Annotated in this window: 48 protein-coding genes (1 of these 48 running past the window's edge); 25 read left to right on the top strand and 23 right to left on the bottom strand. The window is 34.7% G+C overall.

Annotated features, from left to right (window positions below):
- The 3 genes from Q0L65_RS13625 to Q0L65_RS13615 form a co-directional block, all read right to left on the bottom strand.
- Window positions 1-9803, bottom strand: part of the annotated coding region (locus Q0L65_RS13625; RefSeq protein WP_296687354.1) for an MBG domain-containing protein (this coding region is incomplete at its 3' end). 183 nt of the annotated region lie to the left of the window's left edge; 9803 of its 9986 annotated nt are in view.
- A gap of 59 nt (window positions 9804-9862) precedes the next feature.
- Window positions 9863-11446, bottom strand: coding sequence for an SUMF1/EgtB/PvdO family nonheme iron enzyme (locus Q0L65_RS13620; RefSeq protein ID WP_296687353.1), 1584 nt, complete (start codon window positions 11444-11446; stop codon window positions 9863-9865).
- A 29-nt stretch (window positions 11447-11475) separates the two neighbouring features.
- On the bottom strand, window positions 11476-11757 hold the full coding sequence (locus Q0L65_RS13615) for a hypothetical protein (RefSeq protein WP_296687352.1): 282 nt from the start codon (window positions 11755-11757) through the stop codon (window positions 11476-11478).
- Window positions 11758-11958: 201 nt separating this feature from the next.
- Here Q0L65_RS13615 and Q0L65_RS13610 point away from each other — a divergent pair, with 201 nt between their 5' ends.
- Entirely contained in the window at window positions 11959-13158 is a 1200-nt protein-coding gene (locus Q0L65_RS13610) for a helix-turn-helix domain-containing protein (RefSeq protein WP_296687351.1), read from the top strand.
- 41 nt (window positions 13159-13199) lie between these two features.
- Here the strand turns inward: Q0L65_RS13610 and Q0L65_RS13605 are convergent, their stop codons facing one another.
- The gene (locus Q0L65_RS13605) at window positions 13200-13544 is read right to left on the bottom strand and encodes a hypothetical protein (protein ID WP_296687349.1); all 345 of its coding nucleotides are present in this window, start codon (window positions 13542-13544) and stop codon (window positions 13200-13202) included.
- Window positions 13545-14085: 541 nt separating this feature from the next.
- Between Q0L65_RS13605 and Q0L65_RS13600 the strand changes: the two genes are divergently transcribed.
- On the top strand, window positions 14086-14649 hold the full coding sequence (locus Q0L65_RS13600; RefSeq protein WP_296687348.1) for a tyrosine-type recombinase/integrase: 564 nt from the start codon (window positions 14086-14088) through the stop codon (window positions 14647-14649).
- A 17-nt stretch (window positions 14650-14666) separates the two neighbouring features.
- On the opposite strand, the gene Q0L65_RS13595 is transcribed toward Q0L65_RS13600, so the two are convergent.
- The 3 genes from Q0L65_RS13595 to Q0L65_RS13585 are packed head-to-tail and all read right to left on the bottom strand — an operon-like array spanning window position 14667 to window position 16237.
- Entirely contained in the window at window positions 14667-15089 is a 423-nt protein-coding gene (locus Q0L65_RS13595) for a hypothetical protein (protein ID WP_296687346.1), read from the bottom strand.
- A gap of 1 nt (window position 15090) precedes the next feature.
- Window positions 15091-15612 carry a hypothetical protein gene (locus Q0L65_RS13590; protein ID WP_296687345.1) on the bottom strand — a complete coding sequence of 174 codons (522 nt, stop codon included), beginning with the start codon at window positions 15610-15612 and terminating at the stop codon, window positions 15091-15093.
- Window positions 15602-16237, bottom strand: coding sequence for a hypothetical protein (locus Q0L65_RS13585; RefSeq protein WP_296687343.1), 636 nt, complete (start codon window positions 16235-16237; stop codon window positions 15602-15604). Before Q0L65_RS13585 ends, Q0L65_RS13590 begins: the two co-directional genes overlap by 11 nt.
- A 546-nt stretch (window positions 16238-16783) precedes the next feature.
- Here Q0L65_RS13585 and Q0L65_RS13580 point away from each other — a divergent pair.
- On the top strand, window positions 16784-18049 hold the full coding sequence (locus tag Q0L65_RS13580; protein WP_296687341.1) for a site-specific integrase: 1266 nt from the start codon (window positions 16784-16786) through the stop codon (window positions 18047-18049).
- Here Q0L65_RS13580 and Q0L65_RS13575 read toward each other — a convergent pair.
- The 6 genes from Q0L65_RS13575 to Q0L65_RS13550 all read right to left on the bottom strand — a co-directional run bounded on the left by Q0L65_RS13575 (window position 18026) and on the right by Q0L65_RS13550 (window position 27569).
- The gene (locus Q0L65_RS13575; RefSeq protein ID WP_296687339.1) at window positions 18026-18724 is read right to left on the bottom strand and encodes an IS1 family transposase; all 699 of its coding nucleotides are present in this window, start codon (window positions 18722-18724) and stop codon (window positions 18026-18028) included. The genes Q0L65_RS13580 and Q0L65_RS13575 overlap by 24 nt on opposite strands.
- A 143-nt stretch (window positions 18725-18867) precedes the next feature.
- A complete protein-coding gene (locus tag Q0L65_RS13570) occupies window positions 18868-19086 on the bottom strand; it encodes a hypothetical protein (RefSeq protein WP_296687337.1) in 219 nt (72 codons plus the stop codon).
- A gap of 3 nt (window positions 19087-19089) precedes the next feature.
- Window positions 19090-22482 carry a DUF6443 domain-containing protein gene (locus Q0L65_RS13565; protein ID WP_296687335.1) on the bottom strand — a complete coding sequence of 1131 codons (3393 nt, stop codon included), beginning with the start codon at window positions 22480-22482 and terminating at the stop codon, window positions 19090-19092.
- 11 nt (window positions 22483-22493) lie between these two features.
- A complete protein-coding gene (locus Q0L65_RS13560; protein ID WP_296687332.1) occupies window positions 22494-25718 on the bottom strand; it encodes an RHS repeat domain-containing protein in 3225 nt (1074 codons plus the stop codon).
- A 200-nt stretch (window positions 25719-25918) separates the two neighbouring features.
- Entirely contained in the window at window positions 25919-27343 is a 1425-nt protein-coding gene (locus Q0L65_RS13555) for a T9SS type A sorting domain-containing protein (protein WP_296687330.1), read from the bottom strand.
- On the bottom strand, window positions 27291-27569 hold the full coding sequence (locus Q0L65_RS13550; RefSeq protein WP_296687328.1) for a hypothetical protein: 279 nt from the start codon (window positions 27567-27569) through the stop codon (window positions 27291-27293). The genes Q0L65_RS13555 and Q0L65_RS13550 overlap by 53 nt, the downstream gene beginning before the upstream one ends.
- Window positions 27570-28489: 920 nt before the next feature.
- Here Q0L65_RS13550 and Q0L65_RS13545 point away from each other — a divergent pair.
- The 3 genes from Q0L65_RS13545 (at window position 28490) to Q0L65_RS13535 (ending at window position 30739) form a co-directional block, all read left to right on the top strand.
- A complete protein-coding gene (locus Q0L65_RS13545; RefSeq protein ID WP_296687325.1) occupies window positions 28490-29161 on the top strand; it encodes a response regulator in 672 nt (223 codons plus the stop codon).
- 167 nt (window positions 29162-29328) lie between these two features.
- Window positions 29329-30177: an RteC domain-containing protein gene (locus tag Q0L65_RS13540; protein WP_296687323.1), complete on the top strand. Its 849-nt coding sequence runs from the start codon at window positions 29329-29331 to the stop codon at window positions 30175-30177.
- A gap of 286 nt (window positions 30178-30463) precedes the next feature.
- Entirely contained in the window at window positions 30464-30739 is a 276-nt protein-coding gene (locus tag Q0L65_RS13535; protein WP_296687322.1) for a helix-turn-helix domain-containing protein, read from the top strand.
- Here Q0L65_RS13535 and Q0L65_RS13530 read toward each other — a convergent pair.
- Window positions 30710-31054, bottom strand: coding sequence for a hypothetical protein (locus Q0L65_RS13530; protein WP_296687321.1), 345 nt, complete (start codon window positions 31052-31054; stop codon window positions 30710-30712). The two genes, Q0L65_RS13535 and Q0L65_RS13530, sit on opposite strands and share 30 nt — an antisense overlap.
- A 6-nt stretch (window positions 31055-31060) precedes the next feature.
- Between Q0L65_RS13530 and Q0L65_RS13525 the strand changes: the two genes are divergently transcribed.
- The 13 genes from Q0L65_RS13525 (at window position 31061) to Q0L65_RS13465 (ending at window position 42201) form a co-directional block, all read left to right on the top strand.
- Window positions 31061-31729, top strand: a complete 669-nt coding sequence (locus tag Q0L65_RS13525) for a transcriptional regulator (protein ID WP_296687319.1) — start codon at window positions 31061-31063, stop codon at window positions 31727-31729.
- 91 nt (window positions 31730-31820) lie between these two features.
- Window positions 31821-32426: an ATPase gene (locus Q0L65_RS13520; protein WP_296687318.1), complete on the top strand. Its 606-nt coding sequence runs from the start codon at window positions 31821-31823 to the stop codon at window positions 32424-32426.
- Window positions 32427-33013: 587 nt separating this feature from the next.
- Complete coding sequence (locus tag Q0L65_RS13515; RefSeq protein WP_296687316.1) at window positions 33014-33877, top strand: hypothetical protein; 864 nt, start codon at window positions 33014-33016, stop codon at window positions 33875-33877.
- A gap of 80 nt (window positions 33878-33957) precedes the next feature.
- The gene (locus Q0L65_RS13510) at window positions 33958-34098 is read left to right on the top strand and encodes a hypothetical protein (protein ID WP_296687314.1); all 141 of its coding nucleotides are present in this window, start codon (window positions 33958-33960) and stop codon (window positions 34096-34098) included.
- Between the two features lie 111 nt (window positions 34099-34209).
- Window positions 34210-35124 carry a nucleotidyltransferase gene (locus tag Q0L65_RS13505; protein WP_296687312.1) on the top strand — a complete coding sequence of 305 codons (915 nt, stop codon included), beginning with the start codon at window positions 34210-34212 and terminating at the stop codon, window positions 35122-35124.
- On the top strand, window positions 35114-36052 hold the full coding sequence (locus Q0L65_RS13500) for a patatin-like phospholipase family protein (RefSeq protein ID WP_296687310.1): 939 nt from the start codon (window positions 35114-35116) through the stop codon (window positions 36050-36052). The genes Q0L65_RS13505 and Q0L65_RS13500 overlap by 11 nt, the downstream gene beginning before the upstream one ends.
- Window positions 36053-36355: 303 nt before the next feature.
- A complete protein-coding gene (locus Q0L65_RS13495) occupies window positions 36356-37396 on the top strand; it encodes a hypothetical protein (RefSeq protein WP_296687307.1) in 1041 nt (346 codons plus the stop codon).
- Between the two features lie 207 nt (window positions 37397-37603).
- Window positions 37604-38593 carry a hypothetical protein gene (locus tag Q0L65_RS13490; protein WP_296687306.1) on the top strand — a complete coding sequence of 330 codons (990 nt, stop codon included), beginning with the start codon at window positions 37604-37606 and terminating at the stop codon, window positions 38591-38593.
- A 142-nt stretch (window positions 38594-38735) separates the two neighbouring features.
- Window positions 38736-39260 (top strand): hypothetical protein, encoded by a 525-nt coding sequence (locus tag Q0L65_RS13485; protein ID WP_296687304.1) that lies wholly within the window; start codon window positions 38736-38738, stop codon window positions 39258-39260.
- 3 nt (window positions 39261-39263) lie between these two features.
- Complete coding sequence (locus Q0L65_RS13480; RefSeq protein WP_296687302.1) at window positions 39264-39656, top strand: helix-turn-helix domain-containing protein; 393 nt, start codon at window positions 39264-39266, stop codon at window positions 39654-39656.
- A gap of 2 nt (window positions 39657-39658) precedes the next feature.
- Window positions 39659-40102 (top strand): hypothetical protein, encoded by a 444-nt coding sequence (locus Q0L65_RS13475; RefSeq protein WP_296687301.1) that lies wholly within the window; start codon window positions 39659-39661, stop codon window positions 40100-40102.
- 363 nt (window positions 40103-40465) lie between these two features.
- Window positions 40466-41272 (top strand): type IV toxin-antitoxin system AbiEi family antitoxin, encoded by an 807-nt coding sequence (locus Q0L65_RS13470; protein WP_296687299.1) that lies wholly within the window; start codon window positions 40466-40468, stop codon window positions 41270-41272.
- A complete protein-coding gene (locus Q0L65_RS13465; RefSeq protein ID WP_296687298.1) occupies window positions 41263-42201 on the top strand; it encodes a nucleotidyl transferase AbiEii/AbiGii toxin family protein in 939 nt (312 codons plus the stop codon). Before Q0L65_RS13470 ends, Q0L65_RS13465 begins: the two co-directional genes overlap by 10 nt.
- Window positions 42202-43032: 831 nt before the next feature.
- On the opposite strand, the gene Q0L65_RS13460 is transcribed toward Q0L65_RS13465, so the two are convergent.
- From Q0L65_RS13460 to Q0L65_RS13445, 3 genes are all read right to left on the bottom strand, one after another.
- Entirely contained in the window at window positions 43033-43209 is a 177-nt protein-coding gene (locus Q0L65_RS13460) for a hypothetical protein (RefSeq protein WP_296687296.1), read from the bottom strand.
- 223 nt (window positions 43210-43432) lie between these two features.
- Entirely contained in the window at window positions 43433-43828 is a 396-nt protein-coding gene (locus tag Q0L65_RS13450; protein ID WP_296687293.1) for a DUF5675 family protein, read from the bottom strand.
- Window positions 43829-44584: a hypothetical protein gene (locus tag Q0L65_RS13445; protein ID WP_296687290.1), complete on the bottom strand. Its 756-nt coding sequence runs from the start codon at window positions 44582-44584 to the stop codon at window positions 43829-43831.
- 838 nt (window positions 44585-45422) lie between these two features.
- On the opposite strand from Q0L65_RS13445, the gene umuD reads away from it, so the two are divergent.
- The gene (gene umuD / locus Q0L65_RS13440) at window positions 45423-45875 is read left to right on the top strand and encodes a translesion error-prone DNA polymerase V autoproteolytic subunit (RefSeq protein WP_296687287.1); all 453 of its coding nucleotides are present in this window, start codon (window positions 45423-45425) and stop codon (window positions 45873-45875) included.
- A 45-nt stretch (window positions 45876-45920) separates the two neighbouring features.
- Here the strand turns inward: umuD and Q0L65_RS13435 are convergent, their stop codons facing one another.
- The 3 genes from Q0L65_RS13435 to Q0L65_RS13425 all read right to left on the bottom strand — a co-directional run bounded on the left by Q0L65_RS13435 (window position 45921) and on the right by Q0L65_RS13425 (window position 49148).
- On the bottom strand, window positions 45921-47903 hold the full coding sequence (locus Q0L65_RS13435) for a sensor histidine kinase (protein WP_296687286.1): 1983 nt from the start codon (window positions 47901-47903) through the stop codon (window positions 45921-45923).
- Between the two features lie 60 nt (window positions 47904-47963).
- Window positions 47964-48152, bottom strand: coding sequence for a hypothetical protein (locus Q0L65_RS13430; protein ID WP_296687284.1), 189 nt, complete (start codon window positions 48150-48152; stop codon window positions 47964-47966).
- Window positions 48153-48431: 279 nt separating this feature from the next.
- Window positions 48432-49148: a LytTR family DNA-binding domain-containing protein gene (locus tag Q0L65_RS13425; protein WP_296687283.1), complete on the bottom strand. Its 717-nt coding sequence runs from the start codon at window positions 49146-49148 to the stop codon at window positions 48432-48434.
- A gap of 132 nt (window positions 49149-49280) precedes the next feature.
- On the opposite strand from Q0L65_RS13425, the gene Q0L65_RS13420 reads away from it, so the two are divergent.
- From Q0L65_RS13420 to Q0L65_RS13405, 4 genes are all read left to right on the top strand, one after another.
- Window positions 49281-49952: a response regulator gene (locus Q0L65_RS13420; RefSeq protein WP_296687281.1), complete on the top strand. Its 672-nt coding sequence runs from the start codon at window positions 49281-49283 to the stop codon at window positions 49950-49952.
- Between the two features lie 201 nt (window positions 49953-50153).
- A complete protein-coding gene (locus Q0L65_RS13415; RefSeq protein WP_296687279.1) occupies window positions 50154-50588 on the top strand; it encodes a hypothetical protein in 435 nt (144 codons plus the stop codon).
- 200 nt (window positions 50589-50788) lie between these two features.
- Window positions 50789-51871, top strand: a complete 1083-nt coding sequence (gene gcvT, locus Q0L65_RS13410) for a glycine cleavage system aminomethyltransferase GcvT (protein WP_296687278.1) — start codon at window positions 50789-50791, stop codon at window positions 51869-51871.
- A gap of 59 nt (window positions 51872-51930) precedes the next feature.
- Window positions 51931-52641, top strand: a complete 711-nt coding sequence (locus tag Q0L65_RS13405) for a YebC/PmpR family DNA-binding transcriptional regulator (RefSeq protein ID WP_296687276.1) — start codon at window positions 51931-51933, stop codon at window positions 52639-52641.
- 138 nt (window positions 52642-52779) lie between these two features.
- Here the strand turns inward: Q0L65_RS13405 and Q0L65_RS13400 are convergent, their stop codons facing one another.
- Both Q0L65_RS13400 and Q0L65_RS13395 read right to left on the bottom strand, forming a co-directional pair.
- Window positions 52780-53820 (bottom strand): cysteine synthase family protein, encoded by a 1041-nt coding sequence (locus Q0L65_RS13400; RefSeq protein WP_296687275.1) that lies wholly within the window; start codon window positions 53818-53820, stop codon window positions 52780-52782.
- Between the two features lie 71 nt (window positions 53821-53891).
- Window positions 53892-55952 carry a S9 family peptidase gene (locus tag Q0L65_RS13395; RefSeq protein ID WP_296687273.1) on the bottom strand — a complete coding sequence of 687 codons (2061 nt, stop codon included), beginning with the start codon at window positions 55950-55952 and terminating at the stop codon, window positions 53892-53894.
- Between the two features lie 142 nt (window positions 55953-56094).
- Here Q0L65_RS13395 and Q0L65_RS13390 point away from each other — a divergent pair, with 142 nt between their 5' ends.
- Window positions 56095-56415, top strand: a complete 321-nt coding sequence (locus Q0L65_RS13390; protein ID WP_296687269.1) for a YbaB/EbfC family nucleoid-associated protein — start codon at window positions 56095-56097, stop codon at window positions 56413-56415.
- A gap of 35 nt (window positions 56416-56450) precedes the next feature.
- Here Q0L65_RS13390 and Q0L65_RS13385 read toward each other — a convergent pair whose 3' ends face one another.
- Complete coding sequence (locus Q0L65_RS13385) at window positions 56451-57479, bottom strand: GntG family PLP-dependent aldolase (protein WP_296687267.1); 1029 nt, start codon at window positions 57477-57479, stop codon at window positions 56451-56453.
- Between the last annotated feature and the right edge of the window lie 192 nt (window positions 57480-57671).

Below are 57671 nucleotides of genomic sequence, written 5' to 3'. Positions count from 1 at the left end.
TCATTAACAGTAATTGTAATAACCTTATCAAAAAATAATCCCCCTTGATCAGTCGAACGTACACGAATACTATAAGACGATTTTGTCTCATAATCAGGGCTAGACGTAATTTTTAAATCAGAACCAACTATAGTAAACACATTGTTATCTGAATCTCCAATACCACTAACAAGTGTGTATGCATGGGTATTGTTTGAATCTACATCGGTAGTACTCAATACTCCAACAATTGTATTTACAGTAACATTCTCATTTATAGAACTACTAGTTAACCCAATATCTGTTGGTGATTCGTTACTATCATTAACGGTAATTGTAATAACCTTATCGAAAAATAATCCCTCAGAATCAGTAGTTCTTATTCGCACACTGTAATTGTTTTTCGTCTCAAAATCAAAAACTTCATTTGATCTTAATTGATTACCTACTATAGTAAAAAAAGTGTTATCCGTAGCTCCTACACCACTAACTAAAGTATACGCATGTGTATCATCTAAGTTAGCGTCTGTTGTACTTAATGCGCCAAGTATAGATCCAATTGAATTATTTTCTATAATTATATTGGAACTAATTGTAATATCTGTTGGGCTAACATTTGATGTCTCTATTGTCAATATTCCTGGAACATATGTAAATGAATAATTATCTGATATTAAACCTGCAGAGGATATAGCATATGTGCCCAAAGCTTCTCCAGGAGCTCTAGATGTGGTTAAACTACCCGAAAGATTTGACAATGTTTCACCACTAATTAAGCCTGTAACAACCACTGTAAATAAAGGATCTGATGTGTCTCTAAATTTATTTTTATTATCAACTGTGACTGTAAGTGCGCGTTTAGAAATCAATCCATCGGTTCCAGAAATTATAGCACTAGTCCCCCCAGTTACAAAATAGTTATTAGAATCTGTTCCTGATAAGATAATATCGGTAATTTTATAAGACTGCGTTCCACCATTAGGACTATCAAATAAAGCAGTTCCTGTTGCAGTAACAATATCCTGAGCTTGGATTGGTGCCAATGCTAATGTTAAACTAGGCATTTGGCGGTTTCCATCATATACTTTTGTTTTAGCACTAGTAATACTTGGTGTTAGAGCTTTAGGTATAACAGTTTGAATCCCTTGAACAATAATAGTGTTGTTAAAATTAGCACTGGTTTCAACAATATTATTAGCTTGTAAAATATAGGTACCTACTTTTAATTTTCCTGATGTACTATAAATTGTATTTACAACAGAAATATCAAAAACTGCACCACCAGATGATCCGTCTTGAACTGTTACTGTTCCATTAACTACTGTTGTGCTAGAAGTTAAATCTACTATTGTGTTTCCAGTACTAACATATTGTGCAGAGGCAATTTCATAGTTGCTAGTTGTACCGTATGTAGTTTGAAGATTGGTTACTTTAACTAATAATTGATCAGCGCCAACAATTGTATAGTCTCCAGACTGATAAATAAAATTATAATTACCTGAAGCAAGACCTGAAGCAGATAGAACCCCCGGATAGAATTGTGCCAATTCAACTCCTGATGCTCCTGCATTGGTTCGGGTAATGATTAATCCTGTTTGATCAATCACATTGGAATTTTCTCCAAACTTAAAACCAAGAAAACTAATTCCTGCATAACCACTTGTGTCAGGTCTAGTAACAAATTTACTATCGTTATTTACCTTTACTATTAAGTTTGCTTTCGTAATAGATAAACTAACATTTTCAACCAAAGTAACTAAATAATTACTAGCCTTAAAACTTCCATTGTCAGCCAACCCTAAAGTACCTCGTACTAGTGTATAAGACCCTACATTTTCTCCAATATTCCTAGAAAGAGTACCAGTAAATAATGGCATTTCTCCTGAAATAGCACCTGAAAATCCGTAGGTCAAAATAGGATCTAAGTCACCATATACTTTAGTCAATCCAGTAGTTGGACTTATTATTAATTGTTTCTCCTTAATTCTAAATGTAACTGTTTTGGTTCCAGTATAGGAACCGATACCTACAATAGTTATAGTTGCTGTTCCTACATTAATATGGTTAGAATAAGTAAGTGTGTAATCTACACCACTTACTAAATCAATTATACTGTCTTTAATTACAGGCAAGGGCAGTTGAGCCTGACCACTATAGGTTAAATCTTGAATTGGATTAATTATAATACTTCCAGATGAAATATGTTTTCTTCCAATTGTAAAACTAACATTATTAAAAAAAGATAAATTATAATTAGATGGTTCTAAAGATCCTTGTGATGATAATTGTAAGTTACCCACATTAATTAAATAAGTACCTGGAGCTTCACCCGTTACTCTAGCCAAACCACCTGAAAACATTGGTGTTTCTCCATTTACATTTCCTGAGTAATTATATTCAAATTGAGGGTCTAATTGTCCAAAAACCTTAGATTGACCAGTTTTAGGTACAATCTCAAGCGAGCGTTTAGTAATTTTACCATCTGTAGCTACTAGTATTGTCGATGCTCCACCGTTGATATAATAATTTCTTGCATCAGCGCCTGAAACAATTATATTAGATATGGTATAGGTTTTATCTCCAACAGAAGCACCATCAAATTGACCAGATCCTGTTGCACTTACCAAATCTAAAGGGTATTTGTTGACAACCGATAAAACCACTGGTGGCATGAGATCATTCCCGTCATATACTTTTATTTTTGAACTAGTAACAGTAACCAATAACTCTTTTGGAACTACCGTATGAATTCCTTGTATTTCAATTGTGTTATTGAAATTTGTTGTAGTTTCAATACTGTTGGAAGCACCTAAGGCATAAGAACCAACTGCTAATTTTGATGAAGTACTTAAAATTGGATTCACAACTGCAATAGTAAATATTGCTGATCCAGATGATCCATCTTGAACCGTAACTACTCCATTACTAATAGTGGTACTCGATGTTAAATCTACTATAGTATTGCCTGCAATCATGTATTTAGCAGATACTAAGGTATAATTGGCAATACCACCATAAACAGTCTGAACATCAGCTACTTTAACAACTAATTGATCTGCGGCTAGTATCGTAAAATCCGCTGGCACATAAGTAAATGAATAATTGTCAGATGTTAAGCCGCTGGCTACTAATACATTGCTATATACTCCAGCACTTTGCACACCGGAGTTGGTTCTTGTAATAACCAAATTGGTATCATTTAAAACGGCTCTAGTTTCTCCAAATTGCAGTCCAGTTATTGAAATCCCAGCATAGCCTACAGCATCATTTTGCGTTACAAACTTACTATTGTCATTAACAGTAATGGTTAAAGGCGCCTTAGTTATTGTTAAGGTTTCATTATTAGAAAGGGCTAAATAATAGTTTAATGCATTAAATGTCGAGGTATTTCCTATAGTTAAATCTCCAAGATTATAATCATAAACTCCAACATTCTCGCCAAACTCTCTACTTAAGGCACCGGTAAATAGCGGTACTTCACCAGCTATTGTTCCTGAAAATGAATAAGAAAAAACAGGATCTTGATCACCGTATACTTTTGAACTACTTGATGTAGCTGTAATACTAAGTAATTTAGGTTGAATCTCAAAGGTAATGGTTGCCATACCTGAATAATTCCCCGTTCCAGTTATAGAAACAGTTGCAATACCCGCAGCTTTGTTATTAGAATACGAATAGGTAAAATCAGTTCCTTTCACTAAAACAATTGAATTATAACTTACCTGTGGTTCTGGTGTATGGAGCTGACCACTATAAATTACCGATTGAGGGGAACTAATAGTTAAATCTGATATAGAAAATTGTTTTTTAGTAATTGTAAATGCAATTCCTGATGTAAATTCCAAAGTATAATTAGTCGCTAAAAAACTGGATTGATCAGCAGTTGCTAAAGTTCCTATTGTAATCGGATAAACCCCTACATTTTCACCGCTAATTCTACTTAAAGCTCCAGAAAAATTAGGCGTTTCATTACCTAAATGACCACTATAATTATAAGATAAAATAGGATTTAAATCCCCAAATATCTTACTTTGGTTATTGTTTGGAATAATAAATAAAGTTCGAGTAGTAATGAGACCATTATTTCCATTAATAGTTGCTGAAGCTCCTCCATTAACATAGTAATTTTCGCTATCAACTCCTGAAAGCACAATATTACTAACAACATAAGATGGAGAACCCGCATTCTTACTTGAATAAACACCTGAACCTGTAGGTGCTACTTTATCACCAAAAAAAGCATCAGTTGTAGAAAGTGTTACATTATTCATTAACGTATTCCCATCATAAATTTTAGTTAGACCGTTTGTGATAGCTATTGTCAGATTTCGGGCTGTAACTCTTAAGTTTCCTTGCAACACAATGGAATTATTAAAGTTAGAACTAGCAATAATTATATTGGTTGCATCTAGTTCATAGTTTCCTACCTTAAGCCTACTCGTACTGCTATATGCAGGCTGTAAAGGAATAATATCAAAAATTGCAGAACCACCTGAACCATCGGTAACAGTTACCTTGTTGTTAGAAATTGTTGCATTCTGTGTTAAGTCAACCACAGTTGAATTAGAAGAGGATAAATATTGAGCAGACACCACTTGGTAGCTGGCTACAGCACCATAAGCCGCTTCTGCGTTTTGAAGTTGTACTCGTAATTGATCTGCAGCAATAATAGTATAATTCCCTGACTGATAATTCAACTCATAATTAGAAGCAGCTACACCTGTTGCATTTAATACACCAACATACTCTCCCGCAATCTCCTCGCCAACATTACTTCTTGAAATAGTTAAATTGCTCTCATCCAAAACCGCTTTCGTTTCACCAAATACAAATCCTATATAGCTAACACCTGCATAGCCAATTACATCTGGCTTAGTAACAAACTTACTATCATCTAAAACTTGAACCGTTAACGGAGCTTTAGTAATACTAAAGTTACTATTAGGCGATAGAATCAGGTTGTAATTTGTTGCTTTAAATGTACCGTTATCATTCATCATCAGCGACCCAATTGAGATAGCATAATTACCGACACTATTCCCTACAGCTCGAACCAATACACCATTAATCAACGGAGTTTCTCCCGCTAAAGCTCCTGATGTAGTATAAGTTAAAATTGGATCTGGAGTACCATAAACTTTAGTCAAACCAGCCGTTGGAGTAATTACTAAGTCTAAAGGATTAATTACACCATCTGTTACTTCAAAGGGTAATGGAGCAATATAATTAGCACTATTAACTCCAGAAATACTATAAACTACTGTGATTTTTTTGGCAACTCCCACTGAAGCATTTTCATAAGTAGCTACAGCCGTCACAGTTACATCATCTCCTGATTTTATTCCAATCACAACACCTTTAACAACTGCTGCAGTAGTAGTACCCGAATATGACTTAGCTTTAGTAAGTACTGGATTCGAAATTTTAAGTTGTATTGGTTCGTTATCTACAATTGTAGCATCTGCGGATGCAGATGTAAACGTCCCTTTAGGATTCTGAATACTAAAATCATTCGAATAATCTCCAAATAACATTTCAAATTCTACAGTATTGTAACCAGAATAACTTAACTTTTTAGTACTTCCATTAACCTTTGACGAAAGCTGTATCGAATTGACTGGATTACTATAGTTTACAATTATAGAATTTTGTTCGTTAAATCCTATTTTTGAACTTCCTGAGCCATTAAATACTGCACCATCAAGTGTCGGTGTTACACTAATAGTAGAGGTGTTACCTAAACGATAACTTGTAAATTTATTTAACTGTAGTGAACTTTTTGAGTACAAACCATTTATAGTTACGGTAAAATCCTTTAATGCAACTTCTACAGTAGTATTGCCTTTGTAAAACTTTATCTCAAAGTTCATATAACTTCCGCTACTACTATCCGAATTTAAAACGGGTGTAAAACCTGTGCCAGCTTTATCAATTAAATAATCCCCCCATGGGCTAGAGACTACATTACTAATTGCAGTAACCCTAGCTCGTGCGTGTAATTGAACCCCATTAACTGTAAACAATGCCGTTCTATATATTGCACCAACTCGTTTTGCCGTTCCTGATACAAGAGTTGTAAAGTCTAAATTAAATCGTTCATTATTAACATCTATTATCTCTTTACCATCAAAAGTTTCAGTAAGAGGATATACTATTAATTTTAAAAGTTCGTCAGGTTCAATAATTTCATCATCAATTATTGGAGTACGAACCCATAAAAGTGTATTGGATGGTATTGCAATAAAATTATTGAATCGCGTCCATGTAACTCCCATATCAATAGAGGTCTCTAAATCTGATTGTCCAACAGTAGTTACAGAGGATAGCGCCCCATAATCGATCCCTTTCCCCCTGGCTGTAATTGCCGCTAATTCAAAAGACACCTTTGCACCAGGTGTTCCCGTCACAATAAAATTGATATAAGCATCTCCTTCTTTTACTGAAGTGGGTGATACAGAAAATGAATTGCTTACTGTTGGTACCAATATATTCAATCGATATTCTTTAGAACTCATTCCGTCTGCAGATGTCGCTCTGATTAAAAAGGATTTTGATTGACCATTGATAGCATCCGAAAATGAACTAGCATTAGTGTGTGTAACTCCATTTATTGTAATAGTTCCATTACTATCATTTAAAGTGGGCGTAAAACTAAAACTAGTCGCTCCTGCATTTAAAACAACAGCATAATCCAATGTGCTTGAATTAAAAGTTGGAGTTAAAGTTCCTGTACCTATTGCTAATGAACTCAAATTGATATTATATGGAATGGTCAACAACACAGCGTTGCTGTATACCAGATTACAAGAAGCGTTGTTTACTTCAGCACGGAAGTAAGTCGAATTTAATAAAGAAGAAGTGGTATATGATGCGGTTGTAGCGCCTGTACCAGAGGCGACAGAGGTCCAAACATTCCCATCTGTAGATTGTTGCCATTGAATCGCTCCTGTATGACCTGTTAAACTAATTGTAGTACTTGCTCCTGCAGCTAAAAGACTATTTGGAACAGATGCAGTACCTCCTGTCGAAGGGGCATGGATAGCTATTGCTACAGTAGTACTAACAGCAGAATTACAAGAGCCATTGGCTACTACCGCTCTGTAGTAAGTAGGGCTAGTTAATTCAGTAGTTGTATAGTTAAATGTTGTAGCTCCAGAACCTCCGCTAACATTAACCCAACCTGTGGTTCCATTTGCCGATTGTTGCCATTGAATAGAATTGGCAGTATAACCTGAAACACTTAAGCTTGTAGTAGTATTAGGACATACAGTAGTAGCAGTTGCGGTTGCGTTTCCTCCAACCGAAGGAGCCGTTACAGTTAAAGTAGTTACTGTACTAATTACAGATCCACACGTTCCTGAAATAATAAGATAATAGTATTTTGTACCTACTGTAGTAGTACTAATGGTTAAAGAAGCTGTTTGTGCACCATTAGCACTACCTAAACTGGTCCCGCCAGTTGTTGAATTAGTTGTATTTGAAAACCACTGATAAGTTAATCCCGTTCCTGTTACTGATGCAGTCAGTGTTTGTGTTGAGTTTTGACAAGCAAAAACTAAAGGAGCAGGTTGACTTGTAATGACAATCGGAGCATTAATAGTAGCGGTAACTGCCTTCGAGCTTGATAAAGCACCAGATACAATACTTATATTTTCTGAGTAAGTACCAGGAGTAATGTTTGGTATTGGACGAACGTATACAGCAGTAGAGGCCAATGTTCCAGAAGATGGCGTTAAAGTAATAACCGAAGATGCACCTATCCAAGAGGTTTGATTAACTGACAACTGAAAATTAGTTGGTGGCGTAATAGTAACATTAGATGTTAAAGACTGTCCTGATACTGTAAAGGTCTCATAATAGGTTAAACGAGAATTGGCTTGTGATGCTATTCCTGTAGCTTTGTTAAAGTTAGTTTCAAAATTAGCTCCAGGGAAATTACCACCACGAACTTCCAGTCCTGGATTAGCAGCCAATAACTGGTTCAAGTTACCCGCAGTAGTATGACCAATTAGAGTGCCATTATCAGGATATAAATTAGAAAGATAATATTTACCATCTGAAGCATTTTGATACACTAAATAAGGCGTATAAGAAAGTACCGATGCAAATGGATCAGCGACCCTTAAATTGATAATATCCGAAGAGGTAATTGGGAAATCAGCTATACCCGATGAGTGGTTCGGAATTATCCTTGGGGCCAAACAATTTGTAATGGTCGAAAGTGTAGTATTACTTACTGTTAGTGTTGGATTTACAGCCATTGTTGTAACAGCAATACTTTCCGCACCATTTCCAACAGAATTTACAGCTCTTAGTTTAATATTAAGAGTAGTTCCATTAGTTAGTCCAGTAATAGTTATAGGAGAGCTTGTTTGAGTAGCTGTTGTCCAGCTACCATTATTAAGTGAATATTCATATCGTGTAATTGCAGAACCACCAGTAGATCCAGAAGTAAATGAAATTGAAACTAAGGTATTACCTGGACTAGCAATTAAGTTAGTTGGAGCAGATGGTGTTGTAACGGGTGTCACTGAAATAGCGTCACTAACAGCTCCATTTCCAATATTATTTACAGCCCTTAATTTAATAGAATAAGCTGTTCCATTGGTTAATCCTGTTATAGTTATAGGGGAGCTTATTTGACTTGCAGATGTCCAAGTACCATTATTAAGCGAATATTCATATCGTGTAATTGCAGAACCACCATTAGATCCAGAAGTAAATGCGATAGAAACCAAGGTATTACCTGGTGTACCAATTAAGTTAGTTGGTTCTAATGGTGCAGTGTTAGTTCTATAAAGAGCATAACTTTTACCCGAAATTAATGAAGGAACTATTGATGATGATGTTTCGTCTACATTAGCACGAATATTTGAAATACCTCCAACAAGAGCTGTTAAGCCAGTACTAAGTGATTCATCTCCACTAAATAATTTTACTATTCCTCCTAATCCTGTAGTAATAATAGGACTTCCTGTGATCAATATGTTACCTCCGGTTGCTATTCCAATTGAATCGTTTTTAGCTGCATTAATTAAAATAGCTTCTGATGCAGTAGATGTAGTTGTAATATTTTGACCAATAGTAATATTACCATTTAACGTTTCAATTCGAAGCGTACCATTTGAAGCCGTCGACCCTAAATTTAATTCATGTATAATTAAACCTCCTGCAGCATCAACAAATCTTAGACTTCCTAATCTAGCACTAGTACCACCACTTAAACTAACTACATTATTATCTATATTATCTAATGTAAATGTACCTGAACCCTGCAAAATTAAATCATTTGCTACTAATGGGTTGGTTTGAGTAACACCTGTACTAGCCGATAAAGTAATACTAGAATTTGTAGCTGATAATGTGTTATTTATTGCAATTGAAGCACCCGAAATTTCTAGAGGTCCAGAAGTACTTATTGGATTATTTAAAATAATATTTCCTATAGCAATTAAAGAAATAGCATTTGTTGAATTACTAGAAAAACTTGCATTAAAATTTATTGAATTAGCAGAGATTGTTAAAGGAGCAGAATTAACAAATGCTAATATATCTGAAGCATTAATTGTTACAATATTTCCATTTATTGTAATTAAGCCATTATTGTAATTCCATGTAGTAGAACCCTGGCTATCTCCTCCCGAAGAAACAACTGTTACATTACCTGGAGGTAAACCTTCATTAGCCATTGTATAACCACTTCCATTACCTCCTAAATATTGAGCATTAGAATTAAAAGAACATATAAAATAAATAAATAAGAAAAATGCTAATTTAAAATTTGTTCGAACTTTAAAATTGAACAATGAATTTATTTTAATCATAATTTTTAGTGATGTAATAGTTGTAATTTTTATAAAAACAATTGATTTAACAAGATAATTTATAGCTTTCGAACACCTCGAAATCCATAAGAGGAATACCTAGGTGAATAAACCGTCGTAGCACTATTACGATCAGACACTCTTAAATGCGAATTTCTCGAAAACGAACTACCTCCTCTACTACCTCCTCCAATTGTGTTTGTAGGCCAGGATGTTTGATTACTAGAACCCGTTGCAGACAAAACTCCATCTCCATTTATAGATGAATAGCTCTGCCCCATTGTGTTGCCTACAGTTACAACTTGTTCAACTAGATTACCACTCATTTCCATAATACCATAGTAAGTAGCGCCAGCTTCTTGACGGGTAGTAGCCCCACGAGCAAAAGCACCTACACGAATAGGTCCGCTTAAGGTAGTATCCCAATACACTGCATTAGCACCTGTTATACTTGTTGTTTCATTGTTAGCTCCAGGATTAATAATGTTTGAACTTCCGTCAGTAAGTACAATTGATCCCCAAGCATATTCTCCAATTACGGGGTTTTGATTGCCTCTACAGGCCTTTTCAAATTCCATTTCAGTCATAGGTCTTAAACCAGACCAATCCAAATAAGCAAGACCATCAAGCCAGTTCAAATAATTACATGCAATCCATTCTCCATCTACACTTTCATTAGGAATATCATCAACATCTAAATCACAATAAAAAGTGATAGGATTATTAGCTTCAAAGTTAGCCGGTGATTTAATTCCATTTCGATCATTAGATCTTGGAGCAGTAGAATTACACAATACATACCTATTGGTAACAGAAGTTGCAGACACAGTTATTGATGTATTAATCCTACTAACTTGTTGTTGTCTTGTGAGAAGATTCAAAAAATCCCTATATTGACCTTGAGTAATTTCATACTTCATACAATAAAAAGCAGAATATCCTTTTGGATAGGATGCAGATAATGAAGATGAAACTGTTTCATCTCCCCAAGAAAGATTACCAGCTTGTTTCCCTATAGTTAATGCTGCTTCTGACAAAATTTGAAAAGGAGTTGTTGAACCACTTACCCAAGAGCCATCTCTAAAACTATTTGCTTCATTGATTAAGTTTCCTAAAGAAAAGCTTCCTTGTGGTACATAAACCATTTCAACTGCAAAAACTTTAATTTCCACAACATCAGCATCAGCTATACTATTCAAACCATAATTCCATATAAGTTTAACATTATTTAAAGAAAAATTCCCAGAACCAGGAACAGATCGGTAAATAAATGCACCCATAGCATCTGAAGGTATATCAATAGTAGCACCAGAGGGAGCTGTTTGATTTAACCCCGTCTTTAGTTTAGCATGCTCCCAAACTCCACCGTTTTTTCGATATTTGACAAATATCCAAGCAGCATCCCAATTACTTGGTCCAGTAGTAGTACGCCAGCTATTTTCCCAACTCAAATTAAAATTGACAGTCTGAGTATCTAAAGTTGTATTCTTATCAGATAAATAAACAGTATTAATTTGAATGTTATTAGCGTTAGCAGCAAAATTCACTGAAAAGAAAAATGAAAGTACAGCAGTAAAGCAGAATAGATTTTTTAAAATTATGGAGCTAATTAATTGTGTCGAAAATATTTTATTGAATTTCATATTAAATGTTTAGGGAGGTAAATTTTGAATCAAAAAGAGAAAATATCTGAAGTTGTTATAGTAACTGGATGCAATTCGTCTAGAATTTCATTAGATAAGCAATCAGTAAATAAACCTGTAGGATTTAATGTGGCTAAAGTAGATCCTAAATAGGAATTACTATTTACGCCTAATCTGTATGTCATAATACCACTAAAAGGATAATCTACTATAAGAAATTGTGCACTTGCAAAATGACAACTAAACAACAATAAAAAAGTGAAAGTAATTTGCAATACTGGTTTTGAGAAAAAAGATTTTTTCAATATCATAGCTACTAATTTGTGGGGTAATTAATCGTTTCCCAAATGATGTTGGTAAACTTAACTCACAAAATTATCGCTTTGTACTAGCCTAAAATCGCTAATTAGGACTACTTTTGTCCTATATAGGCGCAATAGGACATATTATCAACTACAGAAAAGTCCAAATTTGCTTGGTTTTTATAGTTTTGCGAAGCAAAAAAACAAAAAATGCTGTTATACATCTCTATTTCTATTTTTTTACTAGCGTTGGTTTTATATTTTAATAATTATAAAACCAATAAAACATCTATTTACCTTTCACTATTTTTAATACTTTTTTCTTTGTATTATACAACACATCATTTGGTGTTGTTTGGTCAAGATAAATTTTGGTTAGCAATTATTTACAATCATTTTACACCATTATACTTATTGCTGGGTCCTCTGCTTTTATTTTACACTAGAGGGGTAATACATAATAACTCCCGATTAGAAAAAAAAGATATTTGGCACTTTATACCAGCTGTTATTCATGCTATTGGTATAATACCTTTTGTTTTACTTCCCTTTGAACTTAAGTTAAAAAATGCTGAGCTATTAATAGCTAATGTTGGAACTGTAGCTAATGAAAATGCAAACATTTTTTTCAATTTAGAACAACGCTTTTTTATCCGAATCGGTGCGTTTATTATATATACTTCATACTGCGGCTATTTAGTTTTTAAAGCTGTTTTTCAAAAGAAAGAGGAAAACACATCAATCAAGGAAAACTTTTCTATTCAGTTAAGATGGCTTAGTATCGTATTGATTTGTTCATTGGTTATAGCGATTTACTTTCTGTTAATAACCATAATCTTTATCAATAAATCACCAAAAGACGTATATAGTAACAGTTATAATCTGCACTTAATTGGTTCTATTACATTCTTTATATTAACATTTTCATTATTATTATTTCCCAATATACTTTATGGAATTCCTCGAAAAATTTATTTAAAAGAATTGAAAACAAAAAAAAGGAAGGAAATAGAAATAGATAGTAGTGAATCAGATTTTAACCCAGACCCATTAGATGAGTTATCAGAAAAAATAAAAATCTTTATAGAAAAGGAAAAACCCTATCTAGATCCAGATTTTTCAATTACTTCGATTTCTAATTCGCTACAAGTGCCTGAAAGTCATGTTTCATATTGTTTTAATACAATATTTAAAACTACATTCTATAAAATGAGAGCTGAATTACGAGTGAAACATGCAATAGACTTATTAAATACAGATGCAAAAGAGCGCTTAACAATTGAAGCAATTGGGGAGCAATCTGGTTTCAAAACACGATCTAATTTTTATACAATATTCAAGGAAAATACTGGAATGACACCTAGAGAGTTTATAGGGGTTAATAGCAAGAAAAAAATAAAAATAGAATAAAGCTGATCATGTGTCCAATCTATAACAAATCAAATTTATACCTAAATGTATTTACTAGTAAATGTACGCTTGATTTCATTTGGCATTTTGTCTTCATCATAAGAATACAGATTAAACGCATCAGCAATTATGTGTTTGTACAAAACCCTAATTTGGTTGTGAAATTGACTATATTCTCTAAGTTGTTCTAAATAAGTTTTGTCCTGAACTATCAGATTGTGCTTGATAGCCAATTTTAAATCCAACTCATCTAGCAACTCATTAATTGTGATATTGGAAGTGTTTATGCCCAGCCAGTGAATTTCTTTAAGGATTACTTTGTATGAAGAATTACTGTCAATCCTTTTGCCTTTGTCATTAATGAAAAATAAATTCTCCGGATCCATCAAAATGAAAATGATTAAATATTGAATTGGCAGAATTACTATAAAAAAATAACTTAAACAAATTATGAATTAGAATGTCCGGCTCTATGTAGATTAAGGCTATATATTGATGAATGACCAACTAGAAATTTAAACTTCTAGCATAACATATATAATATATAGTAAAAAAGATATATTTTAAGTTACTTGCAAAAATTAATTTTATATGTTAACACCCGTTACCATCTTGAAAAATGGCACCCTAACTGGGGGTTCATTTTACCCTACCCCCCCCGTTTTTAATCCAAAAAACATCTACTAGAATTAAAAGAATAATTAATCTTCAAAATTCGACAGAGTTATTTTATATCATTTTTTTAACAACCATAAAGTTTCACTTATAATAATAGTGAAACTTTTTGTTTTATATAAACTATTGCAAACAAAGTACTTACGTAATTTTGAGTGTTTGATAATTAATAATAGTTTCACTTTTATTAATTTTAGTTTGTTTATGAAACTTTTAATCGCTATCTTTACTTCAAATCAAAAATAATTCGTCATGAGCTTAAAAAATTCCGTAACTACCAGCGACTACTTGAATTTTGACGCAACGTTAAACAAAGCAATGAAAATCATTAAAACCGATAGCAACTATAAATTGGGGTTCCTAGTTGTGTTTGGTATCAACACAGGTTTAAGAATCTCCGACATTCTAAAACTAAAAGTAGAAGACCTAAATAGTGATTCAATATCGTTGATGGAATCTAAGACGAATAAAAAACGTATTATCAAATTAAATGACAACGTCAAGACTGCTTTTAAATTACTTAAAGAGAGAAACCCAAACATTGAGGGTTATGTATTTACATCAAATCAAAATACGGTGCTATCTAAACAATACGTTAACCGTAAACTAAAAGAGGTCTTTGGTTCTAAGTCTTTGGCAGTATCAACACATAGCCTTAGAAAGACTTTTGGTCGTCAAGTATGGTCAAATAACAATGAAACCGACAAAGCGTTGTTATATCTTAGTGAGCTATTCAATCACTCTTCACCAGCGATAACAAAACGATACTTAGGAATTAGACAGGAAGAGCTAGATGATATTTATATGAATTTGTAAAAAAAATAATTAGTAAACTATTCTTCTAAAAGCTCAATATTTTCTAGCAAAACAATATTTTTTTGTGGATTTAAATCAGCTATATTAGGAAATTGTTTTGAAACTTTCGCAAAAGTATACTCAGATGTATTACAGGCTTGAGCTTTATGCCTACCAGTATGATTAATCAATTCAATTTTTGGAGATTTTTTACAATTGATTGCTAGAAAAATATCCTCACTCTCTAGTTTGTCGTTCAAATCTAAACAAGAGTGTATGTTATGATACGCTTCTTTAGGATCCAATTCCTTAAGGATAACAGCTTCACTATTCCTAGAACATTTAAATGTTCTGCACTTACCTATTTTATTAATAACCATATAGGATGATGGAGTAATCTTTCTAGATATTATTATTGCTGAAGCACACTCAATTGAAGAGTTAAAATGAACATGCTTCATATTACAAAAGAAATTTATGATTATGATAATCTATAAATTCTTCAACTTTTTCAATATCAATTGAAAATAATTCAGAAATTTCATCACTAGAGAATTTTCTATTTTTTAATCTATTGGTAATTGAAACTACTAAATCGAAATCAGTTGGTTTGAAATTTTGATTAACAGTAATTAAGTAATTGTCTTCATTCTTTTCTAATTCATGGTCAAATTCATCCTCGGTAATCAACTCTTGATCTAACTCAATTGTAAGATTAAGATAATCTACTTTTTTTAATAAATTATCAATAGCTGTTATGTATAATTCTTCCTTAGATTCACTTCTACTAAACCCATTTAACCAACTTTTAATTTGAGGAGTTAAAAAACCCTGTACTGAATCAAATTGATTATTTTCGGTTGTAGCAATAATAAAACTACCAACAAACTCTGAACTTGAACCATTTGTTGGTCGATAATTAGCGTTAAAAGGCAATGATGTAAACGCTTCTTTTTCTATAAATTGAGAAGTGTTATTTTGCATATAATTTTACTATTTTTTTAGTTTCTTCTGTATATTCATTAATTTCACTTAATGACTTCATTATATTAACCTTAAAATTTTCTGTATTTAAATCTGTATGAAAATTAAATGAAAATGCAATAATTGTTTGCTCCTGTCCAGTTTCAATTTTAGTTACTGTTGCAGGTTTAATATCTAATTTCATTCTAGAATTACCAAAATCTTTACTCATATAAGTACCATAACTTACATTACCATCAATAAAGTATTGATTAATTACACTATTTTCATTATAAAAATATTCTTTAGACAATCTATTTGTATCATTCTCAGAAAAAATATACCAATGAAGATTTATACCAAAACCACTAGCTTTAAATTCAATAGTTTTAACAATCTTAGAAATTATTTCTGAAATAAAATCTTCATCTTTAGGTTCGTTCTCATTTAAAATAATTTGATTATTCAAAACCGTTAAATTAAACAGATTTGTCCTCACAACTGAAAATTCTGAACTAAAAATTGAAGTTTCTAAGATATCCCCTTCTTCAAAAATTTGGTTTTTTAAAAAATAATACTTGTCAAATCTAGATGGTTGAAATTCACCAACAATAACTATATTTTTAACCGTTAAAGATACTTCCATTTTATTATGTAATTAAAACGTATTTTTTGCAAATGTATATTATAATTTTTTAATACATTGCCAAAAAGACTTAAATACTAAAAGAGCATTACGAATTTAAATAATAAAATTGAATTATAGATATTTATCTTTTCTTTTTAGACAAAAAAAAGTAAATTTGTATAGTTATACTGTAGAAAGTTTCTAATCAGTCGGTGCCCTATTTGGTACCCTGTAAAATTTAGCTCTATAAAGTACTGAAAACATTGGCTTGAAGCGACATACGAAAGAACCTCTTTCTCCGCTGGCTGAAAAGCAAAAGGCTCTAAAACCCACTAAATTCAACAATTTAGTGGGTTTTTTCTTTTATGGCTATATCAAATTATTCATTAAATCTCAAAGTTTAGGTGTCTTTCGAGGAGTCACTACAAAAAACAAAAACAAGTGACACCTCGCAACGAAGACACCACTACTCACAAGGTGTTCAGTAGCATATACAAAAAATGCACATCTTGTAAGTAGCTATTAAATCGAATAAATTTAATACTAACTTTAAGGTCACCAATAATGAACACATCTGTATCCATTCTCTTCTACATCAAGAGAGCGAAAGCGAACAATCTAGGAGTTTGCCCCATCTACACCCGAGTTACAGTCAATGTAAAACGATTTGAGTTTAGCACCAACAAATACATCAGTCCTGATAAATGGTCTTCAGAAGGAAGCAAAGTCAAAGGCACTACCGATGAAGCTAGAACAATCAATAGTCATCTTGATTACCTAAAAAGTCAAATTCTAGCCGCTGAGAAGAAACTGATCAAAAAAGACATTAGTATTACTTCAGAGAATCTGAAGAATGAATTATTTGGTTTATCCGAAACCAAACGCATGCTCGTAACCATCTTCCAAGACCACAACAAGAAGATAAAAGAGCTCATTGGAAAAGAATACGCGCCAGGTACATTAGAACGCTACACCACCTCGTTAAAACACACCATTGAGTTCATGCAGTGGAAATACAACATATCCGACATTGACATTACTAAGATTGACCACGCTTTTATCACAGATTACGAGTTCTGGCTTCGTAGCGTGAGAAACTGCAACAACAATACCGCAGTCAAGTACATCAAGAACTTCAATAAAATCATCAAGATATGCTTGGCCAACGACTGGCTGGATAAAAATCCATTTGCCAATTACAAAGCCAAAGTCAAAGAAGTAGAACGAGTGTATCTCACCGAAGCAGAGATTCAATCCATAATTGAAAAAGAATTCAAAACCGAAAGACTCTCACTAGTACGCGATATCTTCCTTTTTAGCTGCTTTACCGGTTTAGCCTACATTGATGTCAAAAACCTAACAAAGTCGCACATAAGCCACGGTATTGATGGAGAACAGTGGATATTTACCCACCGCCAAAAAACAGAAAGCGCCTCAAAAATTCCCATACTTCCAGTAACGCAAATGATCATTGACAAATACGAAAACCACCCACAGAGCAACAACGAGGACAAGCTCCTCCCTATTCTATCCAACCAAAAGATGAACGCCTACTTAAAAGAAATAGCTGCAATTTGCGAGATCAACAAAGAACTCACCTTTCACATTGCTCGACACACCTTTGCCACAACGGTAACCCTCACTAACGGCGTACCCATAGAAAGCGTGAGCAAAATGCTAGGACACAAAAACCTACGCACCACCCAGCACTATGCTAAGGTCTTAGACAGAAAAGTAAGCGAGGACATGAAAATACTCAAAGATAAGTTGACAATGAACTTAACTATGACTAAAACAAGCGCACAATCACAACCAAAAATAAATCCTTAGCACTGCACTAAGTACAAGCAAACTTTTAGAAAAACAAATTGACCTTCTATTGAGGCGTTTTAATTGAGTACGGAGACTTAGATTTTTTCTTTCAATTCTATTGGTTCCAAATCGGGTGACTTTATGAATAGTTTTGTGAATTAAAAATTTGTAGTGAATCAACCCATCAGTATAAATCCTTTTGGGATTGGAAAGTACTACGGTTTTAATAACTTGATTGAGTGTTTTCTTGGTTCTTGAACCAACAGCAAAACTGATTACATTTTTATTGACTCTATCTAAAGCATATACAATCCAAATTACCTTGCCTTTATGCCTTAAAAAAGTCCTCATTTCGTCTATTTCATAGATTTGACCAGAATGAATGGGTGGCGATTGAACTCCTTTGGCAATGAATACTATACGTTTTAGTAAAGTGGTGGTAGAAATACATAAAACTCGAGCCATACTTCTAATTCCCATACCCTCTTTAATAAGCATTACAATATGGGCATTGATTTCTTTACGACATCCCTTATTTGTATAAAAATCAATGCACCGTTTGGTACATGTTTTACAATAAAATTGTTGTTTCTGGTTAGCAGTAAACCCATTTTTAATTAGTGTAGGAGCAGTACAATGAGGACAAATTTTAGTATCACTAACTTTGATACACGAGGACGTATTAAAAGCCATTTTAAGCGTTTTTAAGAAATAATAAATATAAAAAAAGAGAAGCCATAGCTTCTCTTTTTCCTTTTTAAAGTAACAATATAATTGATTTTCAGTTTATTAACTAGCTTTTACACCACCATCACTAACTTTGATACATTACCAGTTTACTTAAATATTACATGAAAAATATCTTTAAAGATATCTACTAAATTTAGTTTGCCAATTAAAGACATAAAACTTAAAACAATCAAGAAAAAACCTCCAAAATAACCTTTTAAGTCTGTACTAAATAACGGAGCTGGTTTTTTATAAGTAATATAAATTTCATATAAACCATATGACAAAATAATACAAGAAAAAATGATATTTACTACCGTTTTCATAATTTAATGTTTGTTTTTATTTACTATTCCTTCAGTAGCTTTTTCTAAATAAGCATCAGCTCTTTGCTTTAATATTGTTTTTGAAACTTCACCAGAAACATTATTATTAATAACTCCATCAATTTTTTTTCCAACAATTAAGGAAGCAGCTCTTGTAACTGCTTCAGTATTCTTCCCTTCAGCAAAATTTAAAGTTGTTAATAAAGCACTAGAAGTAGCACTCATTGTACTACCCGCATCATAAATCCCAATTCCCACTGGTGCTACTTCTGGACCAAAAACAACACTTGATGCAGTAACTAATACACCTATTCCTTTTACATATGTACTTGCATTAGATAAAAACTCACCTGCATTTGTAAGTTTTTCACTGACCCTACCTATTGGATTCTCACTAACATATGTACCGTTAGGTGTTGAAAATCCTTCCTTCGTTGTTTCTCCTGATGAATTTGTTACAGTAGCATTCTCATTTAAATGATATGAATAATTAACACCTTCAGAAGTAGTGCCAGATAATGTCCCTGATTTTACTACTTGACTTACTCCTTTATAGCCCGCTGCTTCAGCTTGTTCTTTTGTGCCAATTCCTTGATGATATGTTACAGCTGTTTTACCTTCGGAATTTAAGTAAACAATCCAATCATCTGCTTTCATTCCATCTGGGTCAATAAAGTAAACAGGATTGTTCAATGCATACACATAAGGACTAAATCTTCTGCTTGTTTCTGCTTTAGGGTCTATATTCATCCAACGCCCAAGTGCTGGGTCATAATTTCTTGCACCATAGTCGTACAAGTTCAGTGATAGCTCGTCTTGCAGTTCCTTTCCGTTGTACTTATACTTATACCCAGGTTGAAAGTTATCTGCATTGTAAGGAGTATGCTTCAACCCAAATGGATAGTAGTTGCTTTCTTCTAAAATTGTAAGAACGTTGGTGCTTGGGTTTTTGGTGTAACTCAACCTAACATTACCCAAATGGTCGGTGTAATTAAACACATAATTGTACGAGTTAGTACCACTCACAGGGGTGTTTTTCACATAGCCCTCTGCCGTTGGAAAAAACTGCAATACCGTGTTCTGATACTGATAACCCTCTAAATAATCAGTTGTGGTTACCGTAGTATTCTCTGTTACCACCTTCTGTACTTTTTGCCCACTAGCGTTGTAAAAGTACACAATATTTCCAGTTGGAAAAATTATTTTAGTCGGTAGGTTCAAATGGTTGTACACAATACTGGTAATATTCTTGTTTTTGTCCACGGTCATATTACCATTGGCATCATATACATAATCATCGCCTGTGGAGTTACCATCTTTAAATCCACTTGTTGCTGTAACAGGTGTATCGGTCGCACTCAAGAGTTTATTGGAACTAATAGCATAGGTATATACAAGGTCGTCAATCCCTATGGTTCCTGCTTGTACATCTCTATCGCCATTGCGTTTAAGAGTCAATATATTACCATTCTTGTCATAGGTCAAGTTTTCATCATACATATGAGTTACCAAACTTGATTTTCCATACGAAGCGTCTTTCAAACGGTTCAATTGGTCATATTTATAGCCGTAGTTCCTAACAAACCCACCATCGGTAGCCGTGCTCCAAAACGTCTCGGCAATATTGCCATTATAGAGTTTGTCTGCCACAGCTGTACTTCCATCTAAAGTATTATAATTGATTTTAAAACCAAATAAATCCGCTGGATCTGAACCTTGTTGCAGAGCATTTGGGTTATTAATAAATTTCAGCCACCCTCTAATGTTATAGCTATAATCTACTTTTTGTAGCGGTGCAGCACTAGTATTCCCTACTTTTTTACTGGTCAGTTTACCCAATTCGTCATAGGTATTATCCGCTAACAGTTGCTCGGCTCCTCCATTAATCTGGTGGGTGTGGGTCAACAGTCGTTTTTGCGGCGAGTAAGTAAACGCTTCTTTTACTGTTAATTCAGCATCATTGCCAGTACGCTTGTGCTTTTGCACCGTGTACTGCAATTGCCCTGAGAAAACATCCAGTTTACTATCGGTATAGGTATAACCTCCTAAATAATTGGTGGTGTAACTACGAATTGGTCGGTATTTGTAATCGTACAAAATAGAAGTGGTTTCTGCTTTTACCTCAGCTGTAGTTGTCGGCACACGTGTCCAAGAACCTGTCGCCAATCCTTTAGTAGCGGTGGTTACAGTTTGGTTATCTACACTGGTAGCCAGTCCACTTACATTCGGTATTGCATAATCATCGTAATAGTTCACGCTAAGAAGTTTAAAACTCGTTGGTGCTACGTTGTTACTATAATTCACCGCAATAGCATCTATCGTAGTTCCACTTTGTTTACTCTCATTGATAGTCGTGGCATTATTTTGTGTTTGCTGCATCGTACTTCTTTCAGTACTAGTAACTTGAATACTATTCAACCATCCTGTATAGACCACTCTGTTAAACACATCGTATTTAGTAATCAACCAGCCGGCGCCAGTCACATCACTAAATGGCGAAAACGCGGGTCCTGTTGCCACTACTCTGTCCAATTTATCATACACCATAAACTCCCATTGCTTGCCCGGTAGTTTTTTGGCTACTAAGCGGTTGCGGTAATCGTATTGGTATTGGTAACACAACTCGTCCAGTACCGCAGCAGTCGTTGCTCCCTCAGCTTTAGGAGGCAAAACATAGGTCAAATTACCATACACATCATACACATAGTAGGTATCATGAGCCACGCTGCTGTCATAATTGCGTTTCAGTACAACACGACCTTCTTTGTCTTTAAATTCTTCAATTGGGTTGTTGTTCTCGTCAGTAGTCACCGTTTTGTACAATACATTAGGGTCATACGAGCCATTTGCAGTAATGCTAGGCACATAGTCTGCGGTCAAACTCACATCAAAGCGTTTCACCTCACCTGCAATATTGGTTTGGTAATCCAGTTTAATCTCGTGTCCTGAATTCAACGCCCAGTCGCTTCCAGGGGCTGCTTGTTTCAATACTCTGTGGAGCGGTGAGGCTTCAAAGAGTTTTTCGCTATAAGGGTTTTGTCCGTAGTATTGTGGAAAATTCAAAACATCGGTTAAGGCGCTGGGTTTATAATTGAGAGAAGCAGCTGCGTTTGGCACATAAGGCAAATAGTCTTTGGTTTGACGACCATAAGCATCGTATGCAATAGGCGTTACAATATCTTTACCCGTGGCAGACTGCTGGTTAGCAATTTGTTGCATCGGTCTACCTAAACCGTCAAAATAAGTAATGTTTTGATTGGATTGGGTGATAGTAGGATTTGTTATGCTGGTAGTGGTTGGTATTTTGTAAGTCGTAGTTTTGATGTAATTCTCAGTTGGGGTTTGTCCAACAACCATTAAAGGCAACAAAACTAATAGGTGTAATATATTTTTCATAACGCTAACGATTAGTTTTTATAATGGTATTCGTTTTCGGATAAGATATTGCCTTCTTTATCTTTAACTTTTTGTAATCTGCTAAAAGAATCATAGGTGTAGGTGATTTTGTCGCCTTTGGGGTCGGTTATGGTGCTCACGCCAATGATGGGTTTATGAGTGTAAGTGGTTACCATGGCATTAGGAAGTCCTGTTCGTAAAGCAGTGAGTGCAGCTAGTAAACTGTCCTCTGTGCCTGTATCTGATGTGGTTTGTGCAGCAGTGATTAAACTAGGATTTATACTGGCATAAGCAGCATTTTCTATTTTAGCAATGGGTTGGGTTTTGTTGTATCCCCAAATAATAGTGACTGGCACGCCCGCTTCGGGTGTGTATTGAACAAGATTACCTTTAGCATCATATTGATCATAAGTAATTTTTTTGTCAGCGTCAGTAATGACAGCTGCACCTTTATTTGAATAAATGTATTTTGGTAATAGCAAATTGCTTGTGGAAGCACTATTGTCAAAAACAATTTCTTGCACAGATAATTTTACGCTATTTATCAAAGTTTGGGTAACTAAAGGGGTGCCAATTCTATTTTTGGTAACTAATTCATTTACAAAAGGCTTATTAGCCATTTCAGTATTTATGGGATAAAAATAATTGGTTGTGAGTGTTTCATTTAATCTAGAAGTAGTTGAAGTTCTATTTTTCAATAAATCGGTGTTCGTATAATATTGAAAATTCATTATTTTTTCAACTAACGTAGTATTACTAAAATAATTTTTTTGTGTTGATTTTATAAGCTTACATCTACCTGTTTGAAGAGGATAAAAAGTAAATCTATACCACTTTTGACCATTTGAAGTGGTTAGTTTATAGTCAAATAATACCCCAAAATTTTCAATAGTTTTTTGATCTAAAGTTTCATATTCATTTATTGTTTCTTCTATTAGGTTAAATAAGTTATTTTTAAATGAATATTTTTTTTCATTCAATAATTTTCCTTCTTGCCAACCTAGATTTTTTTCGGTTTTATCTACAGCTAAAGTTGCGAATTCGAAAGGTTGGTTTAGAGACCCGATGGAAAAGATGTATTCGGTTTTTCCATTGAAGCTAGCGCTGTTAGCCAAAGGCAACAATTCTGTAACATTTTCGTAGTTTACAAAACTACCTCCTGTTAAAGATGTTTGTGCCAAACTGTTTGATGAAATTTTAAATGAACCAATATAATCATTAGCTAAATGGGGCGATTCGTAAAGAACCGGATATTGATACATATGTCCACTACTTTGAGAATTGAGAGGATTTAGATATTTATATTCTTTGATTATATCTGGGCTATTAGCTTCTTTAATGAGTATTTTTTTCACTCTCAGACCTCCAACCCTTTCTCCTCCTTCTGGACCAGCAGTAAACTCATTCCATTCCAAGGTGGCAAAAAAACCAATACTTGATACAGGTGATCCGTTTTTTACGGCTTCAATATAATAATCCCCATTAGGGAGGCTTAGATTGGTATCTCCCCCATAAACATACTGTAAAAAACTGGTGTTAATCCCTACTATTTTAATTGTATAATGACAATTTGTTGAGGGGATTGTTTCACAGCCTTCGATACAACAATTTATGGAAACCAATCCTGATATATTGCGAACACTAAAATATTCACGATACATATTTTCAAAAACAGGAGCCGAACTTTCTTCTGGTCCTCCAGGTCCAACTAAAGGGGCAAAACCTACAAGTTTATGTTCTTTAGTGTCAAAATTATTTATGATCGATTTATTTTCTATAAACCCTGCTCTATTGGATTCATATTCATATTCCACAACACCTCCCGTTGGAAATTGAATCTTTGTCAGTATAAAAGCTTTCGATAATTCTTCATTAATATCTCTGTTGGCTACTTTATATTCTGGAAAGCTTTTTGAAACAGCTAACTTAGGAATTAGTGTTACATTTGATTGTCCATTGTAATAACCCCAAGCATCCTGGGAATTGGATGTTCTGTTTGGTGTGTATAATTCATTGTAAAAAAAAGTGTGTTTTGCAACAAGCACATTAGCGTTGTCTATTTCATTAATAGACTGTAGTTTTAACCTATAGTTGTATTGATCTAAAGGATACGCATAATTTAGATCAGTAGTGTTTTCTGATGAACTAAAATAATCATAATCGAATGTTACTTTCTTTACTTGATTGCCTAATTTGTTTAATACTATAAGATTTTGAAGCTTCTTGGTTTTTGGCAAATCTAATCTTTCGTCAATACTTTGATTAAACAAAACTTGTTGATTCTCTGATTCAATTTTTGATAGGGTTACATTTGTAATTCGTCTCTTTACATAATCAACAGTATATTCTGTGCCTTGATCTTCAAACATTAGATTTCCATTATAAACAAAATTCTCATTTGTTTTGCTTACATCTAAAAACGCTTCACTTTCATTATAAAAAAACTTAATTGCACGGCCATTACAATTTTTGATTTCCATTAAATGCCAAGTAAGAATATGATCTTCTGCAGTAGATGTGCCACCATGTATGCCATCATCACTATAAGTCACTTGGGTGCTTTGGGTGCTATGTACTACCTGAGATCTTGTTAAGTCACTTGATTTTCCAAAAAAGTATTGATTTCCTTGATCGTCAATTAAAACCCACGATATAATCTTGTTATTAGAATCCTTATTAAAATTAATTTTCAAATCTGTTTTGGGAATTTGAACGAACGTATTTTCTGCTTTGTCAAAGAAAAATTTGCCACTAAAATTTAAAAAATTAAAAGAAAAACTATCCGGTTCATAATCCCTAGATGCTAATTGCTGCAAGTCGTTGTTAAAGTCGACGTTAGTAATTCCTGTTCTGGCTTGTTGTACTGTATAGGGGCTATACATATATCCTATTGCAGAATCATCGGGGTTTGCTTTAACCGCCCTTGAAATGCTTCCGCCCGCTCTCAAAGACCATCCAAGACCTACTTCAGAAGCAACCTCATCCACTCTAATTCCTCCTGTATAATAATTCAACTTAATTGGTATATCAAATCCATATTCTTTAAAATTATATAATGGTATAGAAACATCAATTAACCCTGTATTCAAGGACACAGGGTGGTCTATATACTTATTAAATAATTGTGCACTTGGATCAGGAGGAAAAATTTTTGGTGTATAATCTGTAGTTTGCGCCCAAATTAAGTTTGATTTAATCAACATTAATAGTAGCAATTGTAAAAATTTTCTTTTCATATTTTTTTAATTTTTTTTAATTTTAATTTTCTGACGCTTGTCACTCTGAAAGTTTGTATTGATAATTACACTTGTTATAATAATCACCTAAATCGATTGGGATGCATAACGTGGTGATGCTAAATTATTGTAAAATGTATCCCCAACTCTCCCGCACGAATCCTTACACGTGGTGCTACATTTTAAAATTTTGAATCCAATTACTCTTTTTTAGTTTTTTTAATCACTTTAATTCCCTCGCTCTTCACATTCGTCTTGATATTCACCACATAAATACCCTCGGGATACATACTCATATCAATCGGCACCGTGCGACTACTAATGGTAAATTGCTGCAACGTCCTTCCTGCAATATCCACCACTGTAGCAGTCCCCGTTTCATACTCGTACCCAATAATGATATTGGTAAACGTACTCACAGGATTGGGTATCGCCTCAATCGAAGCCTGAACCGTCAAGGGTACCAACTGGTCTTGCAACTTCACTACCCAAAAATCATTACTACCCAAAGTCGTACTCTTATCCCCTGACGAACTCGCATTCGAGGTTCCGGCTAATAAATAACCGCCATCACGGGTACTAATGAGTTTGCGCAAAATGTCCTCGCCTCCACTGCCTACTATTTTCTCCCAAACAGCTTCGCCTTGAGCGGTCACTTTCAACGCGATATAATCATTAATGCCATTAGCCTCTTTCTGCAATACGCCTTTGGCGGTACTAGCACGCTCACTTTGGGCATATCCGCCCACCAAAAAACTATGATCGGTATTCTCAACCAAAGAAGTCAAAATATCCACCTTGCCGTAATTGTAGGTTTCACTCCAAACCACACCACCTTTGGCATCCAAACGCAACAACCAAAAATCAGAACCTGATTGCACACTACCGCCCTTCACAGTCAAAGCTCCTAGACTATTCGTATTCCCTCCCACAATGTAGCCCTCATCGGCTGTTTGATGAATCACATACAACTGGTTGTCTCCCGTACCTCCATAAGCATGCTGCCATTCAACAGCACCCAAAGCATCGGTTTTTAGAATCCAATAATCGCCAATACCAATACTAGCATCGGTCTTATCTCCTGATTGTGGCGAGTTGGAATACCCTCCCAAAATATAGCCGCCATCTTTGGTCTGTTCCACACTGCGCAACACATCACTGTACAAACCACCATAGGTTTTTTGCCACACTACAGTACCTGTAGCATCCAGTTTGATAATCCAATAATCCATATTCCCACGACTAGCATCTGATTTTGCCGTCAAATCTACCTTGACAGTACTACTAAGCACGCCAAGACCCGAACTCGGTGCTGGAACCACCTTGCCCGAACTCGATGAACCGCCCAACAAATAGCCGCCATCTCGGGTAGGAAGTACCGTCAACAAATCCTCTTGACCACTTCCTCCTATCGTTTGTTGCCATTGCTCTTGCCCTTTGGCATCCAATTTCACTACCCAAAAATCCGACAAGCCCTTACTATCCGACTGCTTATCCATACCCTTATTCGAACTCGAAGTACCCGCTAGTATAAAACCACCGTCCTGAGTTCCTTTGATACTTTGCAACAAGTCAAAGCCACTTCCACCCAAGCTTTTTTTGCCAATCCAACTGGCCACTGGCATCCATTTTCCAAACCCAATAATCCAAATCGCCGTTATTCCCAGCCGTTTTAGTTCCTGTTTTTCCAGACAACGAACTCCCAGCCAATATGAATCCATTATCGGCAGTGGGTTGAGCATCAAATAAATAATCAGCATTTTTTCCTCCATAAGATTTTTCCCAGAGGATGTCTTGCCCATGCATGAAAAATGTTGCAAAAAGCAAAAGATAGAAGTAGTTGTTCTTCATAATAAATAATGATTTTGGTTGTACTATTTATGTATGAAATGAGATCGTACTTGCCCAGTAAAACAAAGCCCAGGCGATTCAATTCGGGGGAAGAATTCAATCCAAATATTCTTCAAAAAGCACAAAAACCTGACAAAGAATAATTTAAGCAAGGCAATTAAAAACCAATTCTGAAATAAATTGTACGGTTTCCCGCATATTTTTCCACAACCATCAACCATCAACCGTCAGTTCGAGTGATTTTTGCAAAAAATCGTATCGAGAACCAACAACCAACAACCAACAACCAACAACCGTAAATCGTAAATCGTATATCGTATATCGTAAATCCAATATCAATCGTCAGTTCGAGTGATTTTTGCCAAAAAATCGTATCGAGAACCAACAACCAACAACCGTAAATCGTAAATCAAATATTAATCGTCAGTTCGAGTGATTTTTGCCAAAAAATCGTATCGAGAACCGACCTTAGAGTCCGCAGTCGAGCGTCAAATAGTCGAAGAATTAGTAAAAATGAAAAGCTGTTTGAGCGAAGCGAGTTCTTTTCATTTCTAATTCAAGACTTAATTTGACCGACGAGGGCTCCAAGTCTTGACCTTTTGTTTCTTTTGAAATCGAAGATTCACGAATTCCAATAAAATATAAACCCATGAGTAATCAAGCCAAAAGAAAAAGAAAAAAGAATTATAGTCAACAACAGATAACTGTCAACCAACAACCAACAACCGTAAATCGTAAATCGTATATCGTATATCGTAAATTGACAACCATGAACAGACAACCAACAACCATCAACCATCAACCAACACCCCCCCGTAACAAAAAACTACGGTTTCCCGTAATTCATTTTAATCTATTTTAATTAGGTTTGATATGTAGTAATCCCAAACTCCAAAACAATGCACAACCAAAAAACCAAAATGAACATCCTAATTGTTGACGACCATCCACTAAATGTAGAAAGTTACGCCTCCCTTTTAGCAACCGCCGAAAACACCAAAGAAGCACAACTACACCAAGCATTCGACTGCAAACAAGCCTACGATTGCATGGCAAATTGCAAAAACAATGCGATGCCTCTCGACATAGCGCTAATTGACATCAGCCTCCCACCCTACGAAGAAAAAGAGCTGTTCTCTGGTGATGATGTGGCAGTTCTAATTCAAAAGGCTTTCCCCAACTGCAAAATCATCATCATCTCCATGCACAACGAACCCGCTTGGGTAGATCGCATTATTAAAAGAATACAACCCCAAGTGTTTATTGCCAAAAGTGACATTAATTTTGGCAAATTTTCCGAAATAATAAAAGACATCGATAACAACCAATTGTATTACAGTCAGACCATTGTAGCCGCACGAAACAAAATCACGGGACAAAATCTCGATTGGGACAAGCACGACAAAAAAATCTTAGAACTACTTGCCAAAGGGACAATGACAAAAGACCTTCCTAATCAAATTCCGCTTTCCCTGAGTGCCATCGAAAAAAGAAAAAACAACATGAAAAAACAACTCCTTTTCAAAGGCGGCACCGACATCGAACTCCTCAATAGTGCCGAAAAAGCAGGAATCATAAATCTTTTCAAATAAATCATAAACCAGATATCGTATCTCGCAAATCGAATATCGTAAATCATAAATCGTAAATCAAACCCCATGTCCCCACCCTAAAAAAATCATAAATCTGATATCGAATATCGTACTTCGTAAATCGTACCTCGTACATCGTAAATCGTATATCACAAATCGTAAATCTCTTGCATCCCAAATACGCCCCTTTACTAAACAACCTCAACGAGCAGTTAAACTTCATCGATTTAGAAATCGACAACCCTATCCAACAGTGCGAACAAGCCATTAATGTGATTTTAAAATCCATTCATGCCGTTCGGAAATTGGTGAACAAAACCCATTTCAAAACCGAAGTAGAAGAAATCCAATTCTTCAAAGAAGTCAAGCCGCAGTTCACTTCCAAGCTGATTTATTACAACCAAATCTATCAAATAGAGCGAAAAAAGCCCAGTGGTGGCAATCGTATTCTAAAGAAATACTACAACAACGAACTCGCAATACTCAAGGCCTTTTTTGACAAAGAATTGGACTTCTACCAGTACTTCCGTGCGGGAAATTCCTATTTAGACTACCAATACTTCATCCGCGGAAAGTTTGACATCAAACTCGCCTTAAACTCCTATTATTTCGAATCAGACCCCTCCTTTGCGACTTCCCACGATTTTAAAGTAGCCACTATTCTAGCCAATGATTTGATCCAATTGTATATCGAAAACCAGTTATTGGCATTGGATAAAAAAGAAAACACAGAAAATTCACAACACGAACCGAAAAGGAAAATAACCTGGACCAGCTCAAAAGTCGCCCTAACCGAACTACTATATGCCCTCCACACCGAAGGAGTGTTCAACAATGGAGCTGCCGACCTAAAAGACATCGCCGAATACTTCGAACACATCTTCGAGATCGACCTCGGGCAATACCGCAGAGCCTTCCTCGAAATCCGAGCACGAAAAAGCGACAAAACCAAATTCCTCACCAACCTCAACCACCAACTCCTCAAACGCATGGACAACCTCGACGAACTAATCTAACAACCGTCAACCAACAACAGACAACCAACAACAGACAACCGACAACAGACAACCGACACCCGTCAGTTCGAGTGATTTTTGCTAAAAAATCGTATCGAGAACCAACAACCGACAACCAACAACCGACAACCGACAACCATCACCCGTCAGTTCGAGTGATTTTTGCCAAAAAATCGTATCGAGAACCAACAACCGACAACAAAAAAACACCCAACACCCACCCCGTTGTGAAACAAAACAAATCAAACACTACAATTTTGCACCATAACATATAAAAACTATTAGTATGGCAATTGAAGTAATCACAAAAGAAGACCTAAACGAGTTCCGCCAATTATTAATCGCCGACCTCAGCACCCTATTGGAAATCAAACCCCAACAGCAGCAAAAAAAGTGGCTCAAATCCAATGAAGTCCGAGAGCTGCTAAACATCTCGCCCGGCACCCTCCAAAACCTCCGCATCAACGGCACCCTCACCTACACCCGAGTCGGCGGCATCCTCTTCTATGAATCCGCCCACATCGACAAACTATTAAATGAAAACAAAACCATCAACCGATAACCGATAACCGTAAATCGTATATCGTATATCGTAAATCGTATATCGTAAATCGTAAATCGTAAATCGTAAATTGATAACAGACAACTGACAACCGTCAGTTCGAGTGATTTTTGCCAAAAAATCGTATCGAGAACCGACAACCGACAACCGACAACCGACAACCGACAACCGACAACCAACAACTGACAACCGTAAATCGTATATCGTAAATCGTAAATCGTAAATCGTAAATTGATAACCAAAATGAACTACATCAAACACCTCACCGGCTTCTTCATACAAATCGCCCATGAAGCAACCCTCAACCCAACGCACATCAGTTTGTACCTAGCACTCTTTCAGCGATGGAACATCAACCGTTTCAAAAATCCCATAACCATTTCCAGAGACGAAATGATGAAAGCCAGTAAAATCGCTTCCAAAGCTACTTACCACAAATGCATCAAAGAACTGCAGCGTTTGGGATTCATCGACTACCTACCCTCCTACAATCCGTATGCGGGAACGACAGTTATTATTCATGATTTGTCTAACGGAAGCAGTACCAAAAATAGGCAGCCTATTAGTCAGGTCGCTGAACAAGTGGATGAACCCTCTATATATAGTAAACCTATACTTAAAACAAAAAGAAAACAATATAAAGAGACCACACCCGAAAAAATAGAAAATAAAGAAGAAGAAAATTCAATTCCGGTAGCAAAAGAGTCAATCCAAAAAACACACCCGGCGCTCGAAATTGTGAAGGAATATTTCAGCAGTCAAGAAGCCTCCGAATTCGAAGCCGAACGCTTTTTCAATTACTACACCAGCAACGGTTGGCTCATTGGCGGAAAAACAAAAATGAAAGACTGGCAAGCCGCCGCGCGCAATTGGATCCTCAACACCGCCAAATTCAGCAGCAGCCTCCCTCCCAAAAACACAAACACCGACAAGCCCCAGGCTCAAAACCTACACACTGCAGTAGACAAAAACTACGACGAACCCTTATAGTCATTGCGAGGAGGAACGACGAAGCAACCCGTCATTGCGAGGAGGCACGACGAAGCAATCTCCATACTGAACCACCCAATAAATTTAAAAAATGAAAACCCACTACGACTACCCCGAAATAATCAAATGGCTCGAACAAAAAGGAAAAACCGACTACGGTACCCAATTCCATTTCCGTGAAGCCGACCAAAACAACCTATCCAAACTCATCGCCTACTACCTCAAAGACGAAGTAGTCGCGACCCTATTCGACCTAGACCTCAGCAAAGGAATTCTCCTGACGGGACCCATCGGTTGTGGCAAAACCTCACTGATGAGCTTGATGAAATACGTCACCCACAGAGACAACCGTTTTCATCTAAAAACCTGCCGTGATATTAGTTTCGAATTCATCAAAGACGGCTACGAAGTCATCCACCGTTACAGCCGAGGGAACAATCAAGAAGATCGCAACTACTGCTTTGACGATTTGGGAGTGGAGAAAAATCTCAAGTACTTCGGCAACGAATGCAATGTCATGGCCGAAATCATCTTGTCGCGCTACGACCTTTTTGTGGCCAAGAAAGTGCAAACCCACATCACCACCAACCTCTCCGCCTCCGAAATCGAAAACGCCTATGGCAATCGTGTCCGCTCCCGAATGCGCGCCATGCTCAACCTCATCTCCTTCGACAAATCCACCCCCGACAAACGCTAGTCATTGTGGGGAACGAAGCAATCTCTATCTTTCGTCAGTTCGAGTGTTTTAAGTTCTTCCCAATAGTAATTGGGAAGAACTTAAAATGTATCGAGAACCCTTTGAATAGCAACCCGCAAAAAAAAGAAGACCAAATAGTAAACTACATACTACTATTTTTACTACTTTTATAATCCCAATTCTAAATACCCAAATTGAAGATGAACTACACCATTTCGCCCCCAAATGCTCCAAGCCATCCGCTAGGCATTTCACAATTTTTTTTGAACACCACAAGCAATTGTCCGGAAAACCGTAAAATCATTCCCGACAAACTTTCTATTTTTCCAAAAACGAAATAACGGCTTTGTTATTATTCTAATGTGCTGTCTCTTTTGATAGTGTTTTGGGATGAGTAGCTTTAAACTTGAGCAAACAATTGAACGACTTTTAGATAAAATTCATACAATTTTTGTGATAGTACTCAAATTAAAATAATACGTATTTATACGTATTACAATAGATAAGTAGATAAATTATATTGCAAAATATTTAGTTTAAATAATATTAAAACCTTATGGGGTAAACAACTATAAATAAGCATCAACATGGAAGAAAATAAAAATAAAGAGTCATTAAAAGATAAGTGGTGTAATTTTTTTAATGTACTATTTGATCCTTGGGTTATAATAATGCTAGCAGCAACAATATTACTAATTATTTATTCTTCAGAAACAGATAACCAAGAACTAGAAACTATTATTAACCTAATCATCTCACTATCGTCAGGATTATTGGGAGGCATAATCGCGAATAAATGGGCTCAAATGACAGAATTAAAGGTTCTAGTTGCTAGGGGGAAATCCGCTATAAGAAGTTTAAAACTAATTCTACTTAACATTTCTAATATTGAGAGGAGAACAAAGGAATATATTGCTTGTCTCGATAAGGAAAATATAGAACATAAACTAATCACTTCCAATTTTGAAGAGATGATTGAAAAATGCAATATTTTAGAAGAAGAAATCATCAGTTCAATTGAAAATTGGACAGATATTATACCAGAGGTTGCTAATTTGAAAACTCAAATTGGGTTAGTGTCTGATATGAAATTGAGACAAATAGATCTTGAAAATGATATTTCAACTCTAAACGAAAAAATCGAAACTATTAAAGAAGAAGGTAGTAAACAAAAAGAAGACCTTCATAAAAGGTTAATAGACAAAGAAAATGATTTAAGTAATACCAGAAAAAAACTTAGAGAAACTGAAAGTAAAATAAACACAACCGTTCTCAGTGGATTAACTTCCTCATATGTAACACCGGGTAGTAGTGCATCCTTGTATGGTAATCCTATGCTAGGTGAATGCAAAAAATGTGGAAAATTGGACACATCATCAATTATTTTTTCTGATGGACTTTGTAATAATTGTAGATCTAGTGGTGGGCTACTTTTTACAACAAAAAAGTGAATGTAAAGTATAATCTCCAAAGTTTAGGACTTTGGAGCTGTATGAATATACAAATCAATAATTAACCAAAAATACTAACTATGACTATCCAAGCAATCAAACCAGGACCAAAAAGAACAGCAACTTCAACAGGAAAACCTGATCAACGTCAACGTGATAATAAAGGAACACCAGGCAATACACCGTCCTTAAAACCATCAAAATCAACAACGAAAAAATAAAATTAGTATACTACTAAAAGCACCTAAAAAGTTATATATCATTAATGATAGTAATACGTAAGCAACAATTTTAATAAACCTCCATAAATTCAACAACTTAATTCAACAAAAATGGCAATACCAGAAAAACAACTTCAAACTTGGTCTAATCAAGGAGCGGTTCAAACTTCGGCAAATACACACAAAAGTGTTACCAATTGTATTGACAAAGTAAATTGGGATAATGATGTGAATTATGAAACATATCTACAAGGCTCGTATCCTAATTACACAAATATTTATGGTAATAGTGATGTAGATTTAGTCGTTGAATTTCGATCAATATTTTCTAAAAATCTATCAGCATTAACAGAATCCCAAAAGCAAGAATTTGACACAAAATATGCGGATGCTAAATACACTTTAGCTGCATTTAAATTGGCAGTAATCGAACAGCTTAAATCATGCTTTGGAGAGTCAAATGTAAAAGTTGGCAATAAAGCTATTTTAGTAAAAGGAGATGGAAATAGACTTGATTGTGATGTCATTGTATGTAACCCATACAGAAAATATATATCTTACCTACCTAGTTCAGAGAAATATATTGAAGGTATAATCTTCCGTACAGAAAATGAAACTCCAAATAGAGATATAATAAACTATCCAAAAATCCATCTAAAAAATGGAAGTTTAAAAAATCAACAAGAAAATACATCTGGCAATTTTAAGCCAAGTGTTAGAGTTTTAAAGAATATGAAAGCTGCTATGATTGATAAAGGTTATATAACAAAAACACTAGCGCCATCATATTTTCTTGAATGTTTAATTTATAACTCTGACAATATAAATTTTAGGAAAAATTCTTTTTCCGAAATTGCAGTATCAATAATCAATCAATTTAGTAATGATGTTAATAATGGTAAAATGGCAAATTATTTAGTTCAAAATGAACAAAGTAAATTATTTGGCACTAATGACCAACAATGGAATATTGATGACGCAACAATATTTGTTAATCAGCTAATTAAATTTTGGTATGAATACTAATATAGAAAACAATGAATTGAATATTTTAGTATTAGATGGAGGTGGTTCTAAAGGAGTCTATTCACTTGGAGTACTTAAAGAGTTAGAACTAAAATTAGGAAATCCTCTACATACACATTTTGGTTTAATTTATGGAACAAGTACAGGATCTATAATTGCAGCCTTAATAGCATTAGGATATTCTATAAATGAGATTGAAAAACTATATCTATCTCTTATTCCTAAAATAATGAAATGCAAGACTAAATCTGGAAAAAGTAGAGCAATGGCAATTGAAGCCGAGAAAGTTTTTGGTAAGAAAAAATTTGATTCTTTTAAAACAGACATTGGAATCGTTGCATTAAATTTTGAAACTCAAATGCCATTAATATTCAAAACAAATATAAAGCAAGCACATGGGATGAAACAATCGTTCAAACCTGGATTTGATTGCACAATTGAAACTGCTGTTCGTTGTTCAAGTGCTGCCTATCCTTTTTTTGATAAAATGAAAATAGTTACTGAAAATCATGGAGAAATTGAAGTTGTCGACGGAGGCTTTATTGCTAATAATTCGACTTTATATTCCATGATAGACGCATACAAATCATTGGGCTACGAAGAAAAAAACATACATTTATTGAACATTGGTGTTGGCCAATATATAGAAAACACTTCAGGACTAATTTCAAAACTTTTAAAAAAAATAAAGATTTTTAATTTTTTTGAAAGAGTTCTTAATGCAAGCACAAACAGTAATTCTTTAGTTTCAAAATTATTATTTCCAAACCTTGATATGTTAAGAATTAGCGAATCATTTCCTGAACCAAAACATGGTACAAATATGTTCGAATATGATATAAAAAAGCTTAATAAAATGATTCAATTAGGTCGTTCATCTTATGCCAAACATGAAAAAGAAATCTTGAAATTATTAAGAATTGAATAAAACCAAGATGGTGCGGATTTGTAATCCGTGCTTAATCAATATTAAAAATAAAGACCTATGTCAATATCCAAGCAATCAAACCAGGCCCAAAAAGAACAGCAACTTCAACAGGAAAACAGGATCAACGTCAACGTGATAATAAAGGAACACCTGGCAATACACCATCGTTACAACCATCGAAATCAACTCCAAAAAAAAAGAATAATTTAACTGCTGACAGAGCCAAAAATGTTATATAACATTAATGCTATTTGGTAGTTAGCGATAATTTTACAAACACGACAACAAACATTAAAATAAAAAATGACAGAAGAAACTAATGAAAATAAACCAGTCCTTGTTGACAGCACGACAACGACAGCAATGACATCAGGTATCTCAATTGAGGACTTTAAATCTTTTTATTATTTAATAAATGCTAAGCCTGACCGAGAGACTAAATTCTACCCTGAAAGTAAAATTGTTTCAATTGATAACATCAAAGAACTAAATGATTTAATACAAGAAAAGTTAAGTTTAAGTCTAATATTGACAAGTCAAGTCACAGCGGTTGTTTCGTTGGACAATAACAGAACATTTGATTTTGGTACTTGGGGACAATTTATTACTGAAAAATGGCATACAAGTGCCGTTACAAAAAGTATTACAGTCACTTGGGATTTTAGTATTAAACTGAATAATTATAAATTCCCTCAAAGACACACTGTAAAACTTCGAATTGGCTCTAAATTAAAACCTAGAGATATGCTTGAATTAGTTATGAATCATGAAGAGGAAGAACAATTGCATGAAGCTTTTGCACATGCAATTTGTTCAATTGACTTTATAAATCCAGTTGTTAGCAATGAAATATTTTTAATTGTTGAAAATTGGCATAAAGCATTACCTAAAAACTTTTTCAATGCAAAATGGCAAGCCATTTTGAGAAGTAATTCTAAAAAAGTAGAGCAATTTATAGTTTTCCTAGTTTTAATTGCAGGCTCAACTATTCTTTTTTGGTTAAGCAAAATATATCTTGACATAATTTGGACAAATCAATTTGACAAAGTATTTCTCAGTAGAATTTTTGCAGGTTTACTAATTTCTTCGTTAATATATTTCCTTTTTTACGAAGGTGGTAAATTATGGGCAAACAAAACTGAAAGATATATCAATAGAATACGTCCTTCAACACTTTTTAAATTTACAAAAGGGGACGAAAATGAAAACGAAGAAAACAAAAAGAAGAATAACGATATACTAAAATCCATTGGAATTAAAATACTAATTACTATTGTGTTTAATGTTTTAGCATTCTTCTCTCGTGGACTATTTGACTTTTTTGTTGACTTATGCGTAAAATAAAAACTACCGATATCCCCGACCGCACAGATTTGTAATCCGTGCTTAATCAATAACCCGATTGCGCGGATTTGTAATCCGTGCTTAATCAATATAAAAATAAAGACCTATGATCATCCAAGCAATCAAAACAGGACCAAAACCAAATAAAGAAAGTGTCACACCAAATAAGAGAAGAAGATGAAAAAAGAAGATTCAAAATAAAAAATTATGGGAGGCTACGCAGGAAATGGACAGCAGAATGATTTTATGAAACAAATTATTCAAGAACTTAATAAATTAATGGATGAAATAAATAACATTCAGGAAAATATTTATGGAGAAAAATTATTTGTTGAATGGGGTACTACAAGTAAACAAAAAGTAAGCGATTTTATCAATAAGAATCTTGATTCTAACGAAACTTTATTGTTTCAATTAGAAAAAATTAATTGTATTGTAATGGCTGAATCGGAATTAATAGAAGCCATTCAGAAATTAGTTCAGTTTTGTACTAAAATTAAGGAGTTATTACTAAGATCAAAGAACTTAGAAGATTTTAAAAAGTGGTTAGAATTTTCAAATTTCAAAGAGGAGTTAGATGCACAAAAGGAAGATTTGGTTGCTAAAATTAACGAATTAAATACACTTTTAGAAAATACTAAAAAAGTAAATACGAGACTTGATGAAAAATCAAAAGAAGCATTTAATAAAATATTATTAAATAAAGAAACTGTTAATTATAAATATGCAGAAGAAGAATCTAGAAAAATTTCTAGAAAATGGTTAATAGGGGCAGTGATTATTGTAATAATTTTAATTTCAATTATTTATTGCATGTCAACTAAAGTATCTGGACTAATTGGAATAAGACAAGACCTGTGTTGTTTTACAATCCAAGATAAGACAATGCTATACATTGCCTATGCTAAGTATATTAGTTCTTATGTTTTAATTTATTCCATTATAATATATTCTCTAAAAGTGAGTGTTAAAAATTACAACTCTAACAAGCACAATGAAATAGTTAATAGAAATAAAAAATTGACTTTATCTAATGCAATTGATTTATCTCGAGAAGGAAATAATCCTGAATTACTAGACATAGCTGCTAAAGAATTATTTAATCCTCAATCTACGGGTTATAACAATACAACAGAAGAAAAAACTACTTCTAATTTTGTAAATACTATTGTTGATACGGCTGCTAAAAAGGTATAAACCCTTATAGCACGGATTTATAATCCGTGACTTCAAATCTAGTAGAAAAAATAATGATTAATCTGGATTCATTTAGTATATAGAAACTAAAAAAATAAAAGTTCACTTAAAAGTGAATAATAATTTGGAAATTAACTTATAAGTGAATACATTTGCACACATAAAACCAATAGCACGCTATAATAAAGTAGCTTATTATTCTGTATGTATTAATAATAATAAAACATCATTGTTTGAAGAATTTATTAATCATCATAGTGAACATAATAGAAAAAAATTAAATCACGTGCTAGAATGGATAAAAATTATAGGAGATAAATATGGTGCACAACATCACTTATTTAGACCAGAGGCAGCCATCGCAGATGCTTCTGCATTGCCTCCAAAAGGCAAAGACCGAGAACCATGTTATACTGAATTGGGAAAGACCAAAGCAAATAACATCAGGTTATATTGCCTCAGAGCAAATAAAAATGTAGTGTTTTTGTTTAATGGCGACATAAAAACTACACATTATGCACAAGACTGTCCGAATGTTAAAGATCACTTTACATTAGCAAACCGGTTAACAAAAGCAATTGATTTAGCTTTTGTAGAAAAAGACATCGTTTGGAATGACGATTTCACTTTAATAAACTGTTCATCAGATTTAAAATTATTTCTTTAAACAATGGAGTTTCCAAAAAACAATATCATAAACGACTGGTTACAAGAAAACGGTAATCCAGAAATCGCTAAGCTTGTAGAAAAAAATTTAGCAATTGCTAACAAAATTCACGAGATGTTAGAAGAACGTGGGTTAAAAGCAGCGGATTTAGCACGTATGTTAGATAAAAAACCTTCCGAAATAAGTAAATGGTTAACTGGCACACACACATTTACAACGAAAACCATCACAAAAATTGAAACAGTTTTAGGAGAAGATATTATTCATATCGAAGCCCAAAAAGAATTTGTTTACTTTAAAATTTATGTGAATCAAGAAGACGAATTAGAAGAAACTTCATTTGAAAATTCTGAAGTATTTGCTACTGAAGGTGGTTTAGAAAAGAAAGTATCATAAGTATGGATAATGCTCAAATAGTTCCATCAAAAATCCATTTAACCAATATAAAAACAGTGAAAGAAAACACGGTTTTATATAATGAAAAATTGGATATCAAACCTATATACGACATACAGGTATCTCATAGTATGATGCATAATCTAGATAAAGAATTAGTTAAAATTAGACTTTATTTAGATGTAAGTGCAGAGATAAATGGGAAAACAATAAATCAAGGTGGTAATTACGAAATTGATTTTTTCTTTAAGATTGAAGATCTAAAAGACCATTACCAAATAAACAATGAAAAACCATTATTTGCTGGAGTTTTTGTTTGTACGCTATTGGCTATTTCTTATTCTACTTTAAGAGGAATAATGTTTAACATTTGGAAAGATACTTATTTGAATTCTCTAATATTACCTATTATCAATGTCCCTGATTTACTAAAAAGTAAAAGGTAGAATTCCAAATATCATTTTTTTTTTTTCAAGGGGGTTTACAAATTCCTTCCCCCTGCTACCGCGCGAAACGTAGTTCAGCGTAGCTAATCCTATCGCATGGTAAATAACTAAAAAAGAACAATAATTCAACGAAGTCAATCCTTTTACGTTGATTATAAGTTTTCTTACTGCTAGTCCGAAAACCTTTTCTAGTTTGAGTTGCAAATTTGTAACCCGTTATAATTAGTTATAGAACAAAAATAATTTACATTTCATAAAAACAACGGCGATTATCGCCGTAATAACATTTTTTTGTAAATAAAATAATTTACACTACATTTGCATAACGGCGATAATCGCCGTAAAAAGTAAAATATTTAAATTATGGCTGTAAATGTAGTTCGTAGAAAAGAGTTATATCATATAATGCCCGAAGGAGTAATAACTAACCGTAAATGGCTACTAAAAAACAATTTAAGCCATCACGCAATAGATAATTTAGTAAAAAGCAATCAACTGGAATCCATAAGTAAAGGGGTGTATGTAAGAAACAGAACTAAAATATCCTGGCAATCATTGGTATTTTCCTTGCAATCAATATTCCAAACAGACTTAGTAGTAGGTGGTATAACAGCATTAGAAATACAAGGGTTATCACATTACTTATCATTAGCTGAAAACAAAATAGTGCATTTGTATGGAAATGATGTAATACCAGAATGGGTTACGAATCTATCTTTGAATACAAATTTTGTTAGGCATACTACAAACAGCTTGTTGGGTAAAAGTGAAGAAGAAAACAAAATAGAATCAAATAAAAACAGTCGTTTACATTCTTTTACAACTGAAAGGAATTGGGATAACGAAAGTGAAAAACTAATCATATCAACACCCGAAAGAGCCTACCTGGAAGTACTCTTAGATGTGCCTCAAAAAGTAACTTTTGAACATGCAGATCAATTAATACAGGGGCTAACAACACTATCCCCTCGAAGCCTTCAAAAGCTATTAGAAGAATGTAAAAATGTAAAAGTCAAACGACTTTTCTTTTGGTTTGCTGACCGTCATAATTATGTTTGGTTAAATAAAATCAACAGAGAGACCATAACATTAGGTTCAGGTAATAGAATGATCGCAAAAGGAGGTAAATTAGATACTAAATATAAAATAACGGTACCAGAATGGCTATAGACGCAAATAATAGATACAGTAAACAAGTACAACTTTTAGTCCGGGTTTTACCTTTAGTGGATACAGAGAAGTGCTTTGCGCTTAAAGGAGGCACAGCAATCAATTTATTTTTTAGAGCATTACCTCGCCTTTCGGTCGACATTGATTTATTATATATACCAATGGATGATCGCGAAACGGCGCTTATAAATATCAAAGCGGCTTTGTCACGCATCAGCAAACTGATACTTGAAATAATACCAGATAGCAAAGTACAGAATGCACACGATCAAAGCGATGCATTAAGACTCATTGTAAGCCAAGGAGAAGTGCGTATCAAAGTGGAGTTATCACCAGTAATAAGAGGTACCGTTTTTCCAGAAATAAGAATGGAAGTGAGTGAAGAGGTAGAAAAAGAATTCGGATATGTCGAAATGCAAGTAGCATCACTTCCGGACTTATATGCAGGAAAATTGTGTGCTGCTTTAGACAGACAACATCCGAGAGATTTATTTGATGTAAAATTTCTTCTCGAAAATGAAGGATTAACCGAAAACCTTCGTAAAACATTCTTAATATTTCTGATAAGCCACCAAAGGCCAATGGCTGAACTATTAGCTCCAAATCGTAAAGACATAAGCGAAATTTATGTCACAGAGTTCATGCAAATGGCCCAAGTTGAGGTTCCGTTAGAACAACTGGAAGAAGCTAGAGAAAACCTAATTCATCAAATCCATATGGATATGACAGAAAATGAAAAGAAATTCCTTCTGTCATTCAAAAACAAAGCCCCTGATTGGAATCTATTAGAAATGGATAATGTGGAGGTAATTGCCAATCTTCCATCGGTTCGTTGGAAAATGATAAATCTAGAACAAATGCCTGTTCAAAAACACAAAGAAGCAGTAGAAAAATTACAAAACATTCTCTATCCAAAGAATAATACCTAAATAATACCTAAATAATACGGGCACTCGAGAGCTTTACTCGAACTGGCGAAGCAATCAAGCGGTCTCTCTCCAGTCGGTGGCTTTGTTCCGTTCGGCTGCTCCAGTCGGGGTACGCCCTCCATTCCGCAGTCAGTGCACCACCATAAAAAAAACAGTCGCTTGAGCAAGCCACTGTTTTTTTTGTGGCACACTTCCTCATCTTCACACGCTCCCTACCTTCCGTTCGTCGGGGCTACCACATCCACCCTACCGCTTCATTCAGCTACAGTCCGCAAGCTACCTTCCGCTTTATATCAGCCGTAGGCTGTCTGCAGCCCCTTATAGTTTGGGCGGTTGCTCCTTCGCTCAGCCATCGGGGTCGGCGCCGTTAGCACTTCGCCTAAATCAAGGTACGCCAAAGGCTATGTTCTATTATTTCCCCGCCGTGTTACGCTCGCATCATTATGATCCACTGCGTATACTCCGCTCCGCTCTCATCCTGCGGTGGCTGTTCGATTGCCGCAACCCCGCCACGGCGCTCCTCGAAAAAGCAACTTTCGCTACCGCTACAGTTCCTTTTCTGCGGTGCTTGGGGGTGTTTATTGCCCCACTTGTTTAGTAGTGAAAGTATCATGTTCTTTGAAAAGAAAAAGAAAAAAAGGCAGCTAAACTAGCGTCCAGTCCTCACTTCCAGTCGGTCGTGCCTCCCTCCATTTCCGTTCGTCCTTTCCGCTATCACGTGTGCTTTCTTTTTTTCTCTTTTTTCTTTTCAAAAGCAGATAATAAAAAAGCCAAATCTCACGACTTGGCTTTAATTCGTTTGACCCAAAGGTCACCACAACAAGGGTCAAACTAGGAATCCGACTTCTTAATAAATAGTTTAAGCACTAACGAAAGTAAAAAACTCACAATAGCACCAATAGCAGCTAAAATCACCGTCTTGAAGACGTCTTCCGAGCTGAGGTTGGGCAAAACACTCAAAAAAGTGCCGCCCGCCGTACCTCTCAAGGTCAAATTAGTGTGATTCATGCTCGGCTTCGTTTAAGGTCGTGACCTGACTGACCGCCGAGACCACACTGCCTGCAACAGCCAGATAGCCTCCTATCGAAGTGATTACGACTGGTAGCGCAATGGGTGTGGCCAAAATAGTGCCACCTACAGCCGCTAATCCCAATCCTATAGTGCGAAGTACTTTGAAAAATTTTGGTGTCGGAGCTTTCGCTCGTTGAATGAGATTCATCTGATGTAATTTTTAAGATTGTACAATCAATGCCACACGCTCTTTGGCATCCAAATGTGGGTATACCAACTTTTTTAAGGAGACAAAAGCCTGTTGGGACAAAAATCCCCTACCTGGTCCCGAAAGAGTCGTTACGGGAGCGATACAGCCGTTCAATTCCCGCAAAGCATTATTGGCGGGGTGAAACAAAATAAAAGTTCTGTTCCTCACTCCCACAATTTCCAAATGCCAGCGAAATTTAGGAGCATACCGCTTGCGTAACAAGTATTTCCCTTCTGGAATACACGACACCCTTTTCTTGTTGTCTTTCCAAGGGAGTTCAATGGTATTACAAATGAACCGCCCCTCCATAGCGAGTGTACCGTTGGTTCCCGAAGGGAAATAGGTTCTTGTTAACACTAAAACCATCTATAGTCCACTCACTTGAACTAACGATAGCGGGTTAAATGCCCCATTTTTAAGTGGGTACATCGCACCATTTACCTCTTGGTAAAATTCAACTCCTAAAGCCAAAAACAACGGTTTAGTGCTGTTAGGAGTCACCGAATTGACATGGTTGATCACCGCCGTAGCAGTGGTATCCCAAGCAAGGATTGCCGTCTCCGAACTGCTGCTCACAAAAGTTTCCGCCTCAAAATCGACCTCCGCCCCCGCAGATACAATTTTAAAATGCGTAGTCCCTCCTGGTGCTGCAATCATATTCAATGGAATGAAAGAAGCCATATCCAGCTTGATTGCACCAGCTACTCTGTCGATTGTTCCCGTATAAGGAGCAAACAAAGTAGTGCCTAGTTTCCCCCCGATATTGAACTCAAATCCCAATAAGAGTTCGGCCTCGCCGTCAATGACATTGCGTAGCCCTCTTTCGTTGGTTTGATCCGCCTGAATCACTTTGATCATCGACTGCGTCAATCGGCTCACCATTCTACCATCGGCAGAGTTCAAGAGTAAAGTTCGTAAAGCAGTACGTAAGGTTTTCCCTGCTTTGCCTGCTCTCCCAAATTCCGAACCGTTCTCTCGGGTGCGCTGAAACGCAGGATCACTCGCAATTCTGTTGCCTTCAATACCGCCTTTCTCGCGTGCCAAATGCCCATCCTTAGTTTTATAAAAGGTAATATCCCCAATAGTCCCTTTTAATTTAATTATGCCTTTTTGTCTTGCCATAATTACCCCAAATCTTTGATTAATAATTAATTTTTGATACTCGTACCAATCTTTTTTTACTGCAGCATTTTGATTGATTTTGAGCAAATATGATACTTAAACTTATTATTTAAAATAAGTAATACTACCATTTGACTTATAATGACATAATTGACAAATAAAACAACAAATGACATTTAAAATAATTTAGGGTACCCAATATAGAATTAGCAAAATAGTGCTTAAATTTAGTTCCAAAATAAGCGTAGGAACAAGCCAGTCAACCCCCAATCAAAAGCATAGATAAAGTATGAAAACAGCCATTAAAAGAGTATGCATCTACCCAAAGGACATACAGCGCATTACAGGCAAGAGTTACCGACAAAGCACCAGATTAATGCAAAAAATTAAAAGAGACCTCAACAAGCTCGATAATGAGTTCTTGACGATAGATGAGTTTTGTACCTATTCAGGTATAAAATATGAACAACTAGACCACTTGATTATTGGATAAAAGTGAGCCAAATTTTAGTCGGCATAAGTAGTAGAAAATACCTAAAATCAGTTCATTTTTTGGTCTTACTATTTTAATATGTAAATACAAATTCTTATATTTGACTACTTTGAATTTAGAATAATAGTAGCCCTATAAAAGAGGAGTCAGTCGAGGTGTCACTTAAATAATATACTTTGTAAGGTATTGATTTTATTGATAACTTTTGTAGTAAATGAATCCCTCTTTCTCCGCTGGCTGAAAAGCAAAAGGCTCTAAAACCCACTAAATTCAACAATTTAGTGGGTTTTTTCTTTATAACTATTGACAACAATTTATTAAATTTTTTATTTTTATATTTGTATAATGACAAAATTGAGACGTTTATATAGTAATCCAACCTTAGAATTCTATACCCCTGATTATTCAACAACTTTGGAACTTCCTTTTATTGATGGAATACCAGGGCCAGTCTTTCCTGGACTTGCTGATAATTTTGTTGGGGTAAAAATTGATATTGTTAATGAATTAATAAAGAACAAAGAGGCTACAATCTATGCAAAAGTAAAGGATAACTCGATGAAAAACATGGGTGTTTATAATGGAGATTTGCTGATTATCGATAGAAGTTTAGAACCCGAAAATGATAAAACTGCTCTATGTTATATTGATGGTAAATTTACTGCTAAGCGCGTCAAAATAGAACAAAATGTAATTTGGTTGATTACAGAGAATGACGATTTTGAACCCATCAAGGTAACGCAGGATAACGAATTTATCATTTGGGGTATCCTTATAGCCTCAATAAAAAAAATATAAGATGTATAAGTATTGACAATTAGTCAATCAACACGTTTTATTAAATTAAACCTCAAATCTACACTGAATAGTAGTTCCTTGCTCTGGCAAACTATAAATATTCAACTCAGCTTTAACCGCACGAGCTCGAGTACTCATGTTCTTAAGACCTATTCCTTTTGTAGTTTGACTCATATCAAACCCTTTTCCGTTATCGATAACCGTCAAACGTAAGGAGGTAGCATCTAGTTGAGTAATCGTTACAAAACATTGCGAAGCATCAGCATATTTAGCCACATTAGATAAGGCTTCTTGAACAATTCGATAAATAGTTATTTTAACCAAGCCCGAAATAGATTCCCAATCAATACGCTCATCACAGTCTAAATGAAATTCAGTAGTAGCATTAGCTTGTTGTACACAACTGGCCAATAATTCGGAAAAATCAAAATGAGAAACCATATCCGAATATAAATCATGAGCGATAGATCGAATATCCTGTTCAATTAATTGAAGATTATCAATTTGTTTGGATCGTTTTTCTTCAGCCTCAAGACTTGTCATCGTATTGTACATCCCCAACTGTAATCGGGCGCCATAAATTTTATTCATCACATTATCGTGTAATTCCCTCGAAATCCGATTCTGCTCCTCTTCCTTAGCTCTATTCAAAGCAATTTGAGAAGAACGCATCAAATCAAACAACTCCAACTCTGCCGCCTGCAATTGTTTTCGATACGCCAATTCTTTGCGCTGTCCCAACACATAACGAATTCCCAAAGCACCTGCCAATACCACTACCCCAACAATCAAATACAAATTCCGGCTACTCAATTCTTTATTAGCATCTTCCACAACCGATGTCTCGTATTCAATACGCGCGTATTTGTTTCTATTTTTGCGTTGCACTTTAGTGAGACTATCACTTACAGTAATATATCTTTTATCATAATAGGATGTATTTGTTTTATCTATTGTAGAAAGCAGCTGCAAATTAATTTTGACATCATCAGTAGATTTCAATTTTTCAGCTAACTGAAGAGATTCTTTTAAATAAAGAATAGCTTGGAGAGTATCTTTGGTATCAATATAATACTTACCTAAATTGTGTAACTTATAAACAATACTAGATTTAATTCCACTTTTTCTAGAAAGAACTAAAGCCTCTTTCATCAAAGCTTCACCATCTTTCAAATTACCTAATTTGGTTTTAACATACCCTAAATTGCCTATAACAGTTGAGTAGTCTTTGGGCCATTTTTCCTTTAAGTCCGTTGTCAAAATGGATTCTAATTCTTTTTCTGCTTTTGAATATTGTAACCGCTTTTCATAAATATTTGCAATGTTTACAGATAGAGTAATTTTATAACTATTCTTTTGATCAAAATCATTATTATGTTCTGTTAAATCATTTAGAAGTTCTTTTGCTAATAAATAGTATTTTAATGACTCTCTAAATTCTTCTAATTTTTCAAAATTGGTACCTATTAAATTATAACACGTAAATTTTAATTTAATATCATCACTTTTTTTTAATAATTGTAAAGCTTTAGAAACTAAAATCTCGCTCTCTAAATAATTTCCATCATAAAATAACAAATACCCCTTATTAAACAACATCCTACCTATTCTTTCTTTATTACCTAGCCAACGATATAGTTTTTCTGCTTTTTGATAATAAAAATAAGCACTATCTTTTTGAGTAATTTCATAACAATCCCCCATATAATATAAAGACTTAGCTATTCCTAAACTGTCTTTAACATCTGATGATAATTGAAATACTCTTTTACTAACTTTAAATGATTTTTGAAGTTGGTTTAAAAAATAGTATTCTGCTGCCAAATCAAATAAGAAATGACGAGTTATAATATCGTTGGGAAGAGACTTTGAAATTAACTCTAAAGAATCTAAACACTTCCTTTTTTGATCAGAATTGAATTGGATGTATTTTTGAGATTGAATAAATAAAAAATCATAGTTCTTATTTCTGGAACAAGAAATCGTAACTAATAAAATAAGAAATAAAAAAACTACTAATTTGTTCAAAATATTTTTATCCAAAAATAACAAAAAAAGACCATGAAAACATGGTCTTGAATATTCTAATTAACCTTTAGTTTTAGGTATAATTGGCTCTCCATCAGCATTAAGATCCGCACTCACATTCGTTGGCTTAACCACCGTCTTATCAGGGCTAGCTGCCGGGTCTCCTGGCAAGGCATCTGCGGTACACGATTGAAGAACAATACTAAAAACAAACAACAAAACAAATTTTGATACAACTGGGGTTTTCATAATAAATCATTTAAGGATTAGAAATAATATCCTAGCCATGCCTTCTGAGCGCAGCGGTTCAATTGATTGTTCTGAAAAGAAGGGTGGTCTTTCTCAGAGTCATTTTTAGCATCTTTACCCTACACTAAAAACAACCATTAAAGCTTTAATTCCATTGATTGGATAAGCCAAATGTAGCAAGGAGAAATAGCAAATCACACCCAAAAAGGCCTTGATTAGTCAATGACAAAGCAGGTATAGTAAGTCAACTGCTTTTGCGAGTAAGTGACAAAAACAGTGTTACGAAATTCGTATGATAATAGTCGCAATATTGTCTTTGTAGGTTCTGGAAAAAGGTAAGACAAGCTCGTTATTCAATAAATAACACTTACTCTTCCCTAAGTTAATCCGACTCACATAGTCCACATTAATTACATACCCATGATGAATTCTAAAAAAATAGAACGGCAATAATTTCTCAAAATGTTTCAAGGTTTTGAAAGCGGTAATCACCTTTCCGGATTGCAAATAGAAATCGGTAGTATTGTTGTCTGCTTTCAAATACACAATATCACTAGTCTTAATAAAGTGGTAATCGCCATTCGACTTAATCGAAATTTTATCCGCATATAAAGAGTTATGCGTCTTTTGGTAGCGCATCAAACATTTGCGCAATTCATTCGCATCAATTGGATGCAATAAATAGCCAGATACTCCCCGTTGATAGGCATCAAAAGCCTGATCTTTAGAAGTACTTACTACAATGATAGTGGGCAAAACATCCAAAAATTCGTGCAGTTCACTCAATAAAGAAAGCTGTATAGCTTCTTGCGATGGTACATTTTCATCGCTAATATTCATAAAGACTACATCGGGTTTCAATTCTAATATTTTATTGATACTCTCAGTTCGATTGGTACAAATAGCCACGCACAAAAAAGCATCGTGAATTTTTATCAATTCTAATGTAGGTTCAATGACTTGGGATCCATCGATAAGTACATAAGAAAATTGCATTTTTATTTGCAATTTAGAAAGAGCTAGATACCCAATTTTACGGTAAAACCGTAGTCTTTTAATTATATTTTGATTAAATTTGGTTCGTTTTCGCTCCCAATTCGAAATGTTTATTCAACCAAAAAAAATAAAATGAACTTTCTTATTGTTGACGACCATCCACTAATTGTAGATAGTTATGTAGCACTATTATCCACAATTGAAGCTAACGAAAAGACCAACTTTCACTTGGCATACAATTGCGAACAAGCCTACAATACGATTGTAAAACTAAAGGCAATCGAAACCCGATTAGATGTTGCTTTCATTGACGTAAGTCTCCCTAAATATGAAGAAATGAATTTGCGTTCTGGAGATGATATAGGTAGTTTAGTGCAGCGCCATTTTCCTAATTGTAGCATCATTATTATCTCCATGCACAACGAACCAGTTTGGGTAAACCGAATCATTAAAATACTAAATCCACAAGGATTTATCTCAAAAAACGACATCAATTACAAGAGCTTTCCTCTCATAATGGAAGCAATTACAAAAAAAGACACCTATTATAGTAAAACCATCATAGAAGCACAAAAAGAGTTTATCATCAAAAACATCAACTGGGACGAACATGATAGCAAAATACTACAACTCATTGCTGATGGGATAAAGACAAAACACCTAACACAATACATACCTCTTTCATTAAGCACTATTGAAAAACGAAAAGCAAATCTAAAAAAGCAACTCATATTTCAAGGAGGTTCAGATGCCGACTTAATTGAACGAGTAAAGAAAATGGGATTATTGAGTAATAGTAGATAAAATCTAAAAACCGTAAAAAAAATCCTAAAAAACCGTAACAGAATACTCTGGTTATTGTATAATTTTATGCCTAAGAAAATCTAAAGTAAGACGGCACTCACTTTTAACGAATCGATTTCTAATAAACACTACGCTAATTTAGAAATGATGCTTTGAAAGAAATAATATAACAATTATAACAATTAAAAACTGTTTGGAATTATGGGAGCGATAATACTAATTTCTAATTCGGCAAACAAGGGCAAATCTAGTACATTAGTCGAATTGGCTAATTTAATACTAAACAAATATGCTGATGCTCAAATAGTTTACACTTATAAATATCCACCGACTATAGATTTTACTTTAGTAATTAGAGTAAAAGGAAAAATTGTTGCTTTCGAAAGCAAAGAAACTTCCAATACTCAACCCGAAAACAGTTTAGAAAAAATTATAGCCAATTATAATCCAGATATTCTCTTTTGCACCTCGAAAACTAAGGGAGAGACTTTAAATGTGGTGAATCAAATCATCTCTAATTTTAACTACAGCTGTATAAAAACATCTACTTACCAAGTAGATAATGACTTTGAAAAAGCAAATGAAACCAAAGCTAAACACTTGTTTTACTTGGCAATTCAATTGGAATTATTTTAATATAGTATCTCTGTTTTTTGTTCTAAATCTATAACTCGTCTAATTCGAGGAGCTTTATATATTCTTAATTAGCTGCTAAAAAACGACAACCACTCGTCTTAGACAAACAGAATTATCTTCCGAAATCCGTTTCGCTTATTTTTTGCCACTCCATAAAAAAGCGATAAATTAGCGCCATCAAAAAATTTACTTCAATCACAATGAAAAATACCGCTTTAACGCACATTCACGAAAGTTTGGGAGCCAAAATGCTTCCGTTTGCAGGGTACAATATGCCAATTCTTTACGAAGGGGTAAATGCTGAACACGAAATTGTCCGAACCGGAGTAGGTGTGTTTGATGTATCACACATGGGTGAATTTTTACTTTCAGGACCTAATGCTTTGGCCTTAATTCAAAAAGTAACTTCAAATGATGCTGCTGCATTAACTATTGGTAGAGCACAATATTCCTGTTTACCAAATGCGGAAGGCGGAATTGTAGACGATTTATTGGTTTACAAAATGAAAGAAGATGAATATTTATTAGTTGTAAATGCTTCTAATATTGATAAAGACTGGAACTGGATTAGTAGCTACAATGATTTAGGTGTTGAGATGAAAAATCTTTCAGACGAATACTCATTATTAGCCATCCAAGGACCAAAAGCTGTTGAAGCGATGCAGAGTTTGTCTTCATTGAATTTAGCTCAAATTGAATACTATCATTTTCAAGTGGGAGATTTTGCCGGAATCAATGAGGTAATCATTTCAGCAACCGGTTATACAGGAGCTGGCGGATTTGAGATTTATTGTAAAAATGCCGATGTAGAACACATTTGGAACAAAGTATTTGAAGCAGGAAAAGCATTCAATATTCAACCTATCGGATTGGCAGCTCGTGATACGTTACGCTTAGAAATGGGATTCTGTTTGTACGGAAACGACATCAACGATACTACTTCACCATTAGAAGCAGGTCTAGGGTGGATAACCAAATTCAATAAAGAATTTACCAATTCAGCTAATTTGAAAAAGCAAAAAGAAGCGGGAGTTACTAAAAAATTAGTGGGATTTGAAATGCAAGAACGTGCTGTACCAAGACACGATTACGAAATTGTGGATGCTGATGGAAATGGTATCGGAATTGTAACTTCTGGAACCATGTCACCATCGATAAACAAAGGGATTGGTTTAGGATATGTAAATACTGAATTTAGTAGTGTTGATAGCGATATCTACATCCGAATTCGTAAAAATGATGTCCCTGCTAAAGTGGTGAAACTACCATTTTATAAAAAATAACAAGGATTGTAAAAACTGCAAAATAATACTATTTTTGCACCGTTAAATAAATATCAGAAATGGGAAGAGCGTTTGAGTTTAGAAAAGGAAGAAAAATGAAACGTTGGTCAGCAATGGCCAAAGCCTTTACTAGAATTGGTAAAGATATCGTAATGGCAGTAAAAGAAGGAGGACCAAATCCAGATGCCAATTCACGGTTAAGAGCTGTAATACAAAATGCGAAGGCAGCCAATATGCCTAAGGAAAATGTAGAACGTGCTATTAAAAAAGCAACTGATAAAGATACTGCCAACTACAAAGAAGTGTTGTTTGAAGGCTATGCTCCTCACGGAATTGCACTTTTGATTGAAACGGCTACCGACAATAATAACAGAACAGTAGCTAACATTCGTTCTTATTTTAATAAATGTAATGGGACAATGGGAACACAAGGTTCGGTTGAGTTTATGTTTGACCATACCTGTAATTTCCGTATTCCAAAAGAAGGTTTGGATCCAGAAGAATTGGAATTAGAATTCATTGATTTTGGTGCCGAAGAAGTTTTTGAAGACGAAGACGGAATTTTAATCTATGCGCCTTTTGGAAGCTTTGGAACTATCCAAAAAGAATTAGAAAACAGAGGTTTGGAAATTTTATCTTCTGGATTTGAAAGAATTCCACAAATCACTAAAAAGCTAACCGAAGACCAGGTAGCCGATGTGGAAAAATTGATCGAAAAAATTGAAGAAGATGATGACGTGATGAACGTATATCATACTATGGAAGAATAAATTTCCTTTAGGGTTAAGCCCCGTTAATTCAAATACAAAACTCTCGATTGCTCGAGAGTTTTTTTTGTTTCAACTATATTTGATACAATAAAAAAACTCCAGGGATTGTGGAGCTTTAATTTAATCTTATATAAAAGGTTACTTTATAAATTCTATTTTTTGAGCTTCTTCTTCATTAATACTATCAAAAAAACCTTGTTCATTCATCCAGTCGTCACTAAATACTTTACTCATATAACGTGAGCCATGATCTGGAAATATAGCTATTACATTACTATCTGGAGTAAACTCTCCTTCATCAGCATATTGCTTAATAGCTTGAAGAACAGCTCCTGAGGTATACCCTACAAATAAGCCTTCTGTTTTAGCTAATTCACGAGTAGCATGAGCACTTTCTTCGTCAGTTACTTTCATGAATTTGTCAATTACATCAAAATCCGTAACCGATGGGATTAAGTTTTTACCCAAACCTTCAATTCGATACGGATAGATTTCTTCTTTATCAAATTCTCTTGTCTCGTGGTATTTTTTTAATACTGAACCAAAAGCATCCACACCTAAAATTTTAATATTAGGATTTTGCTCTTTCAAATACTTGGCCGTCCCAGAGATAGTCCCTCCTGTTCCGCTACAAGCAACAAGGTGCGTGATTTTTCCGTTAGTTTGTTTCCAAATCTCAGGTCCTGTGCTCAAATAGTGAGCATCGAAATTCAACTGATTAAAATATTGATTAATGTAAACCGACCCTTTTGTTTCTTCGTGCAAACGTTTGGCTACACTGTAATACGAACGTTCATCATCTGCAGAAACATGCGCAGGGCAAACATACACTTTAGCTCCCATTGCACGAAGCATATCGATTTTATCTTTAGACGATTTTGAACTCACGGCAAGAATACAGTTGTATCCTTTTATAATACTTACCATTGCCAAACTAAATCCTGTATTACCTGAAGTGGTTTCTACAATAGTATCGCCAGGAGTCAAGATTCCTTGTTTCTCAGCTTGTTCAATAATGTATAATGCAATTCTGTCTTTAGAAGAATGTCCTGGATTAAATGCTTCTACCTTAGCATAGAAATTACCTTCCATACCTTCAGTTACTTTTTTTAGCTTAATAAGAGGTGTATTTCCTATTAAGTCCAAAACCGAATTATAAGCATTTATTTCTTCTTTCATATAAAAAAAAGTTAATTAAGGACATTTTTGGATCGCCCCAATTTGAAGCAAATTTAACATTATTTTTCTAATTATTTTTTAATTTGCTCTAAATCTAATAAAAAAGCATATTCTTTTGCCAATTCTTTAATCGCTTCAAATCGTCCTGAGGCACCGCCATGACCCGCATCCATATTCGTATTCAGGTACAAAACGGCATCTCCTTTTTTATGAGTACGTAATTTAGCAACCCATTTTGCTGGTTCCCAATATTGTACTTGCGAATCGTGTAATCCTGTCGAAACGTACATATTAGGATATTCTTGCTCTCGCACATTATCATAAGGTGAATAGGACAACATATAGTCGTAATATTTTTTATTGTTAGGATTACCCCATTCATCATACTCTCCTGTAGTTAAGGGAATACTGTCATCTAACATTGTCGTTACAACATCTACAAAAGGTACTTGGGCAATCACACCATGATACAACTCAGGTGCCATATTTATAACTGCTCCCATTAGCAAACCTCCTGCAGAACCACCTTCAGCATACAAATGAGCTGGCGAAGTATACTTTTCCTGAATTAAAAATCGAGAACAATCGATAAAATCAGTGAACGTATTTTTTTTCTTTAACAATTTTCCGTCTTCATACCATTGTCTTCCTAAATCTTCCCCACCTCTAATGTGTGCAATGGCAAAAATGAATCCGCGATCTAACAAAGTCAATCGAGTAGTTGAAAAATAAGGTTCCATAGTAGCCCCATACGAACCATACGCATATTGCAACAAAGGATTTGTACCGTCTTTCTTCAATTCTTTGCGATATACCATAGAAATAGGTACTTTAGTTCCGTCTTGGGCTGTTGCCCAAACACGTTCTTCAACGTAATTATTTTTGTCAAATTGACCTCCCAAAACGGCTTGCTCTTTCTTGATTTCTTTTTCTTTGGTCTTCATATTGAAATCAATTACCGAAGAAGGAGTAGCCAACGATTGGTAACTATAACGCAAAATATCGGTGTCAAAATCAACGTTTGTAGTTGTGTAGGCATTATAGGTTTCACTTCCAAAAGGCAAGTAATACTCTCCTTCTCCACTCCAAGGCACTATACGAATATGATTCAGTCCATTAGAACGTTCTTCTACTACCAAATAATTCCTAAAAATCTCAATATCCTCAATCAATACCTCTTCTCTATGGGCAATCACTTCTTTCCAATGCTTCTTTTCAGTTGCATTTTCAGGGGTTTTCATTAATTTAAAATTGGTCGCTTTATCCTTATTGGTCAAGATATAAAACGAATCTCCAAAATGAGAAATGCTGTATTCTAGTCCGCGAACTCTAGGCTGAAACACCTTGAATTCTCCATCTGGAGTGTCCGAAGGTAAAATTCGATATTCTGTGGTTAGAGTACTTTCAGAGCCAATCACAATGTATTTTTTCGATTTTTCCTTCCCTACCGAAACGTTGAACGTATCGTCTTTTTCTTCAAAAACTAAACTATCTGCAGTAGCCAAAGTTCCTAATTTATGTTTAAAAACGGTATCCGCACGTAAGGTAACTTTGTCTTGTCTCGTATAAAAAAGGGTTAGATTATCATTGGCCCAAACTGAACCTCCTGTTACATTTTCAATGACATCTGGAAGGATTTCATTGGTCTCTAAATTCTTAATTTTAATGGTATAAATACGCCTTCCAACAGTATCTACTCCAAAGGAAGCATAGCGATTGTCCGGACTCACACTCAAACCTCCTAATTGAAAAAAGGCATGCCCCTTGGCTAATTCGTTACAATCAAACAAGATTTCTTCCTTGGCTTCCAAACTTCCTTTTTTTCTAGAATAGATAGGATAATCTTGTCCTTTCTCAAAACGAGTGATGTAATAATACCCATTATACAAATACGGAACCGATTGATCGTCTTCTTTAATACGGCCTTTCATTTCCTCAAACAATTCCTTTTGAAAATCCTTGGTATGAGCTGTCATGGTTTCATAATAGGCATTTTCTTGATTCAGATAATCAATCACTTCAGGATTTTCTCTATCGTTTAACCAAAAATAATTATCGATTCGAATCTCATTATGTTTCTTTAATTTTTTAGGAAGTATTTTTGCTTTTGGAGCCGTACTATTTGTAGACATCTTTCGATTGTATTTATTACTAATTAAGGTACAAAAATAAGGCAAAGCCTATTGAAAATTCTGCTATTTTAACTTTATTTTATTATGTAATTACAGTCGGAATGTACTAATTTTGTATTCCAATTTAACAAACAGAGACAAAATGGATTTAATGGGAATGATGGGTAAATTAAGAGAAACCCAACAAAAAATAGAAGATACTAAAAAACGTTTGGATACCGTTCTTATTGACGAACAAAGTACTGACAGAACACTTAAAGTTACTTTAACTGCTAATAGAGTTATCAAATCGATTTCAATTGATGATGCATTATTGGAAGACAAAGAACAACTAGAAGATTATTTAATCTTGGTTTTAAACAAAGCCATCGAGAAAGCGACTAAAGTAAACGAAGCCGAATTAGATGCAGTAGCCAAAATGGACATGCCAATGATTCCAGAAATGGATAATTTGTTCAAATAAAGAATACCGTTGATGGTTTGTTAGCTAACAAACCATCAACAAACTACCAACTTTTCTAGTGTTTCTAAGACATAAGTATGCATTACTTCTCGGTAGTCCAAATGCGTTACAATGCGCAATTTGCCTTGTCCCATCGAACTAATTAAAATATTTTTTTGTTTTAGTTTTTCTATCAAATCGGCTTCCTTTATTTGTGGTGCCAATGAAAAAATCAAAATATTAGTTTCTACAGGTTCAACTGAAGCTACCCAATCCTTTTGTTGCAAAACAGCTGCCAATTCTTTGGCACGGCGATGATCATCAGCTAAACGGTCTATATTATTATCCAAAGCATAGATTCCGGCTGCAGCCAAATACCCTACTTGACGCATTCCTCCTCCAAAAATTTTTCGAACACGCAAGGCACGATGAATCGTCTTTTTATCAGCCAATAAAACAGAGCCAATGGGTGCGCCTAATCCTTTAGACAAACAAACCGAAATCGTATCAAATAGTTTTCCGAATTCTTTTGGATCTTGATTTTTGGCTACCAAAGCATTCCAAATTCGAGCGCCATCCAAATGAAATTTCAAATTATGATCGGTACAAACTTCTTTGATTTGGCGTAAATGGTCCAATTCGTAACACGCTCCCCCACCTTTATTTGTGGTGTTTTCTACACAAACCAAACTCGTCAACGGACTGTGATAAAACTCTGGATCGTTAATTGCTGCTTTGACTTGAGAAGCTGTAATCATGCCGCGATTTCCGTCTAATAAACAACACGAAACCCCACTGTTAAAAGAAACTCCCCCTCCTTCGTAGTTATAAACGTGTGCATATTTATCTGCTATTAACTGTTCGCCCGGTTGAGTATGCAGTTTGATTGCCGTTTGATTGGCCATTGTTCCTGATGGAAAAAACAATCCCGCTTCCATTCCGAATAATGCTGCAACTCTCGATTCTAATTCAATAACCGTTGGGTCTTGTTTGTAAACATCATCACCTACAGCAGCGTTAAACATATACTGTAACATTTCGTGTGTAGGCTTGGTAATGGTGTCGCTAACTAAGTTTATTTCCATTTTTATGTTTTTATAGTGAAGGACAAACAATTCCCGAATTGTCTTTCCTTAAAAAAGTCTTATTTTTGCCTCACAAAATTACATAATTTATGACAACTACCGAACAAATAAAAGGTATTGTAGAACGCCTTGGTGCGTTGAGGAGGTATCTTTGACGTTGATGCCAAATTAATTGAAATTACAAACGAAGAA

Source organism: Flavobacterium sp., assembly GCF_024642105.1.
Taxonomy (GTDB): domain Bacteria; phylum Bacteroidota; class Bacteroidia; order Flavobacteriales; family Flavobacteriaceae; genus Flavobacterium.
The sequence above is the reverse complement of the archived record's forward strand: the minus strand, read 5'-3'. Positions and strand labels throughout refer to the sequence as shown.

Excerpts from the sequence above, each read along its gene's own strand:
- Q0L65_RS13620 (WP_296687353.1), bottom strand. The coding sequence starts at position 11,446 with ATGAAATTCAATAAAATATTTTCGACACAATTAATTAGCTCCATAATT.
- Q0L65_RS13615 (WP_296687352.1), bottom strand. The coding sequence starts at position 11,757 with ATGATATTGAAAAAATCTTTTTTCTCAAAACCAGTATTGCAAATTACT.
- Q0L65_RS13610 (WP_296687351.1), top strand. The coding sequence starts at position 11,959 with ATGCTGTTATACATCTCTATTTCTATTTTTTTACTAGCGTTGGTTTTA.
- Q0L65_RS13605 (WP_296687349.1), bottom strand. The coding sequence starts at position 13,544 with ATGGATCCGGAGAATTTATTTTTCATTAATGACAAAGGCAAAAGGATT.
- Q0L65_RS13600 (WP_296687348.1), top strand. The coding sequence starts at position 14,086 with ATGAGCTTAAAAAATTCCGTAACTACCAGCGACTACTTGAATTTTGAC.
- Q0L65_RS13595 (WP_296687346.1), bottom strand. The coding sequence starts at position 15,089 with ATGAAGCATGTTCATTTTAACTCTTCAATTGAGTGTGCTTCAGCAATA.
- Q0L65_RS13590 (WP_296687345.1), bottom strand. The coding sequence starts at position 15,612 with ATGCAAAATAACACTTCTCAATTTATAGAAAAAGAAGCGTTTACATCA.
- Q0L65_RS13585 (WP_296687343.1), bottom strand. The coding sequence starts at position 16,237 with ATGGAAGTATCTTTAACGGTTAAAAATATAGTTATTGTTGGTGAATTT.
- Q0L65_RS13580 (WP_296687341.1), top strand. The coding sequence starts at position 16,784 with ATGAACACATCTGTATCCATTCTCTTCTACATCAAGAGAGCGAAAGCG.
- Q0L65_RS13575 (WP_296687339.1), bottom strand. The coding sequence starts at position 18,724 with ATGGCTTTTAATACGTCCTCGTGTATCAAAGTTAGTGATACTAAAATT.
- Q0L65_RS13570 (WP_296687337.1), bottom strand. The coding sequence starts at position 19,086 with ATGAAAACGGTAGTAAATATCATTTTTTCTTGTATTATTTTGTCATAT.
- Q0L65_RS13565 (WP_296687335.1), bottom strand. The coding sequence starts at position 22,482 with ATGAAAAATATATTACACCTATTAGTTTTGTTGCCTTTAATGGTTGTT.
- Q0L65_RS13560 (WP_296687332.1), bottom strand. The coding sequence starts at position 25,718 with ATGAAAAGAAAATTTTTACAATTGCTACTATTAATGTTGATTAAATCA.
- Q0L65_RS13555 (WP_296687330.1), bottom strand. The coding sequence starts at position 27,343 with ATGCCAGTGGCCAGTTGGATTGGCAAAAAAAGCTTGGGTGGAAGTGGC.
- Q0L65_RS13550 (WP_296687328.1), bottom strand. The coding sequence starts at position 27,569 with ATGAAGAACAACTACTTCTATCTTTTGCTTTTTGCAACATTTTTCATG.
- Q0L65_RS13545 (WP_296687325.1), top strand. The coding sequence starts at position 28,490 with ATGAACATCCTAATTGTTGACGACCATCCACTAAATGTAGAAAGTTAC.
- Q0L65_RS13535 (WP_296687322.1), top strand. The coding sequence starts at position 30,464 with ATGGCAATTGAAGTAATCACAAAAGAAGACCTAAACGAGTTCCGCCAA.
- Q0L65_RS13520 (WP_296687318.1), top strand. The coding sequence starts at position 31,821 with ATGAAAACCCACTACGACTACCCCGAAATAATCAAATGGCTCGAACAA.
- Q0L65_RS13515 (WP_296687316.1), top strand. The coding sequence starts at position 33,014 with ATGGAAGAAAATAAAAATAAAGAGTCATTAAAAGATAAGTGGTGTAAT.
- Q0L65_RS13510 (WP_296687314.1), top strand. The coding sequence starts at position 33,958 with ATGACTATCCAAGCAATCAAACCAGGACCAAAAAGAACAGCAACTTCA.
- Q0L65_RS13505 (WP_296687312.1), top strand. The coding sequence starts at position 34,210 with ATGGCAATACCAGAAAAACAACTTCAAACTTGGTCTAATCAAGGAGCG.
- Q0L65_RS13500 (WP_296687310.1), top strand. The coding sequence starts at position 35,114 with ATGAATACTAATATAGAAAACAATGAATTGAATATTTTAGTATTAGAT.
- Q0L65_RS13495 (WP_296687307.1), top strand. The coding sequence starts at position 36,356 with ATGACAGAAGAAACTAATGAAAATAAACCAGTCCTTGTTGACAGCACG.
- Q0L65_RS13490 (WP_296687306.1), top strand. The coding sequence starts at position 37,604 with ATGGGAGGCTACGCAGGAAATGGACAGCAGAATGATTTTATGAAACAA.
- Q0L65_RS13480 (WP_296687302.1), top strand. The coding sequence starts at position 39,264 with ATGGAGTTTCCAAAAAACAATATCATAAACGACTGGTTACAAGAAAAC.
- Q0L65_RS13475 (WP_296687301.1), top strand. The coding sequence starts at position 39,659 with ATGGATAATGCTCAAATAGTTCCATCAAAAATCCATTTAACCAATATA.
- Q0L65_RS13470 (WP_296687299.1), top strand. The coding sequence starts at position 40,466 with ATGGCTGTAAATGTAGTTCGTAGAAAAGAGTTATATCATATAATGCCC.
- Q0L65_RS13465 (WP_296687298.1), top strand. The coding sequence starts at position 41,263 with ATGGCTATAGACGCAAATAATAGATACAGTAAACAAGTACAACTTTTA.
- Q0L65_RS13460 (WP_296687296.1), bottom strand. The coding sequence starts at position 43,209 with ATGAATCACACTAATTTGACCTTGAGAGGTACGGCGGGCGGCACTTTT.
- Q0L65_RS13450 (WP_296687293.1), bottom strand. The coding sequence starts at position 43,828 with ATGGTTTTAGTGTTAACAAGAACCTATTTCCCTTCGGGAACCAACGGT.
- Q0L65_RS13445 (WP_296687290.1), bottom strand. The coding sequence starts at position 44,584 with ATGGCAAGACAAAAAGGCATAATTAAATTAAAAGGGACTATTGGGGAT.
- umuD (WP_296687287.1), top strand. The coding sequence starts at position 45,423 with ATGACAAAATTGAGACGTTTATATAGTAATCCAACCTTAGAATTCTAT.
- Q0L65_RS13430 (WP_296687284.1), bottom strand. The coding sequence starts at position 48,152 with ATGAAAACCCCAGTTGTATCAAAATTTGTTTTGTTGTTTGTTTTTAGT.
- Q0L65_RS13425 (WP_296687283.1), bottom strand. The coding sequence starts at position 49,148 with ATGCAATTTTCTTATGTACTTATCGATGGATCCCAAGTCATTGAACCT.
- Q0L65_RS13420 (WP_296687281.1), top strand. The coding sequence starts at position 49,281 with ATGAACTTTCTTATTGTTGACGACCATCCACTAATTGTAGATAGTTAT.
- Q0L65_RS13415 (WP_296687279.1), top strand. The coding sequence starts at position 50,154 with ATGGGAGCGATAATACTAATTTCTAATTCGGCAAACAAGGGCAAATCT.
- gcvT (WP_296687278.1), top strand. The coding sequence starts at position 50,789 with ATGAAAAATACCGCTTTAACGCACATTCACGAAAGTTTGGGAGCCAAA.
- Q0L65_RS13405 (WP_296687276.1), top strand. The coding sequence starts at position 51,931 with ATGGGAAGAGCGTTTGAGTTTAGAAAAGGAAGAAAAATGAAACGTTGG.
- Q0L65_RS13400 (WP_296687275.1), bottom strand. The coding sequence starts at position 53,820 with ATGAAAGAAGAAATAAATGCTTATAATTCGGTTTTGGACTTAATAGGA.
- Q0L65_RS13395 (WP_296687273.1), bottom strand. The coding sequence starts at position 55,952 with ATGTCTACAAATAGTACGGCTCCAAAAGCAAAAATACTTCCTAAAAAA.
- Q0L65_RS13390 (WP_296687269.1), top strand. The coding sequence starts at position 56,095 with ATGGATTTAATGGGAATGATGGGTAAATTAAGAGAAACCCAACAAAAA.
- Q0L65_RS13385 (WP_296687267.1), bottom strand. The coding sequence starts at position 57,479 with ATGGAAATAAACTTAGTTAGCGACACCATTACCAAGCCTACACACGAA.